Source organism: Paraburkholderia fungorum, assembly GCF_003610895.1.
Classification (GTDB): Bacteria; Pseudomonadota; Gammaproteobacteria; order Burkholderiales; family Burkholderiaceae; genus Paraburkholderia; species Paraburkholderia fungorum_B.
Genome location: NZ_MCAS01000016.1, coordinates 1 through 57,181, shown reverse-complemented (window position 1 = coordinate 57,181; position 57,181 = coordinate 1). Strand labels below are relative to the sequence as shown.

Genomic DNA, 57,181 nt, shown 5'->3' with positions numbered 1-57,181 from the left:
CGACTATTTGCGACAACCACATGTGGAAATGCGACACCGCTCTCGGGCGGTTGTCGGCAAGCGCCCGATGAAGCCCTGCTGGGCAAGGGTTTGCGGGGTGTTGGGAGGGCCGGCCGGGTGTGTCGCGCCAGAGCAAGTGGGCATGCCCCGGCGGGAAAAAAAACCGCGAGAATGACGTGAAAGGCGAACTTGCGGCGGCGCAGCAAGCGCAGCGCCGCTCAGCGGGCGCGATGGCGCACCGGCGGTGGGACCCCGAGGGTCAATACTCGAGGGTCAGGATCGCCTGCAACAGACGATCCGCGCGGGAAAAATACCAGATCGCAAGGCCGCCCAGCACCGGATACATGCAACACAAGCGCGCGAGCGACGAAACCTCAGCAGAAAAGCTCATTGCATTGACCGCCCAACGTGAATGTTCGCCGGCAAAAATTCGAAACGGCGCGACCTGGCTACGGGTTGCCGGTTAAGACGGACAAATGCAGCGGGTTGCACGCGACAAAGGGAAAACAGGCCGCATAAGCGACCCATTGTTCACGACAGGCATTACATTAATCTTAAGGGCGGCCGCCGTCACTCCGGGTTAGCCATATCGGCGCCCGCCACGACCTGGCTGTCACGAGACCGACACACTCAACCGCATGCCAACGCCGACCTCGAATCCGGCGGCCATGCGATCAAGGGCAACCTGCTTGCGCACGTTGCCCTTCTCGAATCGGCGCGGGAGCGAGACACAACTTCAATAGGAGAACCGATCAGACAGTCGCAGAGGTCATTGCGGCGCCGGCGCCGCCCGATATCCTCGCCGGCCCACGGCCAAAGCGAGGATGGCGGACACCGCGAGACTCGCCGCCACCACATAGAGTCCAGCGGCATATCCTCCCGTCACGCTCTTGAGCCAGCCGATTGCAAACGGGCCGACGAAACCGCCGAGATTGCCGATCGAGTTGATCATCGCGATACCGGCCGCAGCGCCGGCGCCTGAGAGAAAGGTACTCGGCATGGCCCACAGCGGCGCCTTGGCCGCGCTAATGCCCACGTTCACGACAATCAGCGCGAGCACCACCGCAACCACGGTATCCGCAAAGCCTGCCCACGCGAGCCCGACGCCTGCCGCGACGCACGGAATCACCACATGCCATGTGCGCTCTCCGGTGCGATCCGAATGGCGGGCCCACAGCACCATGCCGATCACGGCCAGCACGCTGGGAATCGCATTCAACGCGCCCGTGCCGAGCGCGCTAAAGCCGAATTGCCGAATGATCAGCGGCGCCCATAAGCCGAGCGTGTAAAGACCTGCGGACGTGCCGAAGTAAATCATCGACATGATCCACACGCGCGGGTCGCGCAGCGCGGCGAGCGCGCCTGCCGCGTGGCCTGCTTGCGACTCACGTCCGGCGCGTTCCTCACGCAAGGTCGCGATGAGCCACGCCTTCTCATCCGCGGCCAGCCACTTCGCTTTTTCCGGCGAATCGGTGAGTGCTTTCAAGACCACGAAGCCGAGCACGACTGCAGGAATCGCTTCGATGATGAACAGCCATTGCCAGTCCTTCAACCCGAACAGCGTCGTCATCTGCATGATGGCGCCTGAAATGGGCGACCCGATTGCCGTCGACAACGGTGCGGCCGCCATGAACGCAGCCGCCGCGACGGCACGCTGGCGCGCCGGAAACCACTGGCTAAGATAAAGAATGATGCCGGGAAAGAAGCCTGCTTCCGCTACACCGAGCAAAAACCGCAGCACATAAAACGAGTTCGGCCCGACCACGAACGCGGAGGCCGCCGACACCAGTCCCCACGTCACCATCACGCGGGCAATCCAGATGCGCGCACCGACCTTGTTCAGAATGAGGTTCGAGGGCACTTCGAACAGAAAGTACCCAAGAAAGAAGATGCCGCCGCCGAGCCCGAACATCGTCGGCGAAAGGCCAAGGTCCTTGTTCATCGTGAGCGCGGCGAAGCCGACATTCACGCGATCGAGAAAGCTGACAAAGTAAAGCAGCATGACGAAGGGCAAAATGCGCCACGTCAGCTTGCGAACCACACGGGCTTGCAATTCATCGGCCATGCCAGTCTCCATTCTTTGAATCGCCCGTGACGTGTTCGTCCGGGCGTTATGTTCTTGTCTGATGCGTGCGTTACACGTGACGCGTTACGCGTGACGTAGTGCGTGTTCAGGCTGCCTTGAACTGCGCCGCCGGTTGAGCCGCGAGGATCGCGCAAACCGCATCGGTCACCTGCACCGTCGTGGCCGTGCCGCCGAGGTCGCCGGTATGCAGCGCAGGGTCAGCGGTGATGCGTTCGATCGCGCTCATCAATTGCTGCGCGGCGGCCGTCTCGCCAAGATGATCGAGCATCATCACCACCGACCAGAACGTGCCGACCGGATTGGCGAGACCCTTGCCCATGATGTCGAAAGCGGAGCCGTGAATCGGTTCGAACATCGAGGGATAGCGGCGCTCGGGGTCGAGATTCGCGGTCGGCGCAATGCCGAGGCTGCCGGCCAGTGCCGCGGCCAGATCGCTGAGAATGTCCGCGTGAAGATTGGTCGCGACGATCGTGTCGAGCGTGGCGGGACGGTTGACCATGCGCGCGGTCGCGGCGTCGACAAGCTCCTTGTCCCATTTGACGTCGGGAAACGCCTTCGAGACTTCGAGCGCAATCTCGTCCCACATCACCATGGCGTGGCGTTGCGCGTTGCTCTTGGTGATCACCGTCAGCAGCTTGCGCGGCCTCGATTGGGCGAGGCGGAACGCAAATCGAAGAATGCGCTCGACGCCCGCGCGGGTCATCATCGAAACATCCGTTGCCACTTCGATCGGATGCCCCTGATGAGCGCGTCCGCCTACGCCGGAGTACTCACCCTCCGAGTTCTCGCGAACGATGACCCAGTCGAGATCCTTCGGCCCACAGCGCTTCAAGGGCGCGTCGATGCCGGGAAGGATGCGGGTGGGACGCACGTTCGCGTACTGATCGAAACCCTGGCAGATCTTCAGGCGCAGCCCCCAGAGCGTGACGTGGTCGGGAATATGCGGGTCGCCCGCCGAGCCAAACAGGATGGCATCTTTGTTGCGGATCGCATCCAGTCCATCGGCCGGCATCATCACGCCGTGCTGGCGGTAGAAATCGCCGCCCCAGGCGAAATTCTCGAACTCGAACTGGAAGGCGTCGCTTCGCGCAGCGATGGCTTCGAGAACCCGCTGGCCCGCGGGCACGACTTCCTTGCCGATGCCGTCGCCGGGGATGGTTGCGATGTGATAGGTCTTCACTGACGTCTCCTGAATGTTGAATGATTGACTGCATCCTAGAACGTGGAGCGCTCGCAAAAACGCTGCTAGACTCAAAGCATCCTTAACCTGAAGTTAACAATGGGCGCTCATCGAGCCGCTCATTGGCCTACTCATTGGTCTACCCATTTCTCCACCCAAGATGACCTCGTCGATACAGCCGGACGACCTCGCCTTCTTCTCCACGCTTGCCGCAAGCGGCAGCTTGACTGCGGCTGCGCGCGAACTCGGTCTGAGTACCGCGGCCGTGAGCAAGCATCTGGCGCAGATGGAATCGCGTGCGGGCGTGTCGCTCGTCAACCGCACCACGCGGCGCATGAGCCTCACGCCGGAGGGCGAGCTCTACCTGACCCGGGCGCGGCGCATCCTGAGTGACATGGACGATCTGGCCCAATTGCTCGGCGGCTCGCAAGCGGCGCCCAAAGGTTTGCTGCGTGTGAACGCGACGCTCGGCTTCGGCCGCAGTCACGTGGCGCCGCTGATTTCGCGGTTCGTGCGGCGCTTTCCCGAAGTGGACGTGCAGTTGCAACTCTCCGTCGACCCGCCGCCGATCAGCGAGGACGCTTTCGATGTCTGCGTGCGCTTCGGCGAACCGCCGGATGCCCGCGTGATTGCACGCCGGGTTGCGTCCAACCGGCGGCTGCTTTGCGCATCGCCCGCGTATTTCGCCAAACGGCGCACGCCGCGCAGTCCGGCGGAGCTATCGCAGCACAACTGCATCGGCATCCGTCAGGGCGACGACGGCTACGGGCTATGGCGTCTCACCAGCGGACGCGGTTCGACCGAAAAAACCGAGACGGTTCGCGTACGCGGCAACCTCACCACCAATGACGGCGAGATCGCGGTGAAGTGGGCGCTGGACGGCCACGGCATTCTGATGCGAGCGGAATGGGATATCGCGGAGTATCTCGCCGATGGCCGCCTGATCCATGTACTGCCGGACTACCGCACACCGGGCGCCGATATTTACGCGGTGTACCCGCAACAACTCCAAATGACAGCGCGGGTCAAGGCATTCGTCGACATGCTGATTGAGACGCTTGGTTCACGCTGAGCCAGCCCCGTTAGTTCTGCAATGCAGAACTAACGGAACAGACAGCCAGCTGCCGATTCAAACCGGATAACGCCGATAACTCCCTTCCATTACATAGCCTTACGGCAAAAATCAAGCTTGCCTTCGGTACCAGGTATTTTCCCTATTCTGGACTGCATTGCAGTCCAACCAGCGATTTCCCCCGTTGACACAGAACGAACGGTCGTGCCAAATTGCGCCTGCATCCTGTGCGCAAGCACGCGATCAATGAGCCCATAGCCGCGCCGCCCCAGCAATCAGGAGACAACCCACCAGGCAACCCAACCCGCGGCGCCCAACAGCAGATCAATTATTTCGCATCCCTTACCAGATTGCGCAAGCCCTTTATCGCCCATTGAAATCGCATCGCGCTACAGATCGCCAGAGCCTTGCAGCACACGCATTACTTCGCCAGTTCAGTCGATTCCAATAAACAGGAGACACGAAGCATGCAGGCAAGTTATCGCAATCGGGTTGGAACCATTCTTGGACTAGTCGGCGCGTGCGCGCTAGGCGTCGCGCAGAGCGCTCACGCGCAAAGCAGCGTCACGCTGTACGGTATCGTCGACGGCTCGCTGCTCTACACCAGCAAAACACTCAACCCGGCGACCGGCCAGAGCGCCGGCCATCAATACTCGTTCACCGACAGCGGGCTCTCGGGTTCGCGCTTCGGCATGCGCGGCGCGGAAGATCTCGGCGGCAGCATGCGCGCGATCTTCGAAATCGAAAGCGGCATCAGCATCGCCAACGGCTCGCTCAGCAATTCGAACGGCAACGAATTTGGGCGCCAGGCGTGGGTCGGCATCGACAGCCGCTACGGTACGGTCAAAGCCGGCCTGCAGTTCTCGCCCTTCTTTCTCGCGGTGTACGACTTCGACCCGCGCGAGATGTCGTACTTCGGCAGCGGACTTGTCACCTACCTGAATAACGTCTACGTGACCGGCCTGTTCAATCCGAACGGCATTTCATACACGTCGCCGGAAATCGCCGGCCTGCAAGCCAGCGCGATGATGGCACTGGGCGGCACAGCCGGGGATTTTCAGGCGGGTCGCCAGTACTCGGCGAGCCTGCGTTACCACCTGGGTTCGCTGACCGTCGATGCCGCGCTCTATAGCGGCAACGCAGGCGGCAGCGCCGCATCGATCGCGATTCCGAGCGTGGTTGAATTTGACGGCCGCGCAGTGGGCGCCAGCTACGTGTTCAACAATCTGACCGTGAAGGCTTCGTACGTGCAGTACAAGGTGGCGGGCTCGTTCAACGACCGCGTCTATTCAGGCGGCGCCAGCTATCGCATCACGCCGGCCTTGAACGTCGACGCGGGCGTGTGGGTCACGCGCGACGGCAACAACTCGTCGAACAATTCGATACTCGCGTCCACCGGGGTTGAATATTCGCTCTCGAAGGCCACCGTGGTGTACGGGCAAGCCGGCTTCGTCGCCAACCATGGCGCGATGCACACGGGCCTGTCCGTCAACAACGCGCTGAACGAAGCGAGCGGCACAACCGCCGGCGTGAACCTGGGCATCCGGCACATGTTCTAGCCAGTGCGCCACGCATGCGAAATACCGGCGCACCGCGCGAGCGGAGCGCCGGACAGATCACGCATGGATTGCGCACGAGTTGCGCGCTACAGATCGTAGCCGGGATTGCGCCGCGTCAAACGCCGCAGCAGGCCGGGCCACACCAGATCGGCGCCCTTGCCTTTGCTGACCTGGCGCGCCTGCTCACCCATCGTTTCGATGATCGACTGCGGCACTTCGATCAACTTGCCCCCCGCTTGCGCGAGGATCTGGATCCGGCATGAGGTTTCGAACAGGTACATTGCCTGGAATGCTTCGGCGACGGTGCGTCCGCAGGTCAGCAGTCCGTGATTGCGCAGCATCATGTAATTGGCGTCGCCGAGATCGGCGACCAGCGTCGCCTTTTCCGCATCGCGCAGCGCGACGCCTTCGTAGTCGTGGTAGGCGAGATTCGTCAACACGAAACCGGATTGCTGCGACAAGGGCAACAAGCCGTTTTCCTGCGCCGCGACCGCGATGCCATGTGCCGTATGCGTGTGCAGCACGCAGTTCACATTGGGCCGCGCTTCGTGCACGGCGCTATGAATCACGAAGCCGGCTGGATTCACGTCGAACGGGGTCGGCATGACGGGCTGCCCTTCATGGTCCACCTTGACCAGACTCGACGCGGTGATTTCCTCGAAAAAGAGGCCATACGGGTTGATCAGAAACTCATGCTCGCGGCCCGGCACGCGCGCCGAAATATGCGTGAACACCAGATCGTCCCAACCGAACAAAGCCACCAGCCGGTATGCAGCAGCGAGGTCAACGCGGACCTGCCACTCCTCTGGCGACACCATCTGACGAACACTGGGGATATCGAGTGCGGAGTTCATGGGTGAGGCACCTTGAGAAAGCAATGAACATCACGTGGACGGCCGCCTTGCGAAGCATTCGCGCCGGGATGTGGGGAGCGCGTTGGCGGTGGATTGATTTCTGCATTGCAGAATACTGGGGCGCACAAAGCGAAGTCAAGCCGACTTTCCCATTTCACCAAAGCCGTTTTCGAGCTCGATCCACAAGCTGCCGATCTATGCCGGATGCAAGTAACGGCGCGGCTCTTATGCAATATCTCCGGTTACCTCGAACACGCGGCTCCAGCGTACGCATCATCTAAGTGACTTCCCTAATAATCTGCATTGCAGAACAATTAAATGGAAAAACGTGTTGACGGAAAGCGAACGCCCGTGCCAAATTTCTCTCGCGCCATCTTTTCGATGTGCGCCGATGTGAGCGTGTTTCAAACCGTCGACAACCGCCGACAACGGTGGCCGGATTCAGGAAAGCAGCCGTTGTCCCGTCCGTAGCCTGGCGTGTGGCGATGCGTCCCCGGAAGCCAGGGTGACCATTGCACGGCACGCCTTCCATTGGGGGGTGTAAAAGCGTGGATATGTTTTTGCAGCAGGTTCTCAACGGGTTGACGCTGGGTGGCATCTACAGCCTCGTCGCGCTCGGACTCACGCTGGTCTACGGCATTCTCGCGGTGCCGAACTTCGCTCACGGCGCGTTCTACATGGTCGGCGCGTTCGTCTCTTTCTACCTGATGAGCCGGCTCGGCTTGAACTACTGGCTCGCCATGATCGGCTCGGGCCTCGCGGTCGCGGTGCTCGCGATTCTTGCCGAGCGGCTGGTGTTTCATCCGCTACGCAAATCTTCCGAATTGCATCCGATGATCGCCGCAATCGGTCTTCTGCTATTTCTCGAAGCCGGCGCGCAGGCGATCTGGGGCGCGGACTTTCATCGCATGGCCACGCCCTACGCCGGAATCATCGACCTGGGCGGCGTAACCGCACCGTTGCAGCGCCTGCTGATCATCGGCGCCGCGTTCGCGCTGGTGGTGCTGCTGCAACTCTTCCTCCGATACACGGTGATCGGCTCGAGCATCATCGCGATGGCGCAGGACCGCGAAGGCGCCTCGCTGATGGGCATCGACGCCAACAAGGTGACCATGCTGACCTTCGGCATCTCGGGTCTTCTCGCTGCCGTGGCGGCCACGCTGTATGCGCCGATCAACCTCGTCTATCCGGCGATGGGGCAACTGGTGATCCTGAAGGCCTTCGTGATCATCATTCTCGGCGGCATGGGCAGTGTGCCCGGCGCGATCGTGGGCGGCCTGATCATCGGCATGGCCGAGAGTTTCGGTGCCTTCTACATTTCGACCGACTACAAGGACATCATCGCCTTCGTGCTGCTGGTGGTGATTCTGTCGGTTCGGCCTCAAGGACTGTTCACCAGGGAACTGCGCGCATCGTGAAACCAGTCATGAAATTATTCGAGGGCAAGCTGGGCTGGACGGTGCTGTTCGTGCTCGGTCTCGTGTTCCCGTTTCTGGCCACCAACGACTACATGCTCACCGTGATGTCCACGGCGTACATATTTGCGCTGGCCACGGTCGGGTTGAATCTGATCACCGGCTATACAGGCCAGTTCAATCTCGCGCACGGCAGCTTCATGGCGGTGGGCGCGTATACGGTGGGGATTCTGACTGTCGACCATCAGGTGCCGTTCTGGCTCGCGTTCATCGCCTCGGGCGTGGTCGTCGCGATACTGGGCGCGCTGGTGGGCCTCGTGTCGCTGCGTCTGCGTGGTCACTATTTTTCGATTTTCACCTTATGCGTCGGCTACATCATGTTTCTCGTGATCGAGAAATGGGACGGGCTCACGCACGGCGTCTCGGACATTGTCGGCATTCCAGCGCCTTCGGGCTTCGGCATCGTGTCGTTCGAAAATCCGCGGCCACTCTATTACCTCGTGTTCGCGTTTCTGGTGCTCGGCGTGTGGCTGATGCATCGCATCGTCAACTCGCTGCTCGGCCGGACTTTCATGGCGATCCGCAATAGCGACGGCCTCGCGCAGTCGCTCGGCATCAACCTGATGCGCAACAAGGTGCTGGCTTTCGTGCTGTCGGTTGTCTATGCGGGGTTCGCGGGCGGTCTCTATGCGGGCGCCGTACGCTTCCTCGGCCCGGACCTGGCCGGCGTCGAACATACCTTCGACATGACCATGTACATGCTGGTGGGCGGCATCGGCACCCTCGCCGGCCCGTTGCTCGGCGCGCTCGCCATACCATGGCTCACACAGTACCTGCAGTTCCTGCAGGCGTACCGCTTCGTCGTGTTCGGTCCGATCCTGATTCTGCTCGTGATCTTTTTGCCGAACGGTATTGTCGGTTTGTATCTGGCAAGAAAAAACCGGCGCGCGAAACTGGCCACGCCGCAAGGCGGCAGGGTCGCGCGTCAACCGCAACCCACGCGTGGAGACCGCCATGCTTGAGATCGACTCGCTCAGCAAACACTTTGGCGGCCTCGTCGCGGTAGACGACGTCAGCACGCATATCGAAGCGGGCAAGATCAACGCGATCATCGGGCCAAACGGCGCGGGCAAAACCACCTTCTTCAATCTGATTAGCGGTACTCATCTGCCGAGCGCCGGACGCATTCTGTTCAAAGGCCAGGACGTGACCCGACTGGGCGCGGATCAGATGGCACGCCTCGGTGTCGCGCGGACCTTTCAATCCACTGCGCTGTTCGACCGGGCCAGCGTGCTCGACAACCTGATCGTCGGCCACCGGCTGCGCACGCGCTCGGGGCTATGGGACGTACTGACACATTCGGCACGGCTCAGGCAGGAAGAGCGCATCTGCCGCGACAAGGCGCGCGAGGCGCTGGACTTCGTCGGCTTGTCGGCGATCGCGGAACGGATGGCCGGCGACATCTCGCAGGAAGAGCGCAAACGCGCCGCCATCGCACTCGCGCTCGCTACCGCTCCGAGCCTGATGTTGCTCGACGAACCGGCTGGCGGCGTGAATCCCGAAGAGACCGAGGGCCTCGCCGAACTGATCCGCAAGCTGGTGAAACACGGCGTGACGGTCTGCCTTGTGGAGCACAAGATGAACATGATCATGAAGCTCGCCGACCGCATCATGGTGCTGAACTATGGCAAGAAAATCGCCGAGGGCACGCCCGCCGAAATCCGCGCGACCCCGGCCGTGATCGACGCCTATCTTGGGAGCGAGCATGCTGAAGTTTGACAACGTCTCACTCGATTACGGCAGCTTCCGCGCGCTGGACGGCATCAATCTGCACGCGAGAGACGGCGAACTGGTGGTGCTGCTCGGCGCGAACGGCGCGGGCAAAAGTTCGATCTTCCTCGCGACGAGCGGCCTGCGGCGCACCGCGAGCGGCAGCCTGCGTCTGGGCACACGCGAGCTGCTCGGCATGACGCCCGCGCAGATCGTAAAGAACGGCGTGATTCAATGCCCCGAGGGACGCAAGCTGTTCCCGGGCATGTCGGTACTGAAGAACCTCACGCTCGGCGCCTATGTGCATCGCGGCGACAAAGCCGGCAATCAGCGCAATCTGGACCAGGTGTTCGCACTCTTCCCACTTCTCGCCGAACGCAAAGAGCATCCGGCCGGCTCGCTGTCCGGCGGCCAGCAGCAGATGGTGGCGATCGGCCGCGCGATGATGGCCCGGCCCAAGGTGCTGCTGCTCGACGAGCCCTCGCTCGGTCTCGCGCCGCTCGTGGTCAAGCAGGTTTTCGAGGTGATCCAGCAGATCAATCGCGCGGGCACGACCGTGCTGCTCGCCGAACAGAACGCGTTTGCGGCGCTGAAAATCGCGCACCGTGCCTATGTGATCGAAAACGGCCGCATTGTGCTTGAAGGCGACCACGCGAGTCTGATGAACAACGAAGCAATCCGGCGCGCTTATGTTGGCGGCTGAGCGAATTTGACGCGCGGCCCGGCACATGAATCTGGACGTCGAAGCAATCGAACAATCCCAAAGGAGACACGTATGACGATCAAACGCTTGTATGCACGAGTGGGCCTGTGTGCGGCCGTCGCCACGACCGCGCTGCTGGGCACGGGCGCCGCAATGGCGCAACAGGTGGTGCATATCGGCTACTCGGGTCCGTTGAGCGGCGGCGCGGCGAAGTACGGTCAGGAGGTGCTCGACGGTATGCAGATGGCGGCCGCCGACGTCAATCAAGCCGGTATCGAAGTGGCGGGCAAAAAGATCAAGCTCGAGATCGTGCCGCTCGACGACAAGTACAATCCCGCCGAAACCGCAATCAACGCACGGCGTCTCGCGCAGGAACAACAGGCCGCGGTCGTGCTCGTCCCGCATTCGGGCGGCGGCTTCGCGGTGCAGACCAGTAACGAGCAGCAGAAATTGCTGCTGCTTTCGTACACCAGCGTGCCGCAGATCAGCGAGCGCGGCAACAAGCTCACGGTGCGTATTCCGCCCGCGTTCACCTCGTATCTGAACGCGTTCATCAAGTACGAAATGGCGACGTACGGCAAAAAAGTGGCGCTCGCCGCCACCGATACCGACTACGGCAAGATCTGGGTTGCCGCATTCAAACCGGCGTGGGAAGCGGCCGGCGGCACGATCGTCGCGGACAATTCGATGTCGTATAACCGCGCCACCGATTTCTACAGCGGCGTGAGCCGCGTGCTGGCAGCCAAACCCGACGTGATGTTTATCGGGGGACCGTCCGAACCGACCGGCCTGATTGCACAACAGGCGCGCGAGTTGGGCTTCAAGGGCGGCTTTATCGTGATGGACCAGGCCAAGCTCGACGAAGTGGCCAAGGTCACCGGCGGCTATGCCGCGCTGAACGGCGCGATCGGCGTATTGCCGTTGGCCAGCGACGACACGCCGAACGCCAAAGCGTTTGTGGAGCGCTTTCGCAAGAGTCACGGCGGCCGCGATCCGAGCCAGGAGGTATCGCTGAACTACACCGCGGTCTACGCAACGGCGCTCGCGATGAAACTGGCCGGCAGCGTCAGCGACGCGACCGCGATTCGCAACCAATTCGACAAGGCCGTGAAAGCGCTGCCGCCGCAGGCCAATCCGAACGGCGTGAGCGGTATCGACGACCACGGCGGTTTCGTGCTCGGCAATCCGCTCGCCGCGGTGGTTCAGGGCGCACAGTTGAAGCCGGCGGGATTGAGTTCGCTGACCGCGGCGAAGTGACGGCTAGCCCCGCACAAACCACGTCCGCTTAGCCGAACTGAGCATGCCGCGATACACGAGCCAGGAAACGACAAAGCTCGCCGGTGCGGAGAACGACTGCACCGGCTCCGGCACATTCATCAACACAAGGCCGGCAAATGTGCCTGCGAACCACGCAGTCAGTCCGCCCGGATTGAAAGCGGGCACATGCGAATCGCGGCATTCGATTTCGCTGCCGATCAGTTCGTCATAGCGTGTTGAAAGGATGTGTGCGAGCGCCACGCCGACCCACGCGACCACGAAGATTCCTTGATACGCCAACGCCTGCAGGATCTTCGAAAATACATCGGCCATCATCAAAGCGTAGACAACCGCGCCAACGACCAGCGCCCACGCGAACTTCGGCGCGCGAAGACCGACCGCTTTCTGAAAAAAAGCCTGCATGTTGATGGCCGCCAGATAGTAGTTCGCCGTGTTGATACGCGACTGCGTTACCCACACAAACAGCAGACCCCAGATCCCCATCAGCTTGAGCAGCGCAAGCACGACGGACACCTCCGAGAGCGTACCGAGGTCGGAAATCGTGCTGACCAGATAGATGCCCACGGCTCCATTCAGCAGGAATGTGACCAGATAAAACGGGATGCCAAAGTTGAAGCGGCCATGGTAACCGGCATCCTTCTTGCGGCCGAAGCGGGCGTAGTCGAAGGTAAACATCATCAGCACCCACACGCCCATGTAATAGACAAAACAACTCCACCAGCCGTTGGCCGGCGTGTTGCCTTTCGGCCCGAAGTCGAGCCACGCCGCGTTGTAGCCATATTCATGGGTAGCCAGCACAACGGCCGCGACCAGTCCGAGCAGATAGAACGGCAGCAGCACGCCGTTGAACTTGTCGAGCCAGTGCTGCACACTGCCGAACACGAGCGGCACGCTGTAGCAAACGACGATGAGCGCCGCCCATCGGTAGTCGAGTGCTGGAAAGAGGCTGTGCGCGGCAACGGCGATCACCGATCCTTCAAATACCGCGTAATAGATCGCAGTCGCGAAGAAAATCAGCGTGGCGAGCGCGGCACCCGCGCTGCCGAACAAAACCCGCGAAAACAGCGCAACGGACAAACCGGTGCGAACCGCGTAGCGGCTGATGATGGAGTTGACGATACCGTACGACGCCACCGAAAGCGCCATCCCGATCAACGCGTTGCGCGCACCATAGTTGAGTGCGAGCGTTGCGCCGACCACAATGTAGAACATGGCGCTGCAAACCGCCCACCAGGCCATCGTGAGCGAGAAGGCCGGCATGCGGGCCTTTTCCGGTATGGCAACGGTCGATAGATCGAGATCGCCCTCGGCTGATTCCTGTGCCAGATTGGCCATGATCGTGCTCCTCAATACATCTGCGGGGTTGAGAGTGACGCCGTAATGGCAACCGGCTTCGGCGCCACGGCGACGTATAGAAGAAAGACCACCAGTGCGGCGAAAAATGAATGCACGTACCCGCGCGCGGCGCATGGCGCTGCACGAACGGAATCGCGAAATGCAATTGGAGCTCACGCGAGCAGCGCCTGATTTGGCCGCCCCGTGAACACGTCGACTGTTTGCTAGAGCAGCAACACCTCGCGCAGCCGTGCGAGCCGAAGCTGGGCGTCGCGTCGGGCAGCTAGCGCCTGGGTCATGGTGACGGCCACGAAGTGTGCTTGATGGTTGGGCTGCATTTGTCCGATCAGATCCATGTCGGCGCTAATGACTGTGCCAATCGTGGCGTAGCCGCCGCCGGACACTGCGTCGCGATGCAGGATGATCGGTTCGAGCCCGGCCGGAACCTGGATCGAGCCGATCGGATAGCAGGCGTCGACGATGTTCGAGGGATCGGAGCCTGCGCCGAACGGCTGCTCGCGCTCGCGAAACTTGAGTGGCCGGCCTTGCTTATAGCGATAGCCGATACGGTCTGCTTCAGGAGCGACGGTCCACGTATCTTCGAAGAACGTGATGGCTGACTCGTCTGTCAGGCGGTGATGGTAAAGCCCAGGCAGCACACGCAGTTCGATTTCGCGAGCAAGCGGTGTACGCAAGCGTTCGGGCAATTGCGTGCCCTCCCGAGCGGGTCCTCGGGCAGCGCCGATTCCGAGCCGGTCGCCCTTTTGCAGACGCCGTCCCTCATGGCCGCCGAAAGCCCCAAGCGTATAAGTGGAACGGCTTCCGAGCACCATCGGTACGTCAATGCCGCCTGCCACCGCGAGGCAGGCTCGCGCACCGCCTTTCACGTAGTCGAAGGTGAGCGTGCTGCCTGCCTTGATTCGCAAGGCGACATTGCATGCCTGCAACACACCGTCGATTTTGGGCTGCATTTCAGCGCCCGTCACCGCAATCAGCGTGTCCACATGAAACAGAAGTTGCGGACCGAGCAGCGTGCATTCGAGTACGGCGGCGCTTTCGGGGTTGCCCACCAGCAGATTGGCCGCGCGCAATGCGTATTGATCGAGTGCGCCGGACGGCGGAATACCGACATGGTAGTACCCTTGCCGGCCGGTATCCTGCACCGACGTCGCCAGTCCGGGCTTGACGACCTCGATGGCGTGGAGAGGACTAGTCGGCATTGAGCACCTCGATCAACGAGCGGTTGTAGGCTTCGGGGTCGCGCAAAAACGCGCCGAGCGAAAAATTCACGTCGCGCACGCGTAATGAGAAAGTCCCTGCATCGACGGCGGCCACGGCTTTGTCGTACGTATCGCGATCGACCGGCTTGAACTTGACGATATCGCCGGGGCGGAAGAACACCATGAAGTCGCGCAGGTAATCCAGACGCTGTGCCGGATCGAAGATCGGTGCGGGCGTCACGCCGAACATCTGATAGCCCCCCGCGCCACGCACCGAGTAGATGCAGCCGAAGCAACCACCATGGCCGACCGTCAGCCTGGGTGTGTCGGTACGGGGCCGCAGATATTTGGGCACCTGCAACTGACGGGCACGTTCGACCATCTGGAACATGAACGGCAACCCGGCTACGAAGCCCACCATGGAGACGAACCAGGGGGAGCCGGCGTGCGCTGCGATAAAGTCCTCGACATCCTTCTTTCCATTGATCCGTGCCGCGTATTCGAGGTCGGTCGAAGTGGGATCCTGATGGCGCTCACGAAAACGCATCAGCGTCTCGTGCGTCCATGGATCGTTGTAAAGCACGGGTATCTCGACGATGCGCGTCGCGAGGTCCAGTTCCGTCGCGCCGGCAACTTCCGTTTCTATCCGCTTGAGCAGCGCGAGGAGCTCATCCGGCTCGATCACATCGGGATCGTAGCGAACCTGGAATGAGGCGTTGGCCGGGCAGATTTCGGTCACACCGTTCACCTTGCGGCGCTGCAGTTCGCGCGTGATCGCCGTACCCGTGAAGAAGGCTTCGAGCGACATGTCTTCGCTGATCTCCACGAAGATGAACTCGTCGCCGCCGAATGTGTATCGGATCGTCATGCCGCCTCCTCGTTCCCGGCCGCGGCTGCCATCTGTCTGGCGCGCCAGTCTGTTACCCATGCTTCGAGATAATTGGTGTGGTAGCGGCCAGCGATAACTTCGGCGTCGTCAAGCAATGCGCGGTGCAGCGTCGCCGTGGTCCTGATGCCGCCGATACGCAACTCGCTCAATGCCCGCTTGAGCCGTGCGAGCGCTGCAGGCCGGCTTTCGTCGAAGACAATCAGCTTGGCGAGTAGCGAATCGTAGAATGGCGGTACGGCGTAGCCTTGGTAAAGCATCGAATCGATGCGCACGCCAGGGCCCGCCGGCCAGACCAGTTCATCGACGCGGCCCGGGTTCGGACGAAAATCCTGCTCGGGGTCCTCAGCGTTGATCCGGCATTCGAGCGCGGCGCCACGCATCGCGATGTCGCTCTGGCTGAAACGTAACGGTTCGCCATCGGCGATACGCAGTGTCTCGCGGACCAGATCGATCCCGGTGATGGCCTCGGTCACCGGATGCTCGACCTGAATACGCGTATTCATTTCAATGAAGTAGAACTCGTCGCGCGTTTCGTCGAACAGGTATTCCAGCGTTCCGGCACTGCGATAACCCACCTGCTTCGCAAGCCGCGTCGCGGACATACACAACGCATTGCGCAATGCCGGCGTAAGCGATGGCGACGGCGCCTCCTCCAGAATTTTCTGGCGACGCCGCTGCAACGAGCACTCGCGTTCGAACAGATGGACAACATCATTGCCGTCGCCAAGCACCTGCACTTCAATATGCCGGGCGCGTGCAATGAAGCGTTCGAGATACACGCCACCGTTGCCGAACGCCGCCTGGGCCTCGCGTTGCGCCAAGGGCAATTCGGTGTCGAGTTGCGTAGCGTCGTGCGCCACCCGGATGCCACGTCCACCGCCGCCGGCCGCTGCCTTGATCATCACCGGGTAGCCAATTCTTGCTGCGATCTCGCGCGCTTCGCCGAGCGACAGGACAACGCCGTTGCTACCAGGAACTGTCGGGACGTCAGCGCGCTGCGCGGTTTCTCGCGCCTTTGCCTTGTCGCCCATGGTCGCAATGACATTCGACGAGGGGCCGACAAAGATCAAGCCGGCGTTCTCGACTTGCGCCGCAAATGCGGCATTCTCCGAGAGAAAACCGTATCCCGGGTGAATGGCATCCGCCCCGCACTGCTGTGCCGCAGCGAGAATCGCCGCGGGGTTCAGGTAGCTTTTCGCCGCATGAGCGGAGCCGATGTGAATGGCCTCGTCGGCCATGCGCGCGGCAAGGCTGTCGCGATCGGCGTCGCTGACCACCGCGACCGCCCGCATACCCAGTTCGTGTGCTGCGCGGATCACACGCACGGCAATCTCGCCGCGATTGGCGACCAGTACCGTGCGGATTCGCTTCGGCTGATAGAACGTCTGCGCGGAGCCGTCCTTGTTCGAGATGTTCATCGGGTTCACCCTTCGATCCGCATCAACACTTGCCCGGCATCGACCGGCTCGCCATCTTCGACCAGAATTTCGGTGACGCAGCCAGCCACGTTCGTCTCGACATCGTTGAACTGCTTCATCACTTCGACGAGCCCGACCACGGCACCGGTTTCGACGGACACGCCGGCCTCGACATAAGGCGCGGCCTCCGGCGACGCACGCCGGTAGAACGTGCCCGGCAAGGGGCTAACAATATCGTGTAATGCCATGGGTATGCTCCTCAAGTCTTTTTTGGGTCACTGCGATTAGCGGGCGACTGGGTATAAGGGCGCTGCCACACGAATATCGTGATGTGTCAGGGTGGCGCGCGTGGCCTCGACGAGCTTGAGTGCGCCCGGCGTGTCGCTATGAATGCAGACAGAGTCGAATTCGATATCGATGTCTTCGCCGTCGACTGTGCTCACCCGTCCTTCCACACAGGCGCGCAGGACTTTCGCGGCCACCTGCGCCGGATCGAGTCGCCCAACGTGCCGGGTAAAGACGATCGAACCACTACGATCGTAATCACGGTCGGCGTAGAACTCGCGGATCACCGGCTGGCCGAGTTCGCGTGCGATCCGGTATGTCACCGAAGCTTCCATGCAATACAGCAGCAGCGTTGGATCCAGCGTCTGCAGCGCCCCGACCAGCAGACGCGACAGGTCCTCGTCGCGCGCGGCGAGCATGTAAAGCGCCCCGTGCGGCTTCACGTGCTGCACGCTGACGTTATAAAGGCGTGCGAATTCGCGGAGCGCGCCGAGCTGGAAGATGATGTCGTTGACGAGCGCCTGCGGCGTCTCGGTGATATTGCGGCGGCCAAAACCCACCAGATCGCGAAATCCCGGGTGCGCGCCAATACCAACACCTGCCTGCTTCGCAAGTTGCACCGTGCGCGCCATGATGTTTGGGTCCCCTGCGTGAAACCCCGTCGCGATGTTGGCTGAGCTGATGAGGGGCATGATTTCCTCATCGACGCCATCGCCGATCCGCCACGGGCCGAACCCCTCCCCCATGTCGGAATTCAAGTCGACGCTGTGCTTTTTCATGCTTGATCTCTCCTGGGTCAACGGCCTGGCCGGCTTGAAGGACGCCAACCAGATCGATTCAGATGAACGTTATCCGCTCGCCGGACGCCAAAATAGTTCTATTTTTATATGGCACGTTATCTGTTTTTTCGATAGCTTCTACGGCGCGCGCGGACGGAGGAAAGCGGCTGCGCAGCCTATGGGTAAAGGATGGAAGCGCCGGACCCGTTTCTGATCATTTTCGAAGGGTAAGATATTGCGCAGAGCAATATCATTTTTTCGGGTGACCCTCATGGCCTTGACCCTCCGGCAGCTGAAATACTTTGTCGCCACCGCTGAACTTGGCCAGATTTCGCAGGCGGCCATTCAACTGACGATTTCGCAGTCGGCGGTGACCAATGCCATCAAGGAGCTGGAAGACAGCCTCGGCACGCAACTGTTCATGCGTACCGCTTCCGGCATGACGCTGACCAATACCGGGCGGCGGTTTCTCAATCAGGCGTACACGATCCTGTCGTCGGTGGACGAGGCAATGCGTATTCCGAACCTCGAAAGCACGCTCACGGGCACCCTGACGCTTGCGGCGAGCTACACCGTGCTCGGCTATTTTCTGCCGCATCACCTGCTGCGCCTGAACACGCTCTATCCGCGGCTCACCATCCAGCTACACGAATTGAACCGGGAATCGATCGAAGAAGGGTTGATCGCGGAGCGATATGACATGGCGGTGCTGCTCACCTCGAACGTTGCGAATCCGGAATTGGTGCTTGAGCCCGTGATTCATTCGGTTCGTCGCCTGTGGTTGTGCGCGCAACATCCGCTGCTCAAGCGTGAGAACGTCACACTCGCGGACGTTGCCGCCGAACCATTCGTAATGCTGACCGTCGACGAAGCGGCGTTTACCGCTTTGCGCTACTGGAACGAGACGCCGTACCGGCCGAACGTGAAACTCCGCACGTCGTCTGTGGAAGCGGTGCGCAGCATGGTGGCAAATGGAAGCGGCGTGGCGATCCTGTCGGACATGGTGTATCGCCCCTGGTCGCTGGAAGGCCGGCGTATCGAGACCATGCTGCTACGCGACCCGGTGCCGCCGATGAGCGTGGGTCTCGCGTGGCGCAGAAATGCCGAGTTGAGCCCCGCGATGCATGCGGTGCGCGAGTACTTCCGGCATACGTTCATGGAACCTCGGGCGTTCACCGGTGGCAGTTGAAGTACCTTTGTGCCTCCGATTGCCCGCACGCTTCGGATCACGCGTCTCTGAAGCCTCTTTATGAAGCCGGTGCGTCCGCCGGCTCCCGACTAACTTAATTAACCCTTCAATGCCTCGATAATCTGCGCACGCACCTCAGGCCGCTCGGCAAACGGATCGGTCGGATTGCGCGGCATAGCGATATCCTCGGCACGCGTTTTCACGCCGCCTAAGGCGTGCGGATGCGAAAAGATGTAGAACTGCTCTTCGCGGATCGCATCGAACACCATGCCCGCGACCTCTTGCGCGCTCACCTTTCCCGAACTCACCGCCTTCTCGCTCATCACGCGCGATACGCGTTGCGATAAGGTCGGCGGTGTGTCGTTAGCCAGTTCGGCGGGCCGGTTGCGATGCGCTTTCGCGATCCCCGTCGGCACGAAGTACGGGCACAGCACCGAGCACGCCACTTGCTGCGTGACCAGCGAAAGATCCTGATACAGCGATTCGGTCAGCGACACCACCGCATGTTTCGACACGTTGTACGGGCCCATCATCGGCGGATTGAGCATGCCCGCCATCGACGCCGTATTGACGATGTGCCCGCGATAGCCGGCGTCGCGTTTGGCGGCCTCAAGCATGAGCGGCGTGAAAACCCGCACGCCGTGAATCACGCCCCACAGGTTGACGCCGAGCAGCCATTGCCAGTCACGCTCGGTGTTCTCCCACACGAGCCCGCCGCTGCCGCCCACGCCGGCGTTGTTGAAGACGAGATGCACGGCGCCGTAGGCGTCGAGCGTGGCGCGCGCCAGTGCGTCGACCTCCTCGCCTTTCGCCACATCCACACGGCGTGCGATTGCCTGCGCGCCGGCCGCACTCACTTCAGTGAACGTTTCGTCGAGTGCGTCCTGTTGCACATCCGCGAGCACGAGGCGCATGCCCAGTTTCGTGCCGAGCCGTGCGAACTCGCGGCCGAATCCGGATCCGGCGCCGGTGATCACCGCGACCTTGCCTGCAAAATTGTCCATGCCTTGTCCCGTCTCCCGTTGGTGCATCCAGTCAGATGTCGTGGCGCGCTCACGCCACACATTTACTCCGCGCACTTACATCGCGCTAGTCATCCTCTTAGCGCGCGGCGGGATCGTGCTGCTCGCGCAACTCCCGTTTCAGCACCTTGCCGATCGGACTGCGCGGCAAGACATCGATGAAAATCAGCGCGGATAGCCGCTGCATTTTTCCCAGCCGCGCATTGACCCAGGCAAGCAGTGTGTCGGCGTCGATCGCTGCATGCGCCCGGCGCACCACGAAGGCGACGGGTGTCTCTCCCCATTGCTCCGAGCGCATGCCCACCACGGCCACATCCGCGACGTCCGGATGCGAGCTGAGTTCAGCTTCAAGATCGCTCGGATAGATGTTGAAGCCACCCGAAATAATCATGTCCTTCTTGCGATCGAGCAGCGTCAGAAATCCGTCCGCATCGAAGCGTCCCATGTCGCCCGTGCGGATGAAACGCTTGCCGCTCGGGTCATGCCATTCTGCCTCGGCAGTCTTGTCCGGCTGGCGGTAATAGCCGGTCATCATCGCCGGCGAATGGCCGACGATTTCGCCCACCTCGCCTGCCGCCACCTCATTGCCGAGTTCGTCGATCAGACGGATATCGTGACCTTCCGCTGGTTTGCCGACCGTGTGCAGCTTGGTGGGGAATTCGTCGGCCTCCAACTGGCATGAGCCGCCGCCTTCGGTCATGCCGTAGTACTCGGTAAGCTTGCCGGGCCAGCGGCGTACCACGTCCGCCTTCACGCTCGCCGCGAACGGCGCGCTGGTGCAGAACTTGGCCTGAAAGCTCGCGAGATCGTAACGGTCGAAATCCGGATGCGCCATCAGGCGCTGATACTGAACCGGCACCAGCATCGTGTGCGTGACGCGGTGCCCTTGCGCCAGCTCCAGATAGCGTGTGGCTTCGAACTTCGGCATCAGCACGACCGTACCGCCGAACGTCAGCGTCGGCATGAAACTCACGAGCGTCGTGTTCGAATACAGCGGTGTGGAAATCAGCGTTATGGCGTCAGGCCCGTAGCCGCGCTGAATGCTGCGTGCCGCATAGGCCCAGCGCATGCCGTGCGACTGCACGATGCCTTTCGGCGTACCCGTGGTACCAGACGAATAGATGATGTTGAACGGCCACGCCGGATCGATCGTCACGCCTTCAGGCCTGGCGCCCTTGGGCGCGAGCCACGTCTCAAGCGCGGTGCTGCCCGTGTGCGCATCGAGCGCGACGGGAATGGCGCTGATCTCGCCGGCCACCGGTTCGAGCAGACGCTTCACGCCGGCATCGAGAAACAGCAGCCGCGCACCCGAATTGCCGATCATGCTGACAAGACTCGCCGCGCTCGACGATGGCGCGAGCGGCGCCACCGCCGCCCCCGCGCGCAGCCCGCCGAGAAACGCCACGACGTATTCCACCGAGGCGCCCGCGCACAACGCAATCGCATCGCAAGGCCGGATGCCGTCACGCTGCAATGCGGCGGCAAAGCGATCCACTTGTGCGTCCAGCGCGGCATAAGTCACGATTTTGCCGTCACAGATCAACGCCGCATGCTCAGCGCGTTCGTTTGCGAAGCGGCGGAGCATGTCGGTGATGCAAACGAACGGTTCGTCGCTTAGTGCTTCGAGCCATGTCATGATGAAGTCCCTCCCGTGCCGCCACCGGCACCGTGGCTGCCATCGCTGCTAGCGCTCTGACTGGCTGCGGCCGTGCGCGCTGCGTCCTCTTCCTGCAACTTGCGCCACAAAATCTTGCCACTGCCCGATTTGGGCAGCGACGTCACGAACTCGACGATGCGCGGCGCCTTGTAAGACGCCATCTGTTCGTGCGCCCAGTCGATAATCTCCTGCTCGCTGATCTTGCCGGCTTGCGCCGCGGCGGGCACCACCAGCGCCTTGACGGTTTCGCCGCGCTTCGCGTCCTTCACGCCGATCACGCATACCTCGTGAATCGCAGGATGCCGGTACATGAGCGCCTCGACCTCCGCGGGCCAGACCTTGTAACCCGATGCGTTGATCATGCGCTTGAGCCGGTCCGTCATGAAAAAATAGCCATCCTCGTCGATATGACCGAGGTCGCCGGTGCGCAGGAAGCGCTTGCCCTCGAGCTGGATAAACGCTTCTTCAGTCGCCTTGGGATTACGCCAGTAACCCCGCATCACCTGCGGCGCACTCACGATGATCTCGCCAGTTTCGCCTTGCGCAAGTTCCTCCAGCGTGACCGGATCGATCACGCGCGAGTCCACGTCGAACACCGGAATGCCGAGACATTGCGGCTTTGGCCGGTGCGGCGGATTGATGTGCGTGCCGGCGATCGTCTCGGACATGCCGTAACCTTCGACGTAATCGAGCCCGGTTAGCGACTTGAGCTTCTGGGCAATCGCCTCGGGCATCGCCGCGCCGCCGCCACGCGCGCCGGTCAGGCTCGACAGATCGTATTCGCCGAGCTTCGGATTCGACAGGAAATCGACCATCATCGCCGTGATCGACTGCCACGCGCTCACGCGATATTTCTGCATGCATAGCGCAGCGGCTTCCCGATCCCAGCGCGGCAGCACGACGATGGTTGCACCGGAGAAGACCGCGCTGTTCATGCCGCCCTGCATGCCCGTTACGTGAAACAGGGGCAATACCGATAGATACACGCCGTCCGACGGCGCCGAGAACCACGCGCAACCGCCGAGCAGCGTGCTCATCACGCTGCGGTGCGTGTGCATGCAGCCCTTCGGTTTGCCGGTGGTGCCGGACGTGTACGGCATCACACACAGGTCGTCTGGACCCGTGGTGAGCGGCCCCGGCGCAATACGCTGTTCGAGCACCTCGCGCCACGGTGTAACGCCCGGAATATCGAACGTCTTGCGCGGCGCCGCCACCAGTTCCGGCACGGGAATCGACGATGCTCCCTTCACGTAGTCGCTATACGTCGCGACGATTGCATGCTCGATGCCCCGCCCCGGGCCCGTGCCGATCAGCGGTTCGACGTTCGCGAACAGACACTGCGGTGCAATGATCGTGGTCGCTCCGCTGTCCTCGACGTAATGCGCCAGTTCACCGCTCATGTTCATCGGGTTGACCGGCACCACGACGGCGTTCGCACGCAGAATTCCGTAGTACGCAATGATCCATTGCGGGCTGTTCTGCATGTAAAGCAGCACGCGGTCGCCCGCCTTGACGTGGCACGCCTGCTGAAGAAAACCGGCGACGCGTTCGGCTTCGTCCTTGAACTCGGCGAACGTGACCGGCGTGTCGTAGAAAACGATGAACGGCTTGTTGGGAAAGCGGGCCGCCGACACCTCGGCGTTGTAGAAGATATTGGTTTCGGGCAGCGTCAGATGCTTTGGCACGTACGGCGGCCAATTCGGGTGATGGCGTTCGTTCATAGGCGTCTCCTGCCTGACTGTCTGTGCGCGTCACTAAAGACGCGCTTCGTTGACATCCGCCGCGTGACGCAGGCGGCCAACCGATGAATCACTGGAATACGAGGTGCCAGTTTGCGTCATAGGCGCCCGAGGTGGCGCCCAAGCTCCATCGTCGCGATGGCGTTGCGGTGCACTTCATCGGGTCCGTCCGCGAAACGCAGGGTGCGCGAACTCGCATACGCACGCGCGAGACCGAAGTCGTCGCTGACCGCGCCGCCGCCGTGCACCTGCATGGCCCAGTCGATCACCTGGCACGCCATGCTGGGTGCGGCCACCTTGATCATCGCGATTTCCTGACGCGCATCCTTGTTGCCGACCGTATCCATTTTGTGCGCCGCGTTCAGCACCAGAAAACGCGTCTGGTCGATCATGATGCGGGCGTTCGCGATCCGTTCACGCGTTACGCCCTGATCGGCGATGGGCCGGCCAAACGCTACACGTTCCAGCGAGCGGCGGCACATCGCCTCGAGCGCGCGTTCGGCACGCCCGATCAGGCGCATGCAGTGATGGATGCGGCCCGGCCCGAGCCGCCCTTGCGCGATTTCGAAGCCGCGCCCCTCGCCGAGCAGCATGTTGCCGGCCGGCACACGTACGTTTTCAAAGGAGATTTCAGCGTGGCCGTGCGGCGCGTCGTCATAGCCGAATACGGGCAGATGGCGCAGCACTTTCACACCTGGCGTGTCGATCGGCACGAGGATCATCGACTGCTGCTGATGCCGGTTCGTGTGCTCCGGATTGGACTTGCCCATGAAGATCAGCACCTTGCAGCGCGGATCGTTCGCGCCCGAGGTCCACCATTTGCGGCCGTTCAGGATGTATTCGCCGCCATCGCGTTCAATGCGCGCTTCGATATTGGTCGCGTCCGACGACGCCACTTCCGGCTCCGTCATCGCGAAGGCCGAGCGGATCGTGCCGTCGAGCAGCGGCAGCAGCCATTGCTCCTGCTGCTCGGGCGTGGCATAGCGCACCAGCGTTTCCATGTTGCCGGTGTCCGGCGCCGAGCAGTTGAACGGCTCCGCGCCGATATGCGAGCGCCCCATGATTTCGCACAGCGGCGCGTATTCCAGATTGGTGAGCCCCGCGCCGTATTTCGACTCGGGCAGGAACAGGTTCCACAAACCCACGGCTTTCGCTTTCTGTTTCAACGCCTCGATCACCGGCGCGGGCTGCCACCGGTTGCCGGATTCACGCGCGGCGTCCATCTGCGCATCGAACACCGCCTCGGCCGGGTACACGTACTCGTCCATGAAAGCGTTCAAGCGTTGCTGCAAACTCTTGACCTTCTCCGAGTGCTGAAAATCCATGCGATGTCTCCCATCCCACACATAGCTCTTATGCACCTGAGCGCAGCGCGCCTGAAGCCTCACGCCCCGCCTCGAAACCGCTCAGTTAGCGCATGGGTCAGACGATGATCGAGCCGCCGTCCACCGCGAAATACTGTCCGGTGATGTGGCGCGACGCTTCACTCGCGAGGAACACGACCGGGCCTTTGAGATCCTCGTCGCCGCCAAGACGCTGCAACGGCGTGCGCGAGACGATGGTGTCTTCGAGTTTGTCGAGCAGTCCTGCCGACATTTTCGAGGGGAAAAAACCCGGGCAAATCGCATTGACGTTGATGTTGTACTTACCCCATTCCGCCGCGAGCGCCCGCGTGAAATTGATCGCCGCGGCCTTGGACGTGTTGTAGGCAATTGTGTTCATGCCGGGCGGCGAACCCTTCAGGCCCGCCACCGACGCGATGTTGATGATCTTGCCGGCACGGCGCGGGATCATGCTGCGCTTGCCGACTTCACGCGCGACGAAGAACGGCGCATGGACATTCAGGTTCATCACCTTGTGCCACGCTTCGTCGGGATAGTCTTCAGCCGGTGCGCCCCAAGTCGCGCCCGCGTTGTTCACGAGAATGTCGATATGGCCATGCGCGCCGAGCACTTCATTCACGAGACCGGGGATACCCTCGAAGCGCTGCAGATCGTTGACCAGGGTCTGCACCTCGATACCCCGGCTTTGCAGATGCGTTTTGGCCTCCGCGAGTTCGTCCGCCTTGCGCGCGGTGATCGCCACGCGACAGCCCATTTCGCCCAGCGCCTCGGCCATTTGCAGACCCAGCCCGCGAGAGCCTCCGGTGATCAGTGCAACCTTGCCGTCCAGTTGAAACAGGTCTTTCACAGACATTACGCCGCTCCTCCAGGTTGTTCTGCAATGCAGACTTTCGTTCCAGATTGTCTGACCATCATACGTGCCGAAATTCGCCGTGTAAATAAAAGCACGCTCATTCACTTTTGATTTAAACTGACACGTATCGTTGATGGGCGGATCATCGGGGCTTACCCGAATACCGCACTTCTCAATCGAGCCGCGTCCGTGCAATCGTGGGTTTTTTCGCGCCTGCTGCGTAGCTGTTCTGCATAGCGGTTCATCTTTAGACGAGTCTTCTCCCATGCAAGATGCGCTGATCATCAACTCGCGTGATCTGGAGTTCCAGCTGTTCGAAGTGCTCGAGGCAGAAACGCTCACACAGCGCGCTCGCCACGCCGACCACAGCCGCGAGACCTTTAACGCGGCGCTCGAAACGGCTCACGCGGTAGCCGCCGAAAAGTTCGCACCGCACAACCGCCTCTCCGACGAACACGAACCGCAATTCGACGGTCAACGCATCACGATGCCCGCCGAGGTGAAGGAAGCGCTCGACGCATTCCGCCTGGCGGGATTTCTTGCTGCCGGCAAAGACTACGAATGGGGCGGCATGCAGTTGCCCGCCGTGATTTCCTTTGCATGCCTGTCGCTCTTCAAGAGCGCCAACATCGCCACCTCGTCTTACGCAATGCTGACCACGGCGAACGCGAACGTGATCGAGCGTTTCGGCAGTGCGGCGCAAAAGCACAAGTATCTGCAGGCGTTACTGGAAGGCCGCGCGTTCGGCACGATGGCGCTGACCGAGCCGCAAGCCGGCTCGAGCCTTTCGGACCTCGTCACCAGTGCGACGCCCAACGAAGACGGCACCTATTCGATCCGCGGCAACAAGATCTTCATTTCGGGCGGCGATCACGAGTTGAGCGACAACATCGTCCATCTGGTGCTGGCGCGCATTCCAGGCGGGCCGCCTGGCGTCAAAGGCATCTCTCTCTTCACGGTGCCGAAGTTCCACGTGAATGAGGACGGCAGTCCCGGAGCGCGCAACGACGTGGCGCTCGCGGGGCTCATTCACAAGATGGGCTGGCGTGGCACGACCTCGACCATGCTCTCGTTCGGCGAACGCGGCGAATGCATCGGCGAACTGGTGGGCGAACCGCATCATGGTTTGGCGTATATGTTCCACATGATGAACGAGGCGCGCATCGGCGTCGGCCTCGGCGCGGTCATGCTCGGCTATCGCGGTTATCTGGCTTCGCTCGATTACGCGCGCGAACGGCCACAGGGACGGCGCCCGGACAACAAGAACCCGCTCGATCCGCAATTGCCGCTTATCGAACATGCCGACGTACGCCGCATGCTGCTCGCGCAAAAGGCCTATGTGGAAGGCGCCTACGCGCTGTGCCTGTACGCGGCGCGCCTCGTCGACGAACAGAACACCGGCGAGAGCGACGCCGCGCGCGCCGAAGCGAGCCTGCTGCTCGATCTGCTGACACCGGTAGTCAAGTCGTGGCCGTCGCAGTGGTGCCTCGAAGCGAACAGCCTCGCCATCCAGATTCACGGCGGCTATGGCTACACGCGCGAATATCCGGTCGAACAGTTCTATCGCGACAACCGCCTGAACATGATTCACGAAGGCACGCATGGGATCCAGGCGCTCGATCTGCTGGGCCGCAAAGTCGTGATGAAACAGGGTGCGGCGCTCAAACTATTAGGGCGTGAAATACAGCGCAGCATCGAGCTCGCGCGCACGCATGCAACCCTGCAAGCACACGCCGATTCACTCAGCGAGGCATGGCGCGAACTGACCGGTACGCTCGAAGCGTTGCTGCCCACCCTGGCTAGCGAAAGCGAACGCGCGCTCGCCAATGCGAACGCTTTTCTCGAAGCGTTCGGTCATATCGTGCTCGCGTGGACATGGTTGCGGCAGGCGATCGTTGCGAGCGCTGCCTTGCCTGAAGCTGAAGCGAAGAACCAGACTGATGGTGACTTCTATCGCGGCAAGCTGCATGCGTGCCAGTGGTTCTTCCGCTGGGAGTTGCCGCGCGTCTCGCTGATGCTGACCACGCTGCGCGGTCTCGACGATACGACGCTGACGATGGCGCCTCAGTGGTTCTGAACGCCGTCGTTCGCTCAATGCTTCAATGCGAAAGCACGCTTTCCAGCTGTGTCACCATAGCGATCAGGCGTGGCCTCACCTCCTCAAGCAGGAACTCCTTCGAGAGCTTGAACGAGGGCCCACCCACATTGATCGCCATGATCGGCAACTCGCCGCCCGGCTGAAAAGCTCGGGCGATGCCGTTCACGTCTTTCTGCCAGTCCCCGAACGAAGTCGTGACGCCGAGCGTACGGTAATCCTCCAGCGCTTTCTCAATGCCGCGACGGGTGTTTGGCCACGCCACGTGATCGAGCTCGCGCACCTGCTCCATGAAGCTGAGACGATCATGTTCAGGGATCGCCGCAAGCCATGCACGGCCAATTGCCGATGTCGCGACCGGAATACGCGAGCCGACTTCCAGGGTCAAGGCGAGCGCAACGGAGCACCGGCAATTTTCCAGGTAGATCATCGAGAGGCGATCGCGCGTACCCAGCGACACGCTTGCACCGACGATCTCGGCCAGCTCCTGCATCACCGGTCGGGCAATCTTGCGCACATCGAGCCGCGCCAGCATCGCGCTGCCCAATGCGAGCGAGGCCGTTCCAAGCCGGTATTTCCCGCTCTCTTTCAAATGAATCAGGTAGCCGAGCAGCGTGAGCGTATGAGTGAGACGCGACACCGTCGACTTCGGCAGTTTGCAACGCAGGGCGAGTTCCTGATTACTCAGCGATTTGTCGCCGGAGCGAAAACACGCCAGCACCTCGAGTCCGCGCGCGAGTGCGGTGACGAAATGCCGGTCGTCCTTGTGCGCCTCGTGTGCCGTCCGGCTCGCGATGATTGAATGGGTTCTCGCGGACGTCACGGGCGATGGCTCAGCGTCGCCAGTGCTCAGGTCCGTGGCCGGATTGTCGATTGGGCTGTGATTGGCTTTGCTCAAAATGAAACACGCTCCTGCGAAACGGCACCATCTGAAAGACAAACCATGGCCGGAATCGAGGGTGATCCGGGCTGCCGAATTATAGACAAACGCAAGCCGCTGCTCAGGCCTCTTCTTTCGGCGCAGCCACCACCGGGCTGAAAAAATAAACCACCGCGCCAATCGCAAGCGGCACGACGGTCACGGCAAACAGCGCCGCATAGGTGCCCGCGTTCGATAGATGCCCGCGTTTTGCCGCGCCCGCGATCCAGCCGAAGCAACTACTGGTGAGCGCCACGCCGAGAAAAACCAGGCTATTGAGCAGCCCCAGACCAAGCCCGAGCCGGCGCGGCGCGATGATGGCGCGCGCTTGCGACATCACGAGCGGATGGATTGAGCCGACCGAGAACAACACACAGATCAGCGCGACGCTGAGCATCCAGTTGCCGTCCGGAACCACCGCGAGCACGACTGCCGCCAGCACGCCGGCGATCAGCCACAGCAACGAAATCAGCTTGGGCGCACAGAATCGCACGGCCAGTGGGATACCAAACGACGCGGCGATTCCGATCACGCTGGTGACGGTCATCGCATTGCCGCGCGCGATGACGTCGAAACCGTAGACGTCGGCCAGATACGGCCCGCCCCACGACGTGCGAAACGTGCTGCCGACCGAAAGCGCGAGGCAGGCCGGCATCAAGGTCCAGAAACCGGTGCGCCGTTTTTTCACTGCGCCTGCTGCATGCTGCAGCGCAGCGAGGCTGCGCTCATGCTCGGCCGCGCTGCGCCGGCGCACGAAGCACACCACACCCAGCGTCGCGCATAGCATGGCGAGCGCGGCGGTGACCATCACCGGACGCCAGCCGAAGCTCGCGGTCGCGCGGCTCAGCGGAAACGCGGCCAGCAACGCACCTGCCATACCGATCGCACTCGCCGTCGTGACGGCGCGCACATTGCGCGTGCCATGGCCTGTACGCAGCACGTAATTGAGCAGCCCCATGAAGATGGGCGCGCAACCCAGTCCGATGCCGGCTTGCGCGACGAGCGCGACGGTTGCGCTCGTCGTCATCGAAAGGATACCGGCGCACGCGGCGCCGATGCCCATCAGGAACGCGGTGGGTCCGCGCACGCCGTAGCGGTCGAACATCATGCCCACCGGCAGTTGCGCGACGGCGAACACGAGAAAGAACGAACCCGCGAACCAGCCGAACATTTGCGGCGAAAAATGGAAATCCCCGATCAACTGGGTTGAGATCACAGCGATATAGCTGCGGAAAAACTGGCTGAGCACGTAACTGAAGGTCAAGGCCCATAGGCCATAATCGACCGGCGATGCCGTTGTATCCGTGGGCGATTCATGGAGTTGTTGCTGTACGCCATCAGACATCTGCGTTACGCCTCGTGATGATCGAAGCCGCCATGATAGGCGAATCCGGCGCCGGACGGCCGGGGTCGGACGGTCGTCGACGAGCGGCCGGCAACGGTACGTCCGAGCAGTTTTTTCAGCATTCACGCGTTTGCTGGAGTATTGTTTAAGCGCGCTGGGAGCGTCACAAGCTCACTCTTCTACAAGACAGGCGGCTCCGTACAGGCGGAAAAGTGCTTGCAGGCGCGTAGTTTTTTTTGCATGCAACGATGCGACATCAACTTTTCGAGGAATGGAGAAAACGTGAAAACAGTCAATCTATTGAAGGCACTCGGCATCGCATTGTGTGTGGCGACTGTGTCCAGCGCCTATGCCCAGTCGAGCGATGCCATGGCGTCGGGCAGCATGGCGGCGCCGGGCACCAATCCGAAAAGCGTCAAGAAGGTAGACCGCAAGTTAGGTCTGGACGTGCGCAAGGCTTTGGCGAAAGCGCAGGGTTTTGATGTGTCGAACGTGTTTGTGCGCGCGCGTGGCGGCGCGGTGACCTTGACTGGCACGGTACCCGATAGCGGGCAGATCTCGCAGGCAGAGGACGTGGCCAAGGGTGTTGCGGGCGTGAAGTCGGTGAACAACAAGTTGACGCTCGGCACGCAGGGCGGCGGCGGCGGAGGCTGATCGGGCCTCGTGCCTCGTTCACCGTCAGGTCACGATCGGGTCACGATTGATTCGCGATCGATCCCCGATCGATTCGCGGTTGATCGATGACGACAGGTTGCGATGGGTAGCGCCGCAAGCGCCGATCTGCGGCGGTGCCTGTCGTCCCGATCTGTCCTGACACTTGTTGAAACCGTCACCGCCGAACCAGGCCGACGACATAGCAGCACACTGTGTTCCCGCCATTGAAGAACTCACAATCGAGCGGCGCGCCAAGCTGCAGGCAATCTCCTTCGGCAAGCTGATACACCTGCTGGCCTTCACGGAAAGTCAGGACCCCTCTCGTCACCCAGATCTGCTGATGCTGAAACGCGAACGCGTCCGGCGGATAAGGCACCCGCACGCCCACGGGTAATTCGATCTCCAGCAATTCGAGCACCCCGCCGGTAGGAGGCGAAATCCGCCGCCGCGTATAACCCGTTTCAGGGTCCTGCCATACCGGCTGCCCGGCTCGCCGCACCAATCGCTCACCGCTTTGCTCGGCGAGCGCCAGCAAGGTCGACAAGGTCAGGCCGAAGGCTCCCGACAGACGCCCCAGCACGGTCGCGGTTGGACTCGCCTCGCCCCGTTCGATCTTGCTGATCATCGCCTTCGAGACACCCGAGCGCTCCGCCAGTTCGCTCAGCGCCCAGTTGCGCGCCTCGCGCTCGGTCTTCACGCGCAGGGAAATCGCCTCGGTCAAATCGATAGCAGAGGATTCGGACATGAAAGGATCAGGATCGATAAAAGGAGAGCCACGTTGAGCCCTCATTAAAAGTCAAAACTCATGTCTTGCATAGTGATTTTTCGTCCACTATATTAAACGAACGATTCCCGCGCAGCCTCGCTGCCCGATCGCCTGCTTTGAACTGCAACCGTAAGCATCCCGTCCACCTCAGCCGGAAGACACCATGCCGAAGGAAATTGTTCTCAACGCTTTTGACATGAACTGCGTCGGCCACATCCAGCAAGGCATGTGGACCCATCCGCGCGATCAGTCCGCCCGCTACACCGATCTTCAGTACTGGACCGACTACGCCCGCACGCTTGAGGCAGGCCTGTTCGACGGCATTTTTTTCGCGGACGTGGCCGGTGTCTACGACGTCTACGGCGGCAATCCCGAGGCAGCGATCCGCGGTGCGGTGCAGGTGCCGGTGAACGACCCGACGCTGCTGATTCCAGCCATGGCCGCCGTAACGCGCCACCTGTCGTTCGGCGTCACGTCGAATCTCACCGTTGAGCAGCCCTATCTGTTCGCGCGGCGCATGTCGACGCTCGATCATCTGACGCGCGGCCGGGTCGGCTGGAACATCGTGACGGGCTATCTGGACAGCGCGTCGCGCGCAATCGGTCTCTCCGGGCAAATGGCCCACGACGATCGCTACGATCTCGCCGACGAATATATGGAACTGGTCTACAAACTGTGGGAAGGCAGCTGGGAAGACGGGGCGGTGCTGCGTGACAGAACGCAAGGCCTCTACGCCGACGCGTCGAAAGTTCACGTGATTCATCATCACGGCAAGCAGTATCAGGTGGACGCCATGCATCTGAGCGAACCGTCACCGCAGCGCACGCCGGTGCTCTATCAGGCAGGTTCGTCCGCGCGTGGCAAGCAGTTCGCCGCGGCGCACGCGGAGTGCGTATTCGTCAATGGCCAGGCGAAGCCCGCCGTGAAAACCATTGTCGACGACATCCGCGCGCACGCGGCGGCACGCGGGCGCGATGCCAACGACATCAAGGTCCTGCTCGGGCAAACCGTCATCACGGGCCGCACGGATCGCGAGGCGCAGGAGAAATATGCCGAGTACCGGCGCTACGTGAGCACCGAGGCCGCGCTCGTGCATGCGGCGGCGTCGCTCGGTATCGACTTCGCGCGCTACGACCTCGACGAGCCCATCGAAACCGGCAAGAGCCAGGCCATCGTGTCGAACGTCGAAGCCATGACGCGCGCCGCCGGCCCGCAATGGACCAAACGCAAACTGCTCGAACAGATGCTGCTCGGCAGCCGTCAGGCGCCGCTCGTCGGCTCTGCGGAGCGCATCGCGGACGAACTCATCGCATGGACCGAAGAAGCCGGCGTGGACGGGTTCAATCTCTCGCGCACCGTCGCGCCGGAATGCTTCGACGATTTCATCGCACTGGTGGTGCCGATTCTGCAGGAACGTGGCGCCTATAAACGCGCGTATCGCGACGGCACGTTGCGCGAAAAACTGTTCGGGCACGCGCGTTTGCCCGCCAGCCACACAGCGGCCAGCTTCCGGGGAGGCGCCGGGCGCCATGCTTGACAAGCACACTTTCCGCGACGCAATGGCCGGCCTTGGCGCTGCCGTCAACATCGTCAGCAGCGACGGCGCCGCAGGTCTCGCCGGCTGCACGGCCTCGGCGGTATGCGGCGTAACCGACGAGCCGCCCACCCTGCTCGTCTGTATCAATCGCGGCAGCCGCAACAACGCGGCCTTCCGCGCGAACGGCGCGCTCTGCGTCAACGTGCTGAGCGCGGATCAGCAAGCCCTTGCGGCGCAGTTCGCCACGGGCTCGCGGCCCATGACGGAACGCTTTGCGGCCGCGCAATGGAACACGCTCGTGACAGGCGCGCCGGCTCTGCTCGGCGCGCTTGCCTCGCTCGACTGCGAGATCGAATCAGTCACCGAAGTCGGCACGCATACGGTGTTCTTTTGCGCGGTGAAAGCCGTGCACACGCACGTCGGCGGCGATGCACTGATCTATTACGGCCGCAATTATCATCGGGTGGGTACCCGCTCGACACCTGCTACGCTCGCTCAGCCCGCCCAGTGTCCCGGCACCCACGCCCAGTGATTGCCTTCCCACCGGTAGTGGCCTTTCACCCAGTGATAGCCGGGCGCTGGCGCGACCGGCACCACCTCGACGAGCGGCGCGGGCTGCGGTGGCCGTGCCGGTTCGACGACACAGGCCGACAACATGGCCGCACATAGACCTGCAAGCGATACGGCACGGATAGTTGATCTGATTTTCATTTGCTCTCCCTGGTAATTTTGAAGTTATGCACGCACGAGTCCCGTTGTTGGCCGGATTCCCGCGATCTGGCCAAACAGTGCGCCAGCCGTGCGCTGCGGATCGAGTCCGAGACTTTCGCTCGCCACACCGGCGATCAACGCGTCCAATGACATGGTCGGCTTGAGATCGCGCGCTTCGTAAAGGTCGCCCGGTTTCAGGCCGGGCCAGTCGGCAAGCACGCGTCCGCCCGCTACCGATCCGCCCAGCACCATCGCCACCGAGCCCGTGCCATGATCCGTGCCGCCGGTGCCATTGGCAGCGGCGGTTCTGCCGAACTCGGTTGCCACCACCACGGTGGTCTTGCTCCACAACGGACCCATGCCGTCGCGCAACGCTGCGAGCATCGTGTCGAGCGCCTTCAACTGATTGGCAAGACGCGCGTTCTGCGCCGTATGCGTGTCCCAGCCACCGGTTTCGATCATCGCGATACGCGGACCGTCGTCGCGTGACAGAAAACCCGCGGCAAGCTTGCCGAGGCTCGCCGGGTCCTGGCGCGCACCGGCGTCGCCCGCGAGCCCGCGCGCGGTCATGGCCGATTCCCAGAGCGGGCGCAATTGTGCATCCTGGTCGTACAGTTGCGAGACCCGCATCAGCAGATCGTCGGGCGCCGCCGGCAAGCCCGAAGGCGCGTACGACGTGACCGCCGCCTTGCCGCGCAGCGCCATCGGCACGGTCGGCGCGAAGGCGATCGCATTCTCGCGCGTGGCGGGCATCGATGCGACGAGCCGGTTCAGCCAGCCGTCCTTCATCTGATACGGCGAGGTACCGCCCGTCTCCAGCACGTTCTGCCCGTCGAAGTGCGAGCGGTCGCGATACGGCGACGCCACCGCGTGGACAAACAGCGCCTGATGATTCGCATACATCGCCGCGGTCTGCGCGAGCGCGGGATGCAGCGCGAAGGTGCCGTCGAGCCTCGTCGCGTTGGTGGTATCGATCGCGAGCGCACCGCGCAGCGTCGAGTAGGCGGGTTCGGCGTACGGCACGACGATGCTCAGGCCGTCGGCCGCGCCGCGCTGGATCACGAACACGAAACGGCGATCGGTTGCGACGCTTGCGAAAGCGATCTGCGGCGAGACGAGAATCGCGCCCGCGCCTGCAGCGGCAATGCTCAGAAACTTGCGGCGTGAAAACATGGCATTCATCTCCGTTGAAAATCCGGTGAGACCAGCAGCAGCGCGATTGCCGTCGACGCGCTATCGGCACGCGACACCGCCGTGGCAGTCGGCGCGCTGAGCGAGCCGGCCAGCAAGGTCTGGCCAAGCGCGCGCGCATCGAGCCGGTCGCCGACACGCGCCGCGAAGCGCTGCGCGACATCGACCCGGCGTATGAGCGCATCGGGCGCGGCCCAGCTCGCGGCAATGTCGTCATAGCCGGCGGGTGAACCCGGGCGCCATACCGGCTGACCGAGTTGCGTGAGGATAGGCGCGGTCTGCAGGTTGCCGAGGTCCTGCCAGCCGAGCCCGCGCATCGAAGAAATGGTCCATTCCCACGGGGTCTTGAACTTCACCGCGACCGGCGACCACGCCTGCGGCATGTCGATCAGCGTGCGGTACACGGTCGGCAGATCGCCGCCGCTGCGCTCGAACGCGTTCGCGAGGCGCTCGCTCACCTCGGGCGGCGGATTGTCCGCGACGAAGTGGCGAGCAAGCTTGCCGCCAATGTGTTGCGCCGTCGCGGGCGAGCTCGCGAGGTCGTGCAGGATCGCCAGCGCCTGCTCTTCTCCCGGCTGGTCGTAGCGGCGGCCCATGATGGTTCGCGAGCCCGGCTCGTGCAGCGCCACGCGGAACACGAAGGTGCCTGGCGCCGCGTTCGGTTGCCTTGCGAGGCGGCCTGGATTGCCGCCATTGCCTGGATTGCCGGCGAGACTCCAGCCGGTCAGCGCGCGGGCGAATTCGGTGACGTCGTCCTGGGTATAGCCGCTGCGCACGCCGAGCGTATGCAGCTCCATGATTTCGCGCGCCAGATTTTCATTCAGCCCGCGTTTGACGTTGGGATTGCGCTCCACGGCGCGCATGGCCGCCATGCTGTCCGGTCCGACCGAGCGAGTCTGGTCGAGAAACAACTGCATGGCCGGATGACGCTCGACCGCGACCAGCATGTCTTCGAAACGGCCAAGCACGTGCGGACGAATTGCTTCCGCTTCGAACGAGCCGGCCAGTGCCGCGACACCGGGTTTTTCCGTGGATACCGCGAAGTGGTTCGCCCAGAAATGAACCAGCCTCTCGACGAAAGGCGTCTGCGTGGTCAGCGCGCTTGCGACACGCGCGTTCACCGAGGCGCGGTACATTGCGCCGATTTCGCCGCGCAGTGCTTTTCGTTCGGCTTGCTTAGCAGTTTGCGCGGTGGTTTCCGTTCCAGCCTGTCCGGTGGCTGGTGCGTTGGCCTGTGCCGTAGTCTGCGCATTTGTCTGACCAGCACCCGCGCCCACGTTCTGCGGATTCTGCCGGATCAGCTGATTGAGCTCTGCGCGTTGCTGCACCAGTTCGGTGGACAGCGTTACCGAGTCAGGCTGGCTCGCCCACGCGGCGGGCCGCGCTTGATACTGTTCGAGCTGCGCGAGCAGCCACGCCTTCGGGTCGGCAGGCGGCGTGTCGTCGACACGCGCGCCGAGACCGAAGCGATTCAAAGCGATCGCCGCGGCATTCATGTTCGGTGAGGGAGTCATGCTGTCCTCTTCGGCGTTGGATATTTCTTTAAACGGGCGCGACGACGAAATCCGTCGCGCCCGCCCAGAAATTCTTATCCACCCGAAGCGGCACCCGAAGCGTCACTCGTGGTCGGCCTGGACATGGTCGACTCAGACGCGGCCGGCATGGACGCGGCCGGTTGCGGCGGTTTTTTCGCATTGGCGGCCGGTTGCGGTTCACGCCACTGGCCGCGCAGCTTCAGACTGTCGGCGAACTCGACGCGCTCCTCGGGCGACAGCGTGGCCGCAAAATCCGCCACACTGCCTTCCACTTGCGCGCGCAAACTGCTGTCGGCTTCACGCGTGCGGGCCAGCGCGGCATCCAGCGCCGCGCGATCGAACTGGGGCGCGGCGAGCAGGCGCAACACTTCGTGGCGCCCTTCGCGGCCATCACGCGCAAACTCGCGGCCCTCGCGGCGCGCCTTCTTCAAGCCGTCGAGAAACGCCTTCTGACGTTCGGCCGACAGCGTTTCGGCAGCGAAACGCAACGCCGTGCGCTGCTGCGCCTGGGCTTGTGCCTGCGCCGGCGTCAATGCGCCATGCGCCGCGAACCATTGATAAGCACCACCGACAATCGCACCCACCAGGAACACGTTGAGCACCAGCGAAGCCACCAGCACGATTTTCCATGACCGGCCGTTCATTCGCCGCTCCAATCGGCAGATGAACCACCGAAACTCGAAGTTAAATAAGAAGACTCGTGCACGGGCGGAGCCGTCCACGTCAACACGAAGAACGACACCGCAAACGCGCCGGCCACGCCGCCCAGCAGGCCGACGCCCGCCACCGCCGCGCCCGACCACCATAACCGCCGGCGCGGCACACTGGGCCGCCGTACCGGCGCGCTGCCGATGACGCGCTGCTGCAACGCCGCGCCCGGCGGATCGACCTTGTCGGCTGCCAGCCACGCATCGATGCCGGCCGCGTCCGCCAGCGCCGCATCGGCCTCGGCACGATGCGCCGCAGCCCAGGCCTGTCCTGCTGCGCGTTCCTGTTGCGGCCAGCGGCGCGGATCGGCACCGTAGGCTTCGACGATCTGATGGAATCTTTCGGGCGTCATGACTTGTCCTTGCTAAGGCCGCTGCCGGCCAGTTGGGCGCGCAGATTGCGGCGCGCACGTGCCAGCAGACTTTCCAACGCATCGACCGTGAAGCCCATCAGGGCGGCAGCGTCGATGTTCGACATTTCCTGGTAGTAATTGAGCACCAGCGCCTCGCGCTGCCGTGCCGGCAATGCGGCGAGCGCCTCGCGAACGCGCTCGTCCTGGGCGCGGGCTTCGAGGGCGGCGTCGGGCAATGCGGCGGGGTCGACTGCGTCGGGCAAATCGTCGTCAGGGACTTCGCGGCGGCCGCGCAACCGGTCATAGCAAAGATTGAGCGCCACGCGGTGCACCCACGTGTCGACCTTCGCCTCGCCTTCCCGCCAACGCGGGGCCTGTTTCCAGATCCGCACGAAGACCTCCTGTGCCACGTCTTCCGCTTCCATGCGATCGCCCAGCATGCGCGTGGCGAGCGCGAGCAGACGCGGCAACTTACGCGCGACGAGCGAGCGGACGGCAGCCGGATCTTGCCGGGCAACCCCCGCCAGCAGTTCGGCATCGGGATCGCGTTCGCTCAAGGCATGCGGCTCCACCGCGCGCGCGAGATGCGGAGCGCGGATCGACGGGTTGTGCGCGCACCGCTTCGAACGGTGCGCACCGGACTGATTGCAGTGTGCATTGCGATCAATATACGACGACCGCCGGTCGATAGTAGGCCGGCCGCGCCGGATAGACGACACAGCCGGCGAGCGTGGCCGCCAGCAAAATGATCACAAGCGTTTTCATGACAACCTGTCCGGTTGAGTTACAAAGCGCGCCATAGCGCAAAGCGGTACGTCACGGTGCCCGACGTTCAGGCCCAATGCCCTTCGACCCAGCGCCAGTTCGGGCCGCGCTGCACCCAATGCCCCGGCACCCAGCGATAGCCGACACGAACCGGCCGCCAGTGGCCCGGTATCCACACATAACGGCCGTGGTCCCAGCGCCACCGGCCCTGATCCCAGACGTAGCCGGCACGCGGCGCCGGCATCACTTCAACGCGCGGCGGCGGCGGTGCCATTGGCGCGACGATCACCGCCTGCGCGAAAGCGGGCACGGCCGTCAGCGCCGCGGCGCACGTGATCGCCGCAGCGAGCACGGAAGTCAGAAGGCGGACCGGTTTGGTCGATGTCATGCTGGTTTCTCCCATCAGTGCCGAAGCCACAAGCGGCTGCGTTTCTTCTTGAACGCAACAGCCGGAGAAATCCGTCGTTTTGATTTGCACTGAAAGAAACGCCATGACGCCTGCGAGTCGTGACCGGCAGCGCCGCCTTCACTTTGCGGCTTATAGAAAGTAGAACGACAGAAAAAGTTATTCAAATGAATGGCAACTGATAGGCAACGTAATGTTCGCGCCCTCAAATCTTAATCAGCGGATGTTTCAATGCGCGCTGTTTGTAGCGGTAAGACGTCTCAGCTGTACTTCTAACTTTCTAACAATATCCCCAGCGAACATCCACACGTGCATCACTGGAAACGCTGAACGGCGAAGTCGAATCTGGAGCCAGTCACATGTTCCGTAGAACCCTCTTACCCATCCCGTTTGCCGCGATGCTTGCGCTCGCTGCATGCGGCAACAACAATGTGAGCTCGCCGGCAGCGGCGTCCGCTCCGTCTACCGCATCGACGCCGGCAGCAACGGTGTCGGCGCAGGATGCCGTTGCGACGGCTACGCCGATCAAACACGTCGTGGTGATTTTCGGCGAGAACGTCTCGTTCGACCACTACTTCGCAACCTATCCGCAAGCCAGCAACCCGGTCGGCGAGCCGCAATTCACGGCAGCCGCGGGCACGCCGACGGTCAACAACCTCGCCAGCAACAACCTGATCACCGCGAATCCGAACGCGCTGTCGACCTCGCCGAACACGGCTGGCCGCACAGTCGGCGCGGTGAACGTTGCGGGCCTCGGCCTGCCGGCCGCCGACCTGCTGCCGTTCCGTCTCGATCGTTCGCAAGCCAATACGTCGAGCCAGAACCACGCGTATGCCGCGGAACAGCTCGCGTATAACAACGGTGCGATGGACTCGTTCCCGCTGTTCACGGCATCCGGTTCGACGATTGCCGGCAGCACCGGCGCGTTCGCCACGAAGGGCCAGGTGCTCGGCTACTTCGACGGCAACACGGTCACGGCAATGTGGAACTACGCACAGAACTTCGCGATGAACCAGAACGCGTACACGGACACGTACGGTCCGTCGACGCCTGGCGCAATCGAAGTGGTGTCGGGCCAGAACAACGGTGTTGTGGTGACGGGCGGAACCTCGGCCAACGCGATTCCGGATTCGGCCGGCGGCTTCACGCTGGTCGGCGACCTTGACCCGACGGGCGACGCCTGCACGATCGCGGCGGGCAGCACGGTCACGGCTGCGATGTCCTCGAACAACAAGAACATCGGCGACCTGCTGAACGCGAAGGGTCTCACGTGGGGCGGCTTCATGGGCGGCTTCAATCTGACGACCACCAACGCCAACGGCACGACCGGTTGCGCACGCTCGACCTTCTCGCAAGTGCTGAACGCGACCAAGACCGACTACGTGCAGCATCACAACTGGTTCCAGTACTACCCGACCACGGCCAACCTCGCGCATACGCGTCCGTCGTCGACGGCTGTGATCGGCTCGACCGATCCGCTCGACAACACGGCAACGCCGGTGCACCACCAGTACGACACCAACGACTTCTTCGCGGCAGTGTCGGCGGGCAACTTCCCGTCGGTGAGCTTCCTGAAGGCGCCGGCGATCAGCGACGGTCACCCGGGCAACTCGGACCCGATCGACGAGCAGGCTTTCGTCACGAAGGTGATCAACTTCCTGCAGCAACAGCCTGACTGGAAGAACACCGCCGTGATCATCGCCTACGACGATTCGGACGGTTGGTACGATCACCGCTTCATGGCGCCGAAGAACTCGTCGTTCGATTCGACCACCGCGCAATCCGCGGGCGGCGTGACGGTGGCGGGCACGGACAACCTGAGCGGCACGGGTCAGTGCACGGCAACGGGCGCGACTCAACCGCAGGGCGTGAGTGGCGGCGCGGTGAACGGCCGTTGCGGCCCGGGTACGCGTACGCCGTTTATCGTGGTGTCGCCGTGGGCGAAGGTCAACTTCGTCGACGATACGCCGATCACGCAGGCCTCCGTGGTCAAGTTCATCGAAGACAACTGGCTCGGCGGTCAACGCCTTGGCAATGGTTCGTTCGATGCAACGGCCGGCAGCATCATGAACATGTTCAACTTCTCGGGCTCCGGCAACAATCCGACGGTGTATCTGGATCAGAACCTGGGTATCAAGCTGTCGGCACCGCCGGCAAGCTGAGCGGCACGCGTGAATCGCCCCTCCGGTGCGCTTCCGGCTAGTTTGCTGTCACGTCATGCACGCGTGCTGTTCGTGCATGACGGCATGAAGCGCGGTGCCGGCAGGGTATGAAACACATCAAGCTGTAGTTGGGCGTCGAGCCAGTGCAAACGTGCTGGCTCGATTTTGCTTTTTGATCGCACCTGATCGAATTACCTGTCACCACCGCCATGAATCATCCTTCAGACGCCGTCCTGCCCTCGCACCTGCCCGCCGGCGGTGAGCCGGGTCCCGTCATTACCCGCCGCTCGTGGCTCAAGCTGCTCGCGTGGAGCGCTGCCGGCATCGTGTTTGCGCTCGTCGTGGTTTGCGCGTACGCGCTCGTCTATCCTGAACGGATGCCGCCCGCTGTCGGCGCGATCGTTGAAGAGATTACCGGCGCGAATCCTCATCCGGTTCAATTGATGCGTCCGCAAGACGCTCCGCTGAGCGCGGTTGCGCTGCTCGGCAAACAGATTTTCTTCGACGCGTCGCTGTCGGCCTCGGGTACGCAATCGTGTGCGTCCTGCCATTCGCCGCAGCATTCGTACGCACCGGACAACGCGTTCCCGGTTCAACTCGGCGGCGCGCACATGAATCAGGCCGGCTACCGGCCGCCGCCGTCGCTGGCGTATCTGTACCGCCAGGCGCCGTTCAGCATCGGACCGGACCAGGGCGACACCGACGTGCCGGTGGATATGACGCAACTGGCCTCACAAGCGGCCGGCGTGCAGCGCGCGCAGAAGACGGCGCTTGCCGCCCCTGCCGCTCCGGCGATGGTGCCGCAAGGCGGATTGTTCTGGGACGGCCGCGCCGATACGCTGCAAATCCAGGCGCTTGGTCCGCTGATGAATCCGGTGGAGATGGCTAATGCGACAGAAGAAGATGTCGCGCACAAGCTGCTGCAAACCAAGTATCTGGATCAGTTCAAACAGATCTTCGGACCGGGCATCGTCAACAATCCGAGCCTGCTGATCTCGGAGGCCATGTTCGCGGTGGGACGGTATCAGACTGAGGATCAGTCGTTCCATGCCTTTACCAGCAAGTACGATTACTGGCTCGAAGGTAAAGCACGTCTGACGCATGCCGAGTTGCACGGCTTGCAGTTGTTCAACGACAAGGACAAGGCTAACTGCGCCGGTTGCCACTTGAGTCAGCCCAGCAAGGATGGCCTGCCGCCGGTGTTTACCGACACGCAGTACGAGGCGCTTGGCGTGCCGCGCAATCCGGCCATTCCGGTCAACAAGGATCCGAAGTTCTTCGATATGGGCGTGTGCGGGCCGTTCCGCGATGACATGAAGAAGGAGACGCAGTACTGCGGGATGTTCCTCACGCCGACCCTGCGCAATGTTGCCGAGCGCAAGGTGTTCTTCCATAACGGCGTTTATCACGACCTCAAACAGGTCATGGACTTCTACAACCTGCGCAATACGGCGCCCGAGAAAATCTATCCGCGGGACGCTTCGGGCAAGGTACAGAAGTACAACGATCTGCCGCCGCAGTATCACGCCAATGTCGACGTCGCCGATGCGCCGTTCGATCGCAAATTCGGCGATCAGCCGGCCATGACGGATCAGGATATTCAGGACATCATCGCATTTATGAAAACCCTGAGTGACGGGTATAAGGCCGGTTCCTGATCTTTCACGGGGAACCGTCGCATAGCTGCTGTGCGGAGTTGTGCAAGGTCGCGCGAGCCGGTGAGGTATCCTTGCTGGTTCCGCGACCACTTTCCGTATCCTGCCCGATGGCTGATTTCCCTTTCGACGCCGTACTTTTCGACTGCGACGGCGTACTCGTCGACTCCGAACCCATCACCAACCGCGTACTCACCGAGATGCTCGGCGAGCTGGGCTGGCAATTGAGCGTCGAAGAGGCAATGCAGATTTTTGTCGGCAAGGCCGTCAGGGATGAAGCCGCCCTCATTGAGGCGCGTACCGGTTTCGCGATCACCGCGGATTGGCTCATGCAGTTTCGCGCGCGCCGCAATGAGGCGCTCGATCGTGAACTGGTGGCGATCGACGGCGCGGCTTCGGCCGTGCGCGCGCTTTACGCGACACTCGGCGGGCGCATTGCCGTTGCCTCAGGCGCCGATCGCGTCAAGGTCGAGCTGCAACTGGCGAAGGCCGGCATTCTCGACTGCTTCAAAGGACACATCGCGAGCGGTCACGAAACGCCGCGCAACAAGCCCTATCCCGATGTCTATCTCGCCGCGGCCGCAGGCTTGGGCGTAGAACCGCAACGTTGCGCTGTGGTGGACGATACCGTCACGGGTGTGACGGCAGGCGTAGCCGCAGGCGCCACGGTGTTCGGCTATTGTCCGGTGGAACTGAGCCACAGCAGCGCGACTGCCCTGCATGGCGCGGGCGCGGCTCACGTCTTCCGGGACATGGCCGAATTGCCGACCCTGCTCGCCGGATGGCGCGGCGCGCAGGGTTGAGGGCTCGCTTTTCATCCACCGCCAGGCGTTCAATCCGGCCGATGCGCCCTCAGCCACGCGAGCACGTCGGCCGCATTCCGATCCGGCGGAAACACCGGATAGAAGACCTTTTCGACGACACCGTGACTGACGATCATCGTCAGGCGCTTAAGCAACTTCATGCCGGCCGTTTCGAAGGTCGGCAAGGAGAGTGCCTCAGTGAAGCGCAAATTCAGATCGGACAGTAGCGGAAACGACAGGTGCAGGCGATCCACGGCCTCGCGCTGACGGGCCGGGTGCTGGGTAGAGAGTCCGAACAGATAAGCGGCCCCTGCCTCTCTGAGTTCGTCTGCATGATCGCGGAAAGCACAGGATTGCGGCGTGCATCCCGGGGCGCCCGGAATCGCGAGCCAGCCCTCGAGCAGCGGCTCGTCCGGCTGTTTCTTCCAGGGATAGGCGTAGATAACCGTTCGCCCCGCGAGGCTGCCCAGATGCACGGCTTCGCCACTCGTCGAAGTCAACGCGAAATCCGGCAAGCGGGTCCCCTCCAGATGACTGGCCGCGCCATCGTCGATGGGTACCGGTAGCGCCGACCAGTCGATCACAATCGTGTCCGTCATGTGCTGCTCCTTGAGTGAGCCGGCGCACGGAAGAGGCGTTACCAACAAAAAAGCCCCAACCGTTACCGGCGGGGGCTAAGTGACTTGCGTTGCTGCGAAATCCTAACGCGACCACACCCCCGATGACGAAGCCGAGTGGCCTCGTGCATGACGGTGGATCGCAATCGCGATGGACGTGACGTTTCGCATGACGATGAAGTGTGCCCGTGCGTTGGAGGACTGTCAATGAACGGGCGCGGCCCATCCTGATCGCGTTATTGTGTGTTGTTGCATGTTTGAGTGTTATTGCACCTTATCCAGCGACCCGATCCGCCGCAGCACTTGCCCACCCGGGTTGTCTTCGACATGCCAGCCCTCGGCGTTCAAACGCTCACGCAGACGGTCGGCTTCGTTCCAGTCTCTTGCCGCGCGGGCCCTTTCACGCTCGTTGGCAAGCAGCGCGATAGCGGCGGGAATCGCGGACACGTCCTCCTTCCAGTCGGCGAGCCGAAGTCCGAGTATCGCGTCGAAGCGATCGACCGTTGCTCGCCGCGTCGCCGCCGGAAGATCGCTTCTCACCACGTCCCACAACACAGCGAGCGCACGCGGCAGATTCAGATCCTGATCGACCTCGAGCTTGAAACGATCGACACAGTTCGTGTCGGGCGTGCCGCCTTCGGGCCATTGCACATAGACTCTGCGCAAACGGTCCAACGCGGATTGCGCGGCGTCCAGTGCCGCCATGTTGAAACGCAGGCTGCTGCGGTAATGCGCGCTCAGGCACAAGTAGCGATACGCAAGCGGATCGATGCCGCGCCCGGTCAAAGTCTGCAAGCGCACGAAGTCGCCGCCCGACTTCGACATCTTGCCGGCGTCCAGCATGAGGAAGTGTCCGTGCATCCAGAAGTTCGCCAGACGGGTCCCATGGCATGCCTGAGTCTGGGCGATTTCATTGCTGTGATGCACGGCAATGTGATCTTCTCCGCCGCAATGAATGTCGAACCACGGGCTCAGGTATTTCGCCGACATGGCCGAGCATTCGATGTGCCAACCGGGAAAGCCCCGGCCCCACGGACTATCCCACTCCATTTGCCGCACGGTGTCCGGCGGGCTGAATTTCCAGAGTGCGAAATCGGTTGCGTGCCGCTTTTCGCCTGGCGCAACGCGTTTGCCGGGCTGCAGACCCGCCGCATCGAGACGTGCGAGAAAACCGTAATCGTCCTGCCTGCTCGTGTCGAAGTAGACGCCGTCGGCTGTACGGTAGGTATAGCCTTTGCGCTCGATCGCGGCGATGAAGGCGATTTGTTCGGCGATGTGATCGGTCGCCCGGCACCACACAGAGGGCTCCAGCAGGTTCAGCGCGCGCCAGTCGTTCATCAAGGCCGCTGTATAGCGCTCTGCGATTGCCCATGCCGATTCGCCGGTGCGCCGGCTGCCCTTCTCCATTTTGTCCTCGCCTTCGTCGGCATCGGAGACCAGATGACCCACGTCGGTGATATTGACAACGTGCTGCACCGCGTAGCCGTTCAACTCCAGTGCGCGTCGCAGCACGTCTTCGAACACGTAGGTTCGAAGGTTACCGATATGCGCGTGGTCATACACGGTAGGGCCGCAGCAATACAGGCCCACGCGGTCTGCCTGAATCGGCGAGAAAGCGCGTAAGGTGCGCGACCATGTGTCGTACAGCACGAGCGGCATGTGAACTCCAGTAGCGGTAAACGCGGAAAAGCGCGTAAAAAAGCGGAACAGAAGGACCAAAACAAAAAAGCCACCGGTCTTGTGACGGGTGGCCTCAGGGATACGGACAGTACAGATCGACTCGCTAGACGCGAATTCCCCTTGGCAGGCTGCGACAGCATGCGTGCAAAGAATGCGAACGGGAATGGATAGAAGCGATCATGGAAACGATGCTAACGCGTGTTTCGACGCGGGTCAATCTCGAATGGCTGGGAGGTGTCGGCATAGCGAGTCTTTGGCGGACATGAAAAACCCCGCAAGACTTTCGCCTTGCGGGGTTTTTCTCAAGCAGCGGCGTTATCCGCCTAGCGGGACATCATGTGCATGCTGACGTTATGCATGATCCACAACGAACCGATGATCAGAATAACGGCCGTGAGCACCGTGAAGCCGAACGCCATGACGTTCCAGCGTTGTGCCGACGACGCATTCATGTGCAGGAAGAAAATCAGATGCACGACGATCTGCACGAACGCGAGGCCCGCGATGGCGAGCAAGGCGTTCTCGCCTGTCAATGTGCCGGTCAGCACGAGGCCGAACGCTGCTACGGTCAACACGACGGAGAGAATGAAACCCACCGTATAGCTGCCGAAGCTGCCGTGACTTTCACCCGAGTGCGCCAGGTGTGCGGTTTCGCTATGGTCCATTTAGATCACGCTCGCAAGATAGACAAAGGTGAAGACGCCGATCCACACGACGTCCAGAAAGTGCCAGAAAAGGCTCAGGCACGTCAGACGGATCATGTCGCGCTCGGTCAGATCGCGATGACGCATCACCTGGACGGCGAGCACCGCCATCCAGATCAGGCCACACGTCACGTGCAAACCGTGCGTGCCGACCAGCGTAAAGAACGACGACAGGAACGCGCTGCGGCTCGGCCCCGCGCCCTGTGCGATCAGGTGCGAGAACTCGCGCATTTCCAGCACGAGAAACGCAAGACCGAGCAGGAACGTCACGCCGAGCCAGAAGAGCAGCACACCCTTCCGGTTCTTATGCGCGCCCAGCATCGCGAAGCCGTACGTGATACTGCTCAGCAGCAGCATGGACGTTTCGAGCGCGACGCCCGGGATCTCGAACAGATCCTTGCCGGTCGGCCCACCCGCGAACTGGTGCTGCATCACCGCGAACACCGCAAACAGCGACGCGAAGATGATGCAGTCTGTCATCAGGTACAGCCAGAAGCCGAATACCGAATGCGACGGCGGGTGATCGGCATGATGCGCATCGTGATGATGCGAGCCCGCCGTAAGTGTGTTGTTTGACATCAATCCACCTCCAACGCGACCTGCGCATCAGCGCGGGAGCGTTTTTCTTCAATCGCGACCTGCGCGCCGGCGCCGGAGCGTTCTCGTTCAATCGCCGCTACCGTGGCGGCCGGAATGTAAAAGCCTTCGTTCTTCTGGAAGCTGTAAATGATCACCGTACCGATCGAACCGACCAGACCGACAATCGCGAGCCACCAGATGTGCCACACAGCGGCAAAACCCAGCACCAGCGAGAACATCGCCACAACCAGACCCGCGGACGTGTTCGACGGCATGTGAATGTCGCGATACACCGGCTTCGGCGGATTCTTGCGCAGCTTCATTTCAGCGAATGCGTCCAGTTCACGCACGTCCGGAATGATCGCGAAGTTGTACGACGCCGGCGGCGAGCTCGTGGCCCATTCCAGCGTGTGACCGTCCCACGGATCGCCCGTGACGTCGCGGTTTTTCGGCAGATTGCGGTCGCGGATGCTGACGACCAGTTGCACCACCTGGCAAGCGATCCCGATGGCGATCAGCACAGCACCGACCCACGCGAAAATCAGCCACGGGTGCCAATCCGGATTGTCATAGTGATTCAGACGACGCGTCATGCCCATGAAGCCCAGCACGTACAGCGGCGTAAACGCAACCCAGAAACCGATCTGCCAGAACCAGAACGACGCCTTGCCCCACGTCTCATTCAGCTTGAAGCCGAACGCCTTCGGGAACCAGTAGTTGAAACCGGCCAGGTAGCCGAACAGCACACCACCAATAATCACGTTGTGGAAGTGAGCGATCAGGAACAGGCTGTTGTGCAGCACGAAGTCCGCGCCTGGAATCGCCATCATCACGCCGGTCATACCGCCGATCGTGAAGGTGACCATGAAGCCGAGGGTCCACAGGATCGGCGTCGTGAACTGCAGACGGCCCTTGTAGATCGTGAACAGCCAGTTGAACACTTTCACGCCGGTCGGAATCGCAATGACCATTGTCGCGATACCGAAGAACGCGTTGACGTCAGCGCCCGAACCCATCGTGAAGAAGTGGTGCAGCCACACGAGGAACGACAGCACCATGATCGCGCAGGTTGCCCACACCATCGTCTTGTAGCCGAACAGCGGCTTCTTGGCGAACGTCGCCACGACTTCCGAGAAGATACCGAACGCCGGCAGGATCAGGATGTACACCTCAGGGTGACCCCATGCCCAGATCAGGTTCAGGTACAGCATGGCGTTACCGCCGCCGTCGTTCGTGAAGAAGTGCATACCGAGGTAGCGGTCCAGACCGAGCAGCGCGAGCGTGACGGTCAGGATCGGGAAGGCGGCCATGATCAGCACGTTCGTGCACAGCGCGGTCCACGTGAACACGGGCATCTTCATGAACGTCATGCCCGGCGCGCGCATCTTGACGATGGTCACGAAGAAGTTCACACCAGTCAGCAACGTGCCGATACCGGAGAGCTGCAGACTCCACAGGTAATAGTCGACCCCGACACCTGGACTGAACTGCAATTCGGACAGTGGCGGATAAGCCAGCCAGCCCGTTTGCGCGAATTCACCGATCACCAGCGAGATGTTGATCAGGATCGCGCTGATCGCGGTCATCCAGAAGCTCAACGAGTTGAGGAACGGGAACGCAACGTCGCGGGCGCCGATCTGCAACGGCACGATGATGTTCATCAGGCCGACCATGAACGCCATCGCCATGAAGAAAATCATGATGACGCCGTGCGCGGTAAAGATCTGGTCGTAGTGATGCGGCGGCAGGAAGCCTGGCGCGTTATACGACAGCGCCAGCTGGGTACGCATCATGATCGCGTCCGCAAAGCCGCGGAACAGCATGATGAGCGCAACCACGATGTACATCACGCCCAGCTTCTTGTGGTCGACCGATGTGAGCCATTCGGTCCACAGGTAGCGCCATTTGCCAAAATAGGTGATCAGACCCAGAACGAGCGCCCCGCCGAGGGCGATCCCGGCAGCCGTCACCATGATGATCGGCTCGTGGTACGGAATCGAGTCGAGTGAGAGTTTTCCGAACATGCGTTACCCCTTACCCTTTGGCGCACAGTTAGCGTCGTTCATGTTGTCGAGGACGTTACCGTTGTTGTATCGGGCAATGATGTTGTGAAAGAGCTTCGGATCGACCGAGGAGAAGTACCGCACGGGCTCCTTCTCGGTAGGCGCCGACACCGCGTGGTAGCGGTCCATGTCGAGGCGGTCGGATGAGGCGCGTACCTTGGCGACCCATGCGTTGAACTCTTCAGGCGACGTGGCGAGCGCGCGGAACTTCATGTCCGAGAACCCCCGGCCGCTGAAATTCGCCGCGGTGCCGGCGTAGTTGCCGGCTTCGTCGGCGATCAGGTGCAGACGCGTTTGCATACCCGCCATCGCGTAGATCTGGCCGCCCAGCTGCGGAATGAAGAAGGAGTTCATCACCGTGTCGGACGTGATGACGAAGTTCACCGGCGTGCCGACCGGGAACGCCAGCTGGTTCACCGATGCAATGCCGAGGTCGGGATAGATGAAGAGCCACTTCCAGTCGAGCGCGACGACTTCGACGTTGATCGGCTTCACCTGCGATTCGAGCGGCTTGTACGGATCGAGCTCGTGCGTGCTCTTCCACGTCAGCACGGCGAGAAACAGAATGATCAGCGTCGGAATCGTCCAGATGGCGATTTCGATACCGGTGGAATGCACCCAACCCGGACGATATTCTGCATTCCTGTTCGAAGCGCGATAGCGCCACGCGAACAGAAGCGTGAGCGCAATGACCGGCACCACCACAATCAGCATGGCCCAGGTCGACGTGGCAATCAGCTCACGTTCGGCCAGACCCACACTCCCCTTCGGATTCAGAACATCGAGCTTGCTGCAACCCGAGAGCAACACCATGAGGCCGATGGAAAGGAAACTTGACGACCTTCGCAAAGTCTTTCCTTTCATATCCATTTCCCTTCTTTTACGACTTCAACGAACGTCATTCGACCGCTCTCCTTTTTATAAGCGATCGCATAATAGGGGCTCGTCAGCGGGATATAAACACTCGATTTTGCAATGATCTATTGCGTCGCAACACCGCGCGACATGTTGTCGCAGGTTCGTGCGCATGTGAAGGTCGGCCGTGCGCTGTCGCAAGGTGCCGGCGGAGTCGCCAGATCACGAAAATCCCTTCGTACAAGCGATAAAACGCAGCATGACCATTCAGATCATGCTGCGTCGGATACGCTAAAAGGGACGTGAGTCGGCGCGGCAAAGCGCTTCAGGCAAAGACAGCGCCCGCGTCGCGAATGCTGCACCCGCGCAATGCCTCCTACCAGTCAGCCAGGCGTGCGTGCCGCCACGGTTGCCGGCGCCGCCGCCTGCAGATGTTCGCCACCGTCAACCGGTACGGAATCCGAAGGATGTGCGCTCCGCTCCGATTGAGCCAGCAGCGTACCGACCGACGGGTCGATCGCGTCGGTGAACGGCTTCGGATTGATACCGATGGCCAGCACCAGCAAAGCCATCGCGCCGAGCAACACGAACTCGCGTTTGCCGAGGTCCTGCAGCTTCGCGACACGTGCGTTGGCAATCGCGCCGAAAATCACGCGCTTGTACATCCACAGCGTGTAGGCCGCGCTCAGCACCAACGTGGTGGCCGCGATTGCGCCGATCCAGAAATTGAAGCGGATCGCGCCCATCAAGACCATGAACTCGCCGACAAAACCCGAGGTGCCCGGCAGGCCGATATTGGCCATCGAGAACAGCATCACGAACGCAGCGAAGCGCGGCATGGTGTTGGCAACGCCGCCGTATTCCGCGATCGAAGCGGTCTTCGTGCGGTCGTAAAGCATGCCCGTGCACAGCAGCATCGCGCCCGACACCACGCCGTACGACAACATCTGCACGATTGCACCCGCCTGGCCGATGCGGTTGAAGACGAACAGGCCGAGCGTCACAAGACCCATGTGCGCGATCGTCGAATAGGCCAGCAGGCGGCGCATGTCGGTCTGCACGAGCGCCAGCAGGCTCGAATAGATCACCGCGACCAGCGACAGCGTGATCATCATCGGCGCGAAGAAATGGCTGGCCTGCGGCGCGATCGGCAGCGCGAAACGCAGCAGACCGTAACCGCCGAGCTTGAGCATGCCGATCATCACGGCGGCACCGGTCGGGCCGTCGAGGTGGACGTCCGGCAGCCACGTATGCAACGGCCACATCGGTACCTTGACACCGAACGCGGCGAGAAAGCCGAGGAAAACCAGGACCTGTGCCCAGGTGCTCAGATGCGTTTCGCGCCACAGCGCGAGATCGAAGCTGTGCGTCTGGCTGTACAGGTAGAGCATCGACATCAGCATCATCAGCGAGCCGAGGAACGAGACGAAGAAGAACTTCACCGCGGCATACGAGCGGTTCGAATTGCCCCAGGTCCCGATCAGCAGATACAGCGGAATCAGCGTCGCTTCGAACGAGATGAAGAACAGCATGCCGTCCATCGACGTGAACACGCCCTGCATGAAACCCGACAGCATCAGGAAGGAGCCGAAGTACTGCGCGGTACGCTCGGTGATCGATTCCCATGAAGCGACCACGATGATGATCGTGGTCAGCGCGGTCAGCGCGACGAGCCACAGCGAAATCCCATCCACGCCCACATGCCACGCAATATCGAAGGTGGGCGACCAGCGGACGTTCTCGACGAACTGCATCGACGTCACGTCGTTGCGGAAATTCGACACGAGAGGAATCACCGGTAGAAAACCCGCAACCGCGCCGATCAGCGCGAGCCACCGCGTGCGACTACGTGCCGCGTCGGATCCGGCACGCAAAACCACCAGGCCGGCGACAATAGGGATCCAGATGAGTAGGCTAAGAAGCGGAGGCAATGGCATGTGTTCTGTTGAAAACTTGAAATACAAAACGCCGCATCAACGCCTTCCAAAACGAAAGCATTGAAATGGATCTGTAGGTTGGATTTCGCTGAAATTGACGTCGAGGCGGTGCTGCCCGCCTCGCGTTTACCCGCAGTCGAATGACCAAGGGTGGGAGATTACCAAGATAAGAATACTTTTGCAGCGCAACAATGCTGCAACGCCTTTGGCAATGCATTGTTGCCACGCCTACCCTTGCGAAATGCAAAAAAATGTGCAAACGCACAAAGTCATTTGAACAGGAAATATCCCATGCTTTTTGCATGGAGAAGAATGCAGTTGGCAGAAGGTTAGCCGCTCTTGCATGAGCGCTTTCATCCGGTGCCTGCACTGGAATAATTCATGCGGGCGCGCGGGGCGCCATCGAGGTCGATTTCGGACCGCCGGCGAAAATTTAGCGCATCCGCGAACAGAAAATTTTTTTGATCCGGCACTCTAAAGAAGCGTCTGCACGCGCTCGAAAAACCCGGTGCGGTCCGCCCGGCCGCCTGCTTTCAAACCGGTATCGGGCGATGGGGGCACAGGACTGCGAGCCTTACAGAACCCGAATATACTTCGGCGGTTCAGAGGCCGACATTCGTGCGCAGCACGGTAGTTTCTTCGCACGACAGGACCGCCATCTTCGCTGGCCAGACTTATTGGATACCGCATGGAGCTTCGTGATGAAGGTGTCGTTCCCGCGCTCGAATGCCGCGAGCTCGGCAAGGCCTATGGCGCCGGCCGCATTGTGCTGGCGCACCTCGATTTCAAGCTCGCGCCAGGTGAGTTCGTCGCGATCATGGGGGATTCAGGCGTTGGTAAATCGACGCTGCTCAATCTCATCGCAGGGCTGGACCGCGCGGATAGCGGTGACGTGATCATCGACGGCAGTACGGTCTCGCGGCTGGACGACAACGCCGCAACGCGTTTGCGTCGGCAAAAACTGGGGTTCGTGTTCCAGGCGTTTCACGTACTGCCTCATCTGACGCTTGCACAGAACGTCGCTCTGCCGCTGCTGCTGAACGATCTGCCCACCGCCGGTGCGCTCGATATGCTCGAGGCCGTCGGCCTCGCCGGCCGTGGCGATGATTTTCCACGGCAACTGTCGGGTGGCGAATTGCAGCGCGTCGCCATTGCAAGGGCGCTCGTGCATCGCCCGAAACTGATTCTCGCCGACGAACCCACCGGCAACCTCGACCCCGATACCGCGCACGACGTGCTCAGCCTGTTCCGCACACAAAGCAAGGCCACCGGTGCGGCCACCATCATGGTCACGCACTCGGAGGCAGCTGCGGCCGTCGCGGATCGCATCCTGATTCTGAGCAATGGCGGTTTGCACTCGTCACCTGGGCGCCACGCCGTTTCTGACTTGCCGCCCGCGTCCCGCTCCATTGCGCGTTCAGCCGGCAATGCACGCTGATTCACGCCCGCTTCAGCGGCTTCGAGGCCACCGCGTGCTCGCGCGCTGGCTATTGGGCGCCGAGTGGCGCAGTCACCGCGGACGCGCCCTGGTTGCCATTGCAACGATCGCGCTCGGTGTCGCGCTTGGCTATGCCGTCCAGTTGATCAACAGCGCCGCCTTCAATGAGTTCTCGGCGGCGGCACGCAGCCTCTCGGGAGAGGCCGATCTGCAGATACGCGGAGCGCAACCCTTATTCGACGAGTCCATCTACCCGCGCCTGTCGGCCGAGCCGGGCGTCGCTCTGGCGAGTCCGGTACTCGCTCTCGATGTCACCGTGCCGGATCGGAACGCCGCGCTACCCGTGCTCGGTATCGACGTCTTCAAGGCCAGCCGCATCGCGCCCGACCTGATCGGCGTACCGGCGCCGGAACGGCCGTTCGATACGCTCGCCGCGGATACGGTGTTTCTTTCGACAGCGGCGCAGCAATGGCTAAAGGTGAAAGTTGGCGATGACGTCGCGCTCCGAAACGGCACGTCGACCGTGCATTTGCGCGTGGCCGGCGGTCTCGTGAGAACCCGGCCGGGGCAGCGGCTCGCAGTAATGGATATTGCCGCTGTGCAGTGGAAGTTCGGCAAGGTCGGCAAGCTGTCACGCATCGACGTGCAACTCGAACGCGGCGTCGATCGGGAACGCTTCAAGCGTGATCTGCAGGCGCGACTCGGCAGCGGCTGGGTGATCGCCGAAACACGCGATGCCGAAAGCCGCACTGATCGTCTGTCGCGCGCCTATCGGATCAACATGAACGTGCTCGCGCTGGTGGCGCTTTTCACGGGCGCGTTCCTCGTGTTTTCGACCCAGGCGCTGGGTGTCGTGCGGCGCCGTGCACAGTTCGCGATGCTGCGTGTGCTTGGACTGACGCGTGGCCAGTTGCTGCGCCAGATCCTGATGGAAGGTGCACTGCTGGGCCTGCTCGGTTCACTGTCCGGACTCGCGCTCGGCTATGCGCTCGCGAGCGGTGCGTTGCGCTTTTTCGGCAGCGATCTGGGCGGCGGCTACTTTCCCGGCGTGCAACCGCATGTCGGCTTCGAACCGCTGGCAACCGCGCTATTCCTGATGCTTGGCGTCGCCGTGTCGATACTAGGCAGTCTTGCGCCCGCATTGGAGGCGGCGCGTGCGCGCCCGGCGGCAGCGCTGAAGGCTGGCGCCGAAGAAGGCGCATTGGCGCGACTGGCTACGCCGTGGCCCGCTTTGAGCTGTTTGCTGATTGCCGCCGTTCTCACGCAAGCGCCGCCTTTGTTCGACACACCAATCGGCGGTTATCTGGCCGTCGCACTGTTGCTGATCGGTGGAATTGCGCTGATGCCGCGCGTGACCGCCTTGATCTTTGGTGCGGCGAACCGTGCTCTCGGCACACGGCGGCACGCCGGCGCCGCGAGTACTTTGGCATTGGCGCGTCTCGCGAATGCGCCCGGTCACGCATCGATCGCAATGGGCGGCGTGCTGTCGAGCTTCGCGCTGATCGTCGCAATGGCGATCATGGTGGCCAGCTTCCGCGTTTCCGTCGAAGACTGGCTGGGCCACCTGCTTTCGGCCGATCTATACGTTCGCGTTGCGCCGAACGGCGACACCGGTGGCTTGCGCCCGGACGAGCAGACGCTGCTTGCGAGTGTGCCCGGCATTAAGACCGCTGCGTTTGCGCGCTTCTCCCATCTCACGCTCGACCCGGCACGGCCTGATGTCGCCGTGCTTGCGCGTGAAATCGACGCCGCCGATCCTGGCGCGAATCTGCAAATGACCGGAGCGGTACTGCCGCCCTCCCAGCTTCATGACGGAGAAACACCTGTTTGGGTATCCGAAGCAATGGTGGATCTGTATGGATATGAGCCTGGCCAGCGCGTGCAACTGCCGCTCGGCGAGCGTGGTCACGTGTTCGTCGTGGCCGGCATCTGGCGTGATTACGCGCGTCAGACCGGCGCGATCCAGATACGGCTTTCGGATTACCGGCGCCTGACCGGCGACACGGGTGCGACTGATGTGGCTGTCACCGTTCAACCGGGAACGAGCGTCGAGCGCGTGATGAGCGGCCTGCGTGCGCTGCCCTTCGGCTCATCACTGGAACTATCGCAACCGGGTGAAATTCGCGCGCATACGCTGGTTATTTTCGATCGAAGCTTTGCCGTCACCTATCTGCTGGAGGGCGTCGCGATCGTCATTGGCCTGTTCGGTGTCGCGGCGACGTTTTCCGCACAGACGCTTGCGCGGGCCCGCGAGTTCGGCATGCTGCGGCATGTCGGCGTGACCCGCTCGCAGGTTCTCGCGATTCTCGCACTCGAAGGCGGAATGCTCACCGCTTGCGGCATCGCGATGGGTTTTGTCCTCGGATTCGCGATCAGCCTGATCCTGGTGTTCGTCGTCAATCCGCAGTCGTTTCATTGGAGCATGTCGCTGCATGTTCCATGGACCGTGCTCGGCACGGTCGCGTTGGTGATGCTGGCCTCCTCGTGTTCGACTGCGGTGATTGCGGGACGAGGCGCGGTGTCGGTGGATGCGGTGCGCGCGGTGAAGGAGGATTGGTGATGAGATGGCCGCGTGAGGTGACGCAGGAGCCGGCGAGAGAGAGCGTGGAGCGAAACGATCAGAAAAAGCGCGCTGGTCGAGCCGCCCGCTGTTGCCTCAAGAGTCGCTTCTGGCTAGCGACCGCCTTGTCGCGTACCTCGCCGGCTGTTTTACCCGGCGTTGCGAGTGAGTGGCGGCTCAACACCAAAGCTTGCGCGGCATTGCTTTGCATGGGTTCTCTGGTCATCGCGCCGGCGTTCGCCGCAGCGCCGGCGTTCACTGCGGTCACGCCGGATCATCCGATCGTCCTTCCGCAAGATACCGGTGCACATCCGGCTTTTCGCACCGAGTGGTGGTATGCAACGGGCTGGCTGACGACACCGGACAATCAACCGCTTGGTTTCCAGATCACCTTCTTTCGCTCGGCAACCGGCCATGACCCAGAGGACCCGAGTGCGTTCGCTCCGTCGCAATTGATCATTGCTCATGCCGCGTTGAGCGATCCCGCGCTCGGTCATCTTGCTCACGATCAGCGCATTGGCCGCCAGGGCTTCGGGCTGGCGTATGCGAAACCGGGCAATACCGAGGTCAAACTGGACGCATGGAAAATCACCCGTGCCGTTGACGGCCACTACGACGTCACAGCAGACGCTAATGGATTCGCACTGCACCTCGCGCTGACGCCCACACAGGCGCCGCTGATCCAGGGCGAACGCGGCTACTCCCGCAAAGGTCCGCGCCCCGAGCAGGCGAGCTATTACTACAGCGAGCCGCAATTGCGCGTGACCGGCACCGTCGTTCGACCGGCTGTGGCGGGCAGAAAATCGTCGGGAGAAACGGCCGTTACCGGCGCCGCATGGCTCGATCACGAATGGTCGAGCACGCTGCTCGATAGCGACGCGGTCGGATGGGATTGGCTCGGCGCCAATCTGACGGATGGTTCAGCCTTGATGGCTTTCAAGGTCCGCAGTCGCGATGGACATGCGATATGGGCACATGCAGCACTTAGAAATCGCGACGGTCAGGTGACGGCGTTCAACCACGATCAGGTCGATTTCACTCCGGTTCGTACGTGGCGCTCGCCGCGCACGAACACGTCGTATCCTGTCTCGATGACGGTCAAAACCGGTGCGCTTACGTGGCACCTCGATCCCCTGATGGACGATCAGGAACTTGATTCGCGGCAGTCGACCGGCGCGGTGTACTGGGAAGGTGCGGTACGGGTGAGTCGCGATGGCGCGGACGTCGGGAATGCCTACCTGGAGCTGACGGGTTACGCGAACGCGCTGCGGATCGGGAAGGAGTGAGCGGTGTTCCTGACGGAGATTCCGCCGCCGTAAACGCAGAAACCCCACCTTTTCGGGGTGGGGTTTCTGGTGCTGCTAGGGAGCCTGACGATTACCTACTTTCACACGGGAATCCGCACTATCATCGGCGTGGAGTCGTTTCACGGTCCTGTTCGGGATGGGAAGGGGTGGGACCGACTCGCTATGGTCATCAGGCATGACTTGTTGTCGTG

51 protein-coding genes and 1 rRNA gene are annotated in these 57,181 nt (G+C 62.0%); 19 read left to right on the top strand and 33 right to left on the bottom strand.

All coding sequences use genetic code 11. The annotated features are described in order from the left end of the window. Positions 1-259: 259 nt before the first annotated feature. From BCY88_RS40385 to BCY88_RS17315, 3 genes are all read right to left on the bottom strand, one after another. Positions 260-391, bottom strand: a complete 132-nt coding sequence (locus BCY88_RS40385) for a hypothetical protein (RefSeq protein WP_259461429.1) — start codon at positions 389-391, stop codon at positions 260-262. A 378-nt stretch (positions 392-769) separates the two neighbouring features. Further along, entirely contained in the window at positions 770-2,065 is a 1,296-nt protein-coding gene (locus BCY88_RS17320; protein WP_120345443.1) for an MFS transporter, read from the bottom strand. A gap of 106 nt (positions 2,066-2,171) precedes the next feature. Then, positions 2,172-3,266, bottom strand: a complete 1,095-nt coding sequence (locus tag BCY88_RS17315; protein ID WP_120345442.1) for a tartrate dehydrogenase — start codon at positions 3,264-3,266, stop codon at positions 2,172-2,174. A gap of 160 nt (positions 3,267-3,426) precedes the next feature. Between BCY88_RS17315 and BCY88_RS17310 the strand changes: the two genes are divergently transcribed. Beyond that, the gene (locus tag BCY88_RS17310) at positions 3,427-4,338 is read left to right on the top strand and encodes a LysR family transcriptional regulator (protein WP_120345441.1); all 912 of its coding nucleotides are present in this window, start codon (positions 3,427-3,429) and stop codon (positions 4,336-4,338) included. A gap of 467 nt (positions 4,339-4,805) precedes the next feature. After that, positions 4,806-5,897: a porin gene (locus BCY88_RS17305; RefSeq protein ID WP_120345440.1), complete on the top strand. Its 1,092-nt coding sequence runs from the start codon at positions 4,806-4,808 to the stop codon at positions 5,895-5,897. Positions 5,898-5,983: 86 nt separating this feature from the next. On the opposite strand, the gene BCY88_RS17300 is transcribed toward BCY88_RS17305, so the two are convergent. Beyond that, the gene (locus BCY88_RS17300) at positions 5,984-6,751 is read right to left on the bottom strand and encodes a class II aldolase/adducin family protein (protein WP_120345439.1); all 768 of its coding nucleotides are present in this window, start codon (positions 6,749-6,751) and stop codon (positions 5,984-5,986) included. A gap of 554 nt (positions 6,752-7,305) precedes the next feature. On the opposite strand from BCY88_RS17300, the gene BCY88_RS17295 reads away from it, so the two are divergent. The 5 genes from BCY88_RS17295 to BCY88_RS17275 all read left to right on the top strand — a co-directional run bounded on the left by BCY88_RS17295 (position 7,306) and on the right by BCY88_RS17275 (position 11,896). Further along, positions 7,306-8,169, top strand: coding sequence for a branched-chain amino acid ABC transporter permease (locus tag BCY88_RS17295; RefSeq protein ID WP_404935701.1), 864 nt, complete (start codon positions 7,306-7,308; stop codon positions 8,167-8,169). An 8-nt stretch (positions 8,170-8,177) separates the two neighbouring features. Continuing rightward, on the top strand, positions 8,178-9,188 hold the full coding sequence (locus BCY88_RS17290) for a branched-chain amino acid ABC transporter permease (protein WP_120345437.1): 1,011 nt from the start codon (positions 8,178-8,180) through the stop codon (positions 9,186-9,188). Further along, on the top strand, positions 9,181-9,945 hold the full coding sequence (locus BCY88_RS17285) for an ABC transporter ATP-binding protein (protein WP_120345436.1): 765 nt from the start codon (positions 9,181-9,183) through the stop codon (positions 9,943-9,945). Before BCY88_RS17290 ends, BCY88_RS17285 begins: the two co-directional genes overlap by 8 nt. After that, entirely contained in the window at positions 9,932-10,639 is a 708-nt protein-coding gene (locus tag BCY88_RS17280; protein WP_120345435.1) for an ABC transporter ATP-binding protein, read from the top strand. Before BCY88_RS17285 ends, BCY88_RS17280 begins: the two co-directional genes overlap by 14 nt. A gap of 72 nt (positions 10,640-10,711) precedes the next feature. Further along, positions 10,712-11,896 carry an ABC transporter substrate-binding protein gene (locus tag BCY88_RS17275; protein WP_120345434.1) on the top strand — a complete coding sequence of 395 codons (1,185 nt, stop codon included), beginning with the start codon at positions 10,712-10,714 and terminating at the stop codon, positions 11,894-11,896. A gap of 3 nt (positions 11,897-11,899) precedes the next feature. On the opposite strand, the gene BCY88_RS17270 is transcribed toward BCY88_RS17275, so the two are convergent. The 6 genes from BCY88_RS17270 to BCY88_RS17245 form a co-directional block, all read right to left on the bottom strand. After that, positions 11,900-13,252: a purine-cytosine permease family protein gene (locus BCY88_RS17270; protein WP_120345433.1), complete on the bottom strand. Its 1,353-nt coding sequence runs from the start codon at positions 13,250-13,252 to the stop codon at positions 11,900-11,902. 224 nt (positions 13,253-13,476) lie between these two features. Continuing rightward, complete coding sequence (locus BCY88_RS17265; protein ID WP_120345432.1) at positions 13,477-14,472, bottom strand: 5-oxoprolinase subunit C family protein; 996 nt, start codon at positions 14,470-14,472, stop codon at positions 13,477-13,479. After that, complete coding sequence (locus BCY88_RS17260) at positions 14,462-15,340, bottom strand: 5-oxoprolinase subunit B family protein (protein ID WP_120345431.1); 879 nt, start codon at positions 15,338-15,340, stop codon at positions 14,462-14,464. Before BCY88_RS17260 ends, BCY88_RS17265 begins: the two co-directional genes overlap by 11 nt. Then, positions 15,337-16,779 carry an acetyl-CoA carboxylase biotin carboxylase subunit gene (locus tag BCY88_RS17255; protein ID WP_183081388.1) on the bottom strand — a complete coding sequence of 481 codons (1,443 nt, stop codon included), beginning with the start codon at positions 16,777-16,779 and terminating at the stop codon, positions 15,337-15,339. Before BCY88_RS17255 ends, BCY88_RS17260 begins: the two co-directional genes overlap by 4 nt. 5 nt (positions 16,780-16,784) lie before the next feature. After that, a complete protein-coding gene (locus tag BCY88_RS17250; RefSeq protein ID WP_120345430.1) occupies positions 16,785-17,027 on the bottom strand; it encodes an acetyl-CoA carboxylase in 243 nt (80 codons plus the stop codon). A 36-nt stretch (positions 17,028-17,063) separates the two neighbouring features. Next, positions 17,064-17,843 carry a 5-oxoprolinase subunit PxpA gene (locus BCY88_RS17245; protein ID WP_120345429.1) on the bottom strand — a complete coding sequence of 260 codons (780 nt, stop codon included), beginning with the start codon at positions 17,841-17,843 and terminating at the stop codon, positions 17,064-17,066. Between BCY88_RS17245 and BCY88_RS17240 the strand changes: the two genes are divergently transcribed. Both BCY88_RS17240 and BCY88_RS17235 read left to right on the top strand, forming a co-directional pair. Next, positions 17,842-18,057, top strand: coding sequence for a hypothetical protein (locus BCY88_RS17240; protein WP_120345428.1), 216 nt, complete (start codon positions 17,842-17,844; stop codon positions 18,055-18,057). The two genes, BCY88_RS17245 and BCY88_RS17240, sit on opposite strands and share 2 nt — an antisense overlap. 57 nt (positions 18,058-18,114) lie before the next feature. After that, the gene (locus BCY88_RS17235) at positions 18,115-19,032 is read left to right on the top strand and encodes a LysR family transcriptional regulator (RefSeq protein WP_120345427.1); all 918 of its coding nucleotides are present in this window, start codon (positions 18,115-18,117) and stop codon (positions 19,030-19,032) included. Positions 19,033-19,130: 98 nt separating this feature from the next. Here BCY88_RS17235 and BCY88_RS17230 read toward each other — a convergent pair whose 3' ends face one another. The 5 genes from BCY88_RS17230 to BCY88_RS17210 form a co-directional block, all read right to left on the bottom strand. Beyond that, positions 19,131-20,036: an SDR family oxidoreductase gene (locus BCY88_RS17230; protein WP_120345426.1), complete on the bottom strand. Its 906-nt coding sequence runs from the start codon at positions 20,034-20,036 to the stop codon at positions 19,131-19,133. 97 nt (positions 20,037-20,133) lie between these two features. Then, positions 20,134-21,690: a class I adenylate-forming enzyme family protein gene (locus tag BCY88_RS17225; RefSeq protein ID WP_120345425.1), complete on the bottom strand. Its 1,557-nt coding sequence runs from the start codon at positions 21,688-21,690 to the stop codon at positions 20,134-20,136. Continuing rightward, the gene (locus tag BCY88_RS17220; RefSeq protein ID WP_120345424.1) at positions 21,687-23,432 is read right to left on the bottom strand and encodes a long-chain fatty acid--CoA ligase; all 1,746 of its coding nucleotides are present in this window, start codon (positions 23,430-23,432) and stop codon (positions 21,687-21,689) included. Before BCY88_RS17220 ends, BCY88_RS17225 begins: the two co-directional genes overlap by 4 nt. A gap of 116 nt (positions 23,433-23,548) precedes the next feature. Further along, entirely contained in the window at positions 23,549-24,775 is a 1,227-nt protein-coding gene (locus BCY88_RS17215; RefSeq protein ID WP_120345423.1) for an acyl-CoA dehydrogenase family protein, read from the bottom strand. A gap of 97 nt (positions 24,776-24,872) precedes the next feature. Then, positions 24,873-25,646, bottom strand: a complete 774-nt coding sequence (locus BCY88_RS17210; protein ID WP_120345422.1) for an SDR family oxidoreductase — start codon at positions 25,644-25,646, stop codon at positions 24,873-24,875. Between the two features lie 265 nt (positions 25,647-25,911). Between BCY88_RS17210 and BCY88_RS17205 the strand changes: the two genes are divergently transcribed. Next, positions 25,912-27,723: an acyl-CoA dehydrogenase gene (locus BCY88_RS17205; protein ID WP_120345421.1), complete on the top strand. Its 1,812-nt coding sequence runs from the start codon at positions 25,912-25,914 to the stop codon at positions 27,721-27,723. Positions 27,724-27,745: 22 nt separating this feature from the next. Here the strand turns inward: BCY88_RS17205 and BCY88_RS17200 are convergent, their stop codons facing one another. Together BCY88_RS17200 and BCY88_RS17195 are read right to left on the bottom strand one after the other, a co-directional pair. Then, positions 27,746-28,540 carry an IclR family transcriptional regulator gene (locus BCY88_RS17200; protein WP_120345513.1) on the bottom strand — a complete coding sequence of 265 codons (795 nt, stop codon included), beginning with the start codon at positions 28,538-28,540 and terminating at the stop codon, positions 27,746-27,748. A 202-nt stretch (positions 28,541-28,742) separates the two neighbouring features. Continuing rightward, a complete protein-coding gene (locus tag BCY88_RS17195; protein WP_120345420.1) occupies positions 28,743-30,005 on the bottom strand; it encodes an MFS transporter in 1,263 nt (420 codons plus the stop codon). 282 nt (positions 30,006-30,287) lie between these two features. Between BCY88_RS17195 and BCY88_RS17190 the strand changes: the two genes are divergently transcribed. Continuing rightward, the gene (locus BCY88_RS17190; RefSeq protein WP_120345512.1) at positions 30,288-30,659 is read left to right on the top strand and encodes a BON domain-containing protein; all 372 of its coding nucleotides are present in this window, start codon (positions 30,288-30,290) and stop codon (positions 30,657-30,659) included. 175 nt (positions 30,660-30,834) lie between these two features. Here the strand turns inward: BCY88_RS17190 and BCY88_RS17185 are convergent, their stop codons facing one another. Next, a complete protein-coding gene (locus BCY88_RS17185) occupies positions 30,835-31,404 on the bottom strand; it encodes a helix-turn-helix domain-containing protein (RefSeq protein WP_120345419.1) in 570 nt (189 codons plus the stop codon). 184 nt (positions 31,405-31,588) lie between these two features. Between BCY88_RS17185 and BCY88_RS17180 the strand changes: the two genes are divergently transcribed. Both BCY88_RS17180 and BCY88_RS17175 read left to right on the top strand, forming a co-directional pair. Continuing rightward, a complete protein-coding gene (locus BCY88_RS17180; RefSeq protein WP_120345418.1) occupies positions 31,589-32,962 on the top strand; it encodes an LLM class flavin-dependent oxidoreductase in 1,374 nt (457 codons plus the stop codon). Beyond that, the gene (locus tag BCY88_RS17175) at positions 32,955-33,494 is read left to right on the top strand and encodes a flavin reductase (protein WP_120345417.1); all 540 of its coding nucleotides are present in this window, start codon (positions 32,955-32,957) and stop codon (positions 33,492-33,494) included. Before BCY88_RS17180 ends, BCY88_RS17175 begins: the two co-directional genes overlap by 8 nt. On the opposite strand, the gene BCY88_RS17170 is transcribed toward BCY88_RS17175, so the two are convergent. From BCY88_RS17170 to BCY88_RS17140, 7 genes are all read right to left on the bottom strand, one after another. Beyond that, entirely contained in the window at positions 33,458-33,673 is a 216-nt protein-coding gene (locus tag BCY88_RS17170; protein ID WP_120345416.1) for a YXWGXW repeat-containing protein, read from the bottom strand. The two genes, BCY88_RS17175 and BCY88_RS17170, sit on opposite strands and share 37 nt — an antisense overlap. 24 nt (positions 33,674-33,697) lie before the next feature. Then, complete coding sequence (locus BCY88_RS17165; protein WP_120345415.1) at positions 33,698-34,846, bottom strand: DUF1501 domain-containing protein; 1,149 nt, start codon at positions 34,844-34,846, stop codon at positions 33,698-33,700. Positions 34,847-34,851: 5 nt separating this feature from the next. Further along, positions 34,852-36,378: a DUF1800 domain-containing protein gene (locus BCY88_RS17160; RefSeq protein WP_120345414.1), complete on the bottom strand. Its 1,527-nt coding sequence runs from the start codon at positions 36,376-36,378 to the stop codon at positions 34,852-34,854. A gap of 74 nt (positions 36,379-36,452) precedes the next feature. Further along, positions 36,453-37,043 carry a periplasmic heavy metal sensor gene (locus tag BCY88_RS17155; RefSeq protein ID WP_120345413.1) on the bottom strand — a complete coding sequence of 197 codons (591 nt, stop codon included), beginning with the start codon at positions 37,041-37,043 and terminating at the stop codon, positions 36,453-36,455. After that, positions 37,040-37,459, bottom strand: a complete 420-nt coding sequence (locus tag BCY88_RS17150) for a hypothetical protein (RefSeq protein WP_120345412.1) — start codon at positions 37,457-37,459, stop codon at positions 37,040-37,042. The genes BCY88_RS17155 and BCY88_RS17150 overlap by 4 nt, the downstream gene beginning before the upstream one ends. Further along, complete coding sequence (locus tag BCY88_RS17145) at positions 37,456-38,031, bottom strand: RNA polymerase sigma factor (RefSeq protein WP_120345411.1); 576 nt, start codon at positions 38,029-38,031, stop codon at positions 37,456-37,458. Before BCY88_RS17145 ends, BCY88_RS17150 begins: the two co-directional genes overlap by 4 nt. A 260-nt stretch (positions 38,032-38,291) precedes the next feature. Next, complete coding sequence (locus BCY88_RS17140) at positions 38,292-38,612, bottom strand: YXWGXW repeat-containing protein (protein WP_120345511.1); 321 nt, start codon at positions 38,610-38,612, stop codon at positions 38,292-38,294. Between the two features lie 377 nt (positions 38,613-38,989). On the opposite strand from BCY88_RS17140, the gene BCY88_RS17135 reads away from it, so the two are divergent. From BCY88_RS17135 to BCY88_RS17125, 3 genes are all read left to right on the top strand, one after another. Beyond that, positions 38,990-40,792, top strand: a complete 1,803-nt coding sequence (locus BCY88_RS17135; RefSeq protein ID WP_120345410.1) for a phospholipase C — start codon at positions 38,990-38,992, stop codon at positions 40,790-40,792. A gap of 209 nt (positions 40,793-41,001) precedes the next feature. Then, a complete protein-coding gene (locus tag BCY88_RS17130) occupies positions 41,002-42,450 on the top strand; it encodes a cytochrome-c peroxidase (protein ID WP_120345409.1) in 1,449 nt (482 codons plus the stop codon). Between the two features lie 107 nt (positions 42,451-42,557). After that, a complete protein-coding gene (locus BCY88_RS17125; protein ID WP_120345408.1) occupies positions 42,558-43,250 on the top strand; it encodes an HAD family hydrolase in 693 nt (230 codons plus the stop codon). Between the two features lie 29 nt (positions 43,251-43,279). On the opposite strand, the gene BCY88_RS17120 is transcribed toward BCY88_RS17125, so the two are convergent. From BCY88_RS17120 to BCY88_RS17090, 7 genes are all read right to left on the bottom strand, one after another. Next, the gene (locus BCY88_RS17120) at positions 43,280-43,849 is read right to left on the bottom strand and encodes a peroxiredoxin (protein WP_120345407.1); all 570 of its coding nucleotides are present in this window, start codon (positions 43,847-43,849) and stop codon (positions 43,280-43,282) included. Between the two features lie 282 nt (positions 43,850-44,131). After that, a complete protein-coding gene (cysS, locus tag BCY88_RS17115) occupies positions 44,132-45,526 on the bottom strand; it encodes a cysteine--tRNA ligase (protein WP_120345406.1) in 1,395 nt (464 codons plus the stop codon). 344 nt (positions 45,527-45,870) lie between these two features. Then, complete coding sequence (gene cyoD, locus BCY88_RS17110; RefSeq protein ID WP_120345405.1) at positions 45,871-46,212, bottom strand: cytochrome o ubiquinol oxidase subunit IV; 342 nt, start codon at positions 46,210-46,212, stop codon at positions 45,871-45,873. Beyond that, positions 46,213-46,830: a cytochrome o ubiquinol oxidase subunit III gene (cyoC, locus tag BCY88_RS17105; protein WP_120345404.1), complete on the bottom strand. Its 618-nt coding sequence runs from the start codon at positions 46,828-46,830 to the stop codon at positions 46,213-46,215. Further along, positions 46,830-48,854, bottom strand: a complete 2,025-nt coding sequence (gene cyoB, locus BCY88_RS17100) for a cytochrome o ubiquinol oxidase subunit I (RefSeq protein ID WP_120345403.1) — start codon at positions 48,852-48,854, stop codon at positions 46,830-46,832. The genes cyoC and cyoB overlap by 1 nt, the downstream gene beginning before the upstream one ends. A gap of 3 nt (positions 48,855-48,857) precedes the next feature. After that, positions 48,858-49,757, bottom strand: a complete 900-nt coding sequence (gene cyoA / locus BCY88_RS17095; RefSeq protein WP_120345510.1) for a ubiquinol oxidase subunit II — start codon at positions 49,755-49,757, stop codon at positions 48,858-48,860. Positions 49,758-50,131: 374 nt separating this feature from the next. After that, entirely contained in the window at positions 50,132-51,685 is a 1,554-nt protein-coding gene (locus tag BCY88_RS17090) for an NADH-quinone oxidoreductase subunit M (RefSeq protein ID WP_120345402.1), read from the bottom strand. Positions 51,686-52,373: 688 nt separating this feature from the next. On the opposite strand from BCY88_RS17090, the gene BCY88_RS17085 reads away from it, so the two are divergent. The 3 genes from BCY88_RS17085 (at position 52,374) to BCY88_RS17075 (ending at position 56,969) form a co-directional block, all read left to right on the top strand. Then, on the top strand, positions 52,374-53,123 hold the full coding sequence (locus BCY88_RS17085) for an ABC transporter ATP-binding protein (protein ID WP_259461428.1): 750 nt from the start codon (positions 52,374-52,376) through the stop codon (positions 53,121-53,123). Beyond that, a complete protein-coding gene (locus BCY88_RS17080; RefSeq protein ID WP_120345401.1) occupies positions 53,113-55,683 on the top strand; it encodes an FtsX-like permease family protein in 2,571 nt (856 codons plus the stop codon). Before BCY88_RS17085 ends, BCY88_RS17080 begins: the two co-directional genes overlap by 11 nt. Positions 55,684-55,892: 209 nt before the next feature. Next, positions 55,893-56,969: a lipocalin-like domain-containing protein gene (locus tag BCY88_RS17075; RefSeq protein WP_120345400.1), complete on the top strand. Its 1,077-nt coding sequence runs from the start codon at positions 55,893-55,895 to the stop codon at positions 56,967-56,969. 82 nt (positions 56,970-57,051) lie between these two features. On the opposite strand, the gene rrf is transcribed toward BCY88_RS17075, so the two are convergent. After that, a 5S ribosomal RNA gene (gene rrf, locus BCY88_RS17070) occupies positions 57,052-57,164 on the bottom strand. Between the last annotated feature and the right edge of the window lie 17 nt (positions 57,165-57,181).

What these genes read in the sequence shown, in the direction of transcription:
- BCY88_RS17305 (WP_120345440.1), top strand. Translation starts at nt 4,806, where the DNA reads ATGCAGGCAAGTTATCGCAATCGGGTTGGAACCATTCTTGGACTAGTC.
- BCY88_RS40385 (WP_259461429.1), bottom strand. Translation starts at nt 391, where the DNA reads ATGAGCTTTTCTGCTGAGGTTTCGTCGCTCGCGCGCTTGTGTTGCATG.
- BCY88_RS17080 (WP_120345401.1), top strand. Translation starts at nt 53,113, where the DNA reads ATGCACGCTGATTCACGCCCGCTTCAGCGGCTTCGAGGCCACCGCGTG.
- BCY88_RS17230 (WP_120345426.1), bottom strand. Translation starts at nt 20,036, where the DNA reads ATGGACAATTTTGCAGGCAAGGTCGCGGTGATCACCGGCGCCGGATCC.
- BCY88_RS17215 (WP_120345423.1), bottom strand. Translation starts at nt 24,775, where the DNA reads ATGGATTTTCAGCACTCGGAGAAGGTCAAGAGTTTGCAGCAACGCTTG.
- BCY88_RS17210 (WP_120345422.1), bottom strand. Translation starts at nt 25,646, where the DNA reads ATGTCTGTGAAAGACCTGTTTCAACTGGACGGCAAGGTTGCACTGATC.
- BCY88_RS17185 (WP_120345419.1), bottom strand. Translation starts at nt 31,404, where the DNA reads ATGTCCGAATCCTCTGCTATCGATTTGACCGAGGCGATTTCCCTGCGC.
- BCY88_RS17205 (WP_120345421.1), top strand. Translation starts at nt 25,912, where the DNA reads ATGCAAGATGCGCTGATCATCAACTCGCGTGATCTGGAGTTCCAGCTG.
- BCY88_RS17320 (WP_120345443.1), bottom strand. Translation starts at nt 2,065, where the DNA reads ATGGCCGATGAATTGCAAGCCCGTGTGGTTCGCAAGCTGACGTGGCGC.
- BCY88_RS17180 (WP_120345418.1), top strand. Translation starts at nt 31,589, where the DNA reads ATGCCGAAGGAAATTGTTCTCAACGCTTTTGACATGAACTGCGTCGGC.
- BCY88_RS17130 (WP_120345409.1), top strand. Translation starts at nt 41,002, where the DNA reads ATGAATCATCCTTCAGACGCCGTCCTGCCCTCGCACCTGCCCGCCGGC.
- BCY88_RS17155 (WP_120345413.1), bottom strand. Translation starts at nt 37,043, where the DNA reads ATGAACGGCCGGTCATGGAAAATCGTGCTGGTGGCTTCGCTGGTGCTC.
- cyoA (WP_120345510.1), bottom strand. Translation starts at nt 49,757, where the DNA reads ATGAAAGGAAAGACTTTGCGAAGGTCGTCAAGTTTCCTTTCCATCGGC.
- BCY88_RS17225 (WP_120345425.1), bottom strand. Translation starts at nt 21,690, where the DNA reads ATGACATGGCTCGAAGCACTAAGCGACGAACCGTTCGTTTGCATCACC.
- BCY88_RS17150 (WP_120345412.1), bottom strand. Translation starts at nt 37,459, where the DNA reads ATGACGCCCGAAAGATTCCATCAGATCGTCGAAGCCTACGGTGCCGAT.
- BCY88_RS17295 (WP_404935701.1), top strand. Translation starts at nt 7,306, where the DNA reads ATGTTTTTGCAGCAGGTTCTCAACGGGTTGACGCTGGGTGGCATCTAC.
- BCY88_RS17275 (WP_120345434.1), top strand. Translation starts at nt 10,712, where the DNA reads ATGACGATCAAACGCTTGTATGCACGAGTGGGCCTGTGTGCGGCCGTC.
- BCY88_RS17250 (WP_120345430.1), bottom strand. Translation starts at nt 17,027, where the DNA reads ATGGCATTACACGATATTGTTAGCCCCTTGCCGGGCACGTTCTACCGG.
- cyoC (WP_120345404.1), bottom strand. Translation starts at nt 46,830, where the DNA reads ATGTCAAACAACACACTTACGGCGGGCTCGCATCATCACGATGCGCAT.
- BCY88_RS17135 (WP_120345410.1), top strand. Translation starts at nt 38,990, where the DNA reads ATGTTCCGTAGAACCCTCTTACCCATCCCGTTTGCCGCGATGCTTGCG.
- cyoB (WP_120345403.1), bottom strand. Translation starts at nt 48,854, where the DNA reads ATGTTCGGAAAACTCTCACTCGACTCGATTCCGTACCACGAGCCGATC.
- BCY88_RS17235 (WP_120345427.1), top strand. Translation starts at nt 18,115, where the DNA reads ATGGCCTTGACCCTCCGGCAGCTGAAATACTTTGTCGCCACCGCTGAA.
- BCY88_RS17310 (WP_120345441.1), top strand. Translation starts at nt 3,427, where the DNA reads ATGACCTCGTCGATACAGCCGGACGACCTCGCCTTCTTCTCCACGCTT.
- BCY88_RS17240 (WP_120345428.1), top strand. Translation starts at nt 17,842, where the DNA reads ATGCTTGATCTCTCCTGGGTCAACGGCCTGGCCGGCTTGAAGGACGCC.
- BCY88_RS17265 (WP_120345432.1), bottom strand. Translation starts at nt 14,472, where the DNA reads ATGCCGACTAGTCCTCTCCACGCCATCGAGGTCGTCAAGCCCGGACTG.
- BCY88_RS17165 (WP_120345415.1), bottom strand. Translation starts at nt 34,846, where the DNA reads ATGTTTTCACGCCGCAAGTTTCTGAGCATTGCCGCTGCAGGCGCGGGC.
- BCY88_RS17170 (WP_120345416.1), bottom strand. Translation starts at nt 33,673, where the DNA reads ATGAAAATCAGATCAACTATCCGTGCCGTATCGCTTGCAGGTCTATGT.
- BCY88_RS17245 (WP_120345429.1), bottom strand. Translation starts at nt 17,843, where the DNA reads ATGAAAAAGCACAGCGTCGACTTGAATTCCGACATGGGGGAGGGGTTC.
- BCY88_RS17290 (WP_120345437.1), top strand. Translation starts at nt 8,178, where the DNA reads ATGAAATTATTCGAGGGCAAGCTGGGCTGGACGGTGCTGTTCGTGCTC.
- cysS (WP_120345406.1), bottom strand. Translation starts at nt 45,526, where the DNA reads ATGCCGCTCGTGCTGTACGACACATGGTCGCGCACCTTACGCGCTTTC.
- BCY88_RS17260 (WP_120345431.1), bottom strand. Translation starts at nt 15,340, where the DNA reads ATGACGATCCGATACACATTCGGCGGCGACGAGTTCATCTTCGTGGAG.
- BCY88_RS17280 (WP_120345435.1), top strand. Translation starts at nt 9,932, where the DNA reads ATGCTGAAGTTTGACAACGTCTCACTCGATTACGGCAGCTTCCGCGCG.
- BCY88_RS17300 (WP_120345439.1), bottom strand. Translation starts at nt 6,751, where the DNA reads ATGAACTCCGCACTCGATATCCCCAGTGTTCGTCAGATGGTGTCGCCA.
- BCY88_RS17255 (WP_183081388.1), bottom strand. Translation starts at nt 16,779, where the DNA reads ATGAACATCTCGAACAAGGACGGCTCCGCGCAGACGTTCTATCAGCCG.
- BCY88_RS17220 (WP_120345424.1), bottom strand. Translation starts at nt 23,432, where the DNA reads ATGAACGAACGCCATCACCCGAATTGGCCGCCGTACGTGCCAAAGCAT.
- BCY88_RS17270 (WP_120345433.1), bottom strand. Translation starts at nt 13,252, where the DNA reads ATGGCCAATCTGGCACAGGAATCAGCCGAGGGCGATCTCGATCTATCG.
- BCY88_RS17195 (WP_120345420.1), bottom strand. Translation starts at nt 30,005, where the DNA reads ATGTCTGATGGCGTACAGCAACAACTCCATGAATCGCCCACGGATACA.
- cyoD (WP_120345405.1), bottom strand. Translation starts at nt 46,212, where the DNA reads ATGGACCATAGCGAAACCGCACACCTGGCGCACTCGGGTGAAAGTCAC.
- BCY88_RS17125 (WP_120345408.1), top strand. Translation starts at nt 42,558, where the DNA reads ATGGCTGATTTCCCTTTCGACGCCGTACTTTTCGACTGCGACGGCGTA.
- BCY88_RS17175 (WP_120345417.1), top strand. Translation starts at nt 32,955, where the DNA reads ATGCTTGACAAGCACACTTTCCGCGACGCAATGGCCGGCCTTGGCGCT.
- BCY88_RS17120 (WP_120345407.1), bottom strand. Translation starts at nt 43,849, where the DNA reads ATGACGGACACGATTGTGATCGACTGGTCGGCGCTACCGGTACCCATC.
- BCY88_RS17140 (WP_120345511.1), bottom strand. Translation starts at nt 38,612, where the DNA reads ATGACATCGACCAAACCGGTCCGCCTTCTGACTTCCGTGCTCGCTGCG.
- BCY88_RS17160 (WP_120345414.1), bottom strand. Translation starts at nt 36,378, where the DNA reads ATGACTCCCTCACCGAACATGAATGCCGCGGCGATCGCTTTGAATCGC.
- BCY88_RS17085 (WP_259461428.1), top strand. Translation starts at nt 52,374, where the DNA reads ATGGAGCTTCGTGATGAAGGTGTCGTTCCCGCGCTCGAATGCCGCGAG.
- BCY88_RS17285 (WP_120345436.1), top strand. Translation starts at nt 9,181, where the DNA reads ATGCTTGAGATCGACTCGCTCAGCAAACACTTTGGCGGCCTCGTCGCG.
- BCY88_RS17075 (WP_120345400.1), top strand. Translation starts at nt 55,893, where the DNA reads ATGGGTTCTCTGGTCATCGCGCCGGCGTTCGCCGCAGCGCCGGCGTTC.
- BCY88_RS17090 (WP_120345402.1), bottom strand. Translation starts at nt 51,685, where the DNA reads ATGCCATTGCCTCCGCTTCTTAGCCTACTCATCTGGATCCCTATTGTC.